The organism is Pseudoalteromonas phenolica (assembly GCF_005886345.1).
GTDB classification, from domain to species: Bacteria; Pseudomonadota; Gammaproteobacteria; order Enterobacterales; family Alteromonadaceae; genus Pseudoalteromonas; species Pseudoalteromonas phenolica_A.
The window spans coordinates 1-57,671 of record NZ_PNEC01000007.1 but is presented as its reverse complement, the minus strand read 5'-3'; the positions used below and the strand labels follow the sequence as shown (position 1 = coordinate 57,671).

The window sequence follows — 57,671 nt, the reverse complement described above, 5'->3', positions numbered from 1 at the left end:
GTTACTTCACAGAAGGTAAACCTGTGCTTGGTAGCGCAAAGTTCACCGCTGTATATAACGACATAATTTACCGTTTCGCATCAGTTGAAAATAGAGACTTATTAAACATAAACTTAGATGTTGATAAAGCTTGGACTGAGAACATACCAAAGCACATTCTTGAAGCTAATTCAGAATGGCACATGGTTGAAGAGGTCGACGCCAACAAACTATAAGTATCAACCACTTGAAGTTTGATTGTCAGGCTTATTTCAGAACAGCTTAGTTTGACTTTCTTGTCTATTTTATTAGTTTTAAGTTCAATTGTTGAACACAATAACTAAAAAACTTTTTGAAAATTAAAAATTGAGCTTGTTAAATATCAATGCTAGCATCAACTAAAACCTTATGAAAACATTCGCCTAATGCGTAAATTAACTCTTCTTGTAATGATGCTTTGCATTCTGAGTACTCAGGTATTCGGAAGTGCTGCGCATGGAGAGAAGCATCATACTCAAGGCGATGTTCACCAATTACTTCATGAAATAGGTCAGCCGCATAGTCATGATCATGACAACGAAAGCGAGTTTGAAATTTCATTTACTAAAGACGCAGTAAAACACATTAATCAAGACTTACATTGCTGTGCAACGGTTGCTTTAGATGCTTTCCCTTATTCCAAAGCCGAAATAAAACCAATGGGCTCAATTGTATCAATTAATAATAATTGGTCACCGCCCTTTATAAAACACACCACACCTCCCCCTCGGGCTTAATTCAAATTAACGTTTAGTAGTCAGTGACTGTTGTTGCTTGGCTAGAGTTTTTGTTTTTTTGGATTAACTATGTCTATTACATTTTATGCACTGCATCAAAAGCAGTTTAGTACACGTTTTATATTAGCTTTATTGCTTTTATCGCTTGTTTTTATCACCAAAGCGATAGCGTCTCCTGGTGCCCATGGCCCAAATGGTGAACATTTAGATACGCGAACTAAAGTCGCGGCTTCGACCAATCCGAAGTTTGAAAGTTTCACCGAAACCTTCGAATTGGCTGGCGAGTTACTTGAAAACCAACTGGTTATTTACCTCCACGATTTTAAAACCAACACCCCAATAGCTGATGCATCAATCGATTTAGAGCTTGGCGAAATGGCCTCAAGTGCTGAATTCTCAGCGCAGTTACAATCCTATATTGTGACCGATCAAACCCTGCTTGCTCAGCTAAAGCAAGCGGGATTACATGAAATCGTCATGACCATTTTGACCGAAGAAAATGGTGATTTATTAGTGGCAAATTTAGAAAACCACCAAGCTGTTGAATCAACTGACGCACATGAAAATGCCGAACATGATGATCATCACCATGACTTCCCTTGGCTGATTGTTTTGCTGTGTATTGGTGTATTTGTGATTGGTTTGCTTGTCGGTCGTTTGTCTAAGGAGCGTAAATAATGAAGCTTAAAAACGCGGTATTGTTATCACTTAGTTTATATTCGCTTAGTTTATTTGCCTCACCTGGCGCACATGGCCCTAACGGTGAACACTTAGATCAAAAGTCTAACAAAGTTGAAGGTGGGCTTGGTAAACAAGCGGACGGTTCGGTCATTATGCCGATGAAGCACCAAGCTTTACTCAATATCCGTACTCAGTTTGTTACTGAGTCAGAAGTAAAAAAACATGTTCGTTTAGATGCCATTGTAAAACCACACCCAGATGGTTATGCAAAAATTCAATCAAGTAGTGACGGTCGATTAGACGCCCCTGAAACTGGTATTTATCCAACGGGTGCAAAAGTGAACGCAGGCGATGTGCTTGGCTTAATTCGTTATCAAGACACCGCCTATGAACTTGCCAGTCAAACCAGTGAATTAATTGCGATCCGCAATCGCATTGAGCAAACCAATCGCGATGTTGCGCGTCTAAAGAAGCTGGGAGATTTAGCCTCAAAACAAGCGTTAGAGCAGCTAGAAACTGAGCTTTTAAGCTTAAAACAACAGGCTCAAGCGCTGCAAAAAGGTCTTGAGAAACCAGAGGTGTTAATTGCACCTATCTCGGGTGTGCTTATTAACCACAAGGTTTCGCGCGGACAATGGGTTAAAGCCGGTGAAGCCTTGTTTGAGATAATCGCACCTAACCAATTTTTAATTGAAGCAAGCACTAAAGATTTTGCGCTTACTAAGCAATTAACCTCAGCAAAAGTGATTGAGCAGCCAGCAATCTCACTTAACTATTTAGGCTTTTCACCCGAGCTTGTGAATGGTTTAGCGCATGTTAATTTTGAGCTGGCACAAGAGCATGTTGAAAGCAGCTTATTTATCAATCAGAACATCCGCTTACACGCGCCTATTAATAAAAAGCAACAAGGCATTGTGATCCCTTTAGATGCGGTTGTACTGAGCCAAAATAATTTACCACAAGTGTGGATAAAACTTTCGGCAGAGCGCTTTTTACCTCAGCTAATTAACTATCAACATCTTGAGCCAGGGCTTGTGTTAGTCACCGAAGGCTTAGGTGCAGATAACCGCGTTGTGGTGACAGGTGCATCATTGTTAAACCAAGTGAGATAGGCAGTATAAATGTTCAATTTATTAGTAAAAAGCAGCTTAAAAAACCGCTTGGTTGTGCTCTTGCTTGCCTTTGTCATGATAGCTTATGGTGTGTGGCAAGGGCAAAAACTGCCTGTGGATGTATTTCCAAACCTCAATAAACCGGTCGTCACTGTGTTAACTGAAGCAGGAGGCATGGCCCCAGAAGAGGTTGAGCAACTGGTGACCTTTCCTCTTGAAAATTTACTCAATGGAGTGACTGGTGTTACCCGTATTCGCTCAACTTCTGGCATTGGTTTATCCATTGTTTACATTGAGTTTGAATGGGGTACCGATATTTATCGAAATCGTCAGTTGGTCTCTGAGCGATTAGGTTTAGCATCAGAGCAACTACCGACGGGCATTACGTCTGTAATGGGACCTGTGTCGTCTATTATGGGGGAGGTGATGTTAATTGCGCTGCCAATTGATGCCGAAGATGATACTGATGCAATGGCCGCCCGCGAATATGCCGATTTTGTATTGCGCCCACGATTATTAGCTATTCCTGGTGTGTCACAGGTGATCCCTATTGGTGGTGAAGTACGTCAACTACGTGTTGCACCCGATACAATGCGCATGCGTCAGTTAAATGTGAATTTAGCGTCACTAAAAGCATCGCTAAATGACTTTGCTACTAATTTCGGTGGTGGCTTTGTTGATTTAAATAATCAAGAGTATTTAATTCGCCACCAAGGCCGCACGCTCGATGTTGAACACCTGAAAAACTTGGCGGTTGGCTGGCATGATGGTCGTCCAGTGCTACTTTCTCAAGTTGCCTCTGTGAGTTATGCCGCAGCTGAAAAACGCGGTGATGGCGGCTTTAATGGCAAACCTGCAGTAGTGATTAATGTGCAAAAGCAACCCAGTGCCGACACGGTGCAATTAACCACACAAATTGAATCAGCTCTAACAGAGCTCAATGCGGGTTTACCAAAAGGCATTGCCCAGCCACAAGTACTGTTCCGCCAAGCCGATTTTATTAAATCATCCATAGATAATGTGACCGAGGCGCTGCGAGATGGTGCCTTTATGGTCACTATCGTACTGTTTTTGTTTCTATTTTCAGCAAAAACAACGCTTATTTCATTGTTTGCTATTCCGCTTTCTTTAGCGGTGACGGTATTGATTTTTCAGTGGCTTAATCAAAGCATTAACGTTATGACCTTAGGTGGCCTTGCAATTGCCATCGGTGAATTAGTGGATGACTCGGTGGTAGACGTTGAAAATATTCTAAGGCGATTAAAACAAAACGCGAAATCGCAGTCTCCAAAATCTGTTTTTGATGTGGTGTGGCAAGCCAGTGTAGAAGTGCGCTCAGGCATTGTTTATGCGACCGCGATTGTTATCTTGGTTTTTTTACCACTGTTTGCACTACCAGGCATTGAAGGTCGATTATTTTCGCCATTAGGGCTTGCCTATATTGTTGCGATCCTAGGCTCACTCTTGGTATCGATGACGGTGACCCCTGTGCTGTGTTACTTCTTACTGCCGAATGCAAAAGTGATCCACCAAGGCGATAGCTGGTTGGTGGTAAAATTAAAGCATTTACAAAGCCTTTGGATTGATTGGGCGCTGCCTAAATCAAAACAGCTGATTGCGGTAACAGGTGTTGTAGCACTGCTTTCGGCGGCAAGTATCACACAATTTCCAAGAGCATTTTTGCCTGCTTTTAACGAAGGCTCACTCGTGCTTGGCATTATATTTGAGCCAGGCACGTCGCTGGAAGAGTCGAATAAAATGGGGCATTTGGCTGAGTCACTACTGCTATCTGTGCCAGAAGTCACGCAAGTGGGTAGGCGCACAGGCCGTGCAGAATTAGATGAACACGCTGAAGGCGTTCACTCGTCAGAGGTAGATGTAGACTTAGTTTCATCTGAACGAAGTCGCGATGAAGTGCTTGCTGAAATTCGTGACAAATTGTCTGTTTTACCTGGGCAAGTTGCTATCGGTCAGCCAATTTCCCATAGACTCGACCACTTATTATCGGGTGTGCGTGCGCAGCTTGCGATTAAGTTGTTTGGTGATGATTTAGAGGGCTTACGCATCAGTGCTGAAAGTCTGCGTAAAAAGCTTGAAAGCGTTCCAGGCCTTGTCGATATCAACATTGAAAAACAAGTGCTTATTCCGCAGTTGAGTGTGCGTTTAAAGTATGAAGACTTAGCTAAATATGGCTTAACACCGGGCTCAGCGCTTCGCCAGTTAAACATGCTTACTGAAGGCACCAGCGTAACCGATGTGATTGATGGGGTAAAACGCTTTGAGTTAGTACTTCGCTTAGAAGATGAAAATCGAACGCCTGCTGCCATTGCAAAGACCTTAATTGATTCACCAGCGGGGGCCATTCCGGTTTCCTATATTGCTGATATTCAATTGCTTGACGGCCCTAATCAGGTGCTTCGTGAAAATGGACGCCGCCGTTTAGTGTTATATGCCAACAGTGAGAATGTCGATGTAAAAACGCTGCTTGCAGATATTCGCGAAATCGTGGCTGCGCATGAGTTACCCGATGACAGTTTTATTAGTCTAGAAGGGCAATTTTTAGCGCAAGAACAAGCCATGCGTTTGCTCATTGTGCTGTCAGTTTTGTCATTTGCACTGATCTTCATGGTACTTTACCTGCGCTATCAATCCATGGTGTTTGCAACCATTATTATGTGTAGTTTACCTATGGCCTTAATTGGTGCCGTGATTGCGATGTGGTTAACTCATACTTCACTGTCGGTCGCCTCTGTGGTTGGGTTTATTACCTTAACGGGCATTACTGCACGAAATGGCATTTTAAAAATTAGCCACTATCTAAACTTAATTCGCTTTGAGGGCGAAGTATTCGATAAGGCATTGATTATTCGCGGTGCAAAAGAGCGTTTATCACCCGTACTGATGACTTCGATGGTAACAGCGTTCGCGTTAATACCTTTGTTGTGGGCGGCTGATCAGCCTGGTAAAGAGATATTGCACCCTGTTGCAATTGTTATCTTCTCAGGCCTTATGAGCTCGACCTTGTTAGATACCTTGTTAACCCCTTTGCTGTACTGGAAGTTTGGTAAAAAACCAACTGAAAAATGGCTGAGCAGCAACTCAACAGAGCTTATTTAATAACCTGTTTCCCTTGCGCATATTGTGAAGGGAGCAACCTTTTTAATATCAACATAAAGAGAAATAAAACATGAAAAACACATTTATTACATTAGTTTTCGTAGCGCTTGGCGCACTGTTCTTCGCACCAAATGCATCAGCACATGGTGATACAAAGCCCCTTCATGGTGGCGTAGTGAAAGTTGAGCACGAAATGGTCTTTGAACTTGTTCGTGAAGAGTCAGGTGCTAGCTTATACCTTCGTGACCATGGAAAGCCTTACCCAACTGCAAAAGTAAAAGGTGACATCATAGTACTTGCAAAAGGTAAGAAGTCAGATGCTGAACTAACCACGGCTGGCGGCAACAAAATGTCAGCTAATATTGTTATTCCTGAAGGTGCAAAAGTATTAGTTAAAGTAAAAGAAGATGGTCACCACAGTGTAACTGTACGCTTTACTTTCTAAACAGTAATTTGAATACCTTAGTTTAGACTAGGGTATTCATTTTTTTTGCTTTAAGGTTGCAGCAACATTTTTGTCCAAACATCATTTTTTTTGGTAAAACGAGTCCTAAGATGTAAGCGGCTTTATGCGAATGCTAAAAACTCAATTGAGACAGGTCGAATACTATACCCTCCCCAATTTTGAGGTTTTGTTACTTCCTAACCTTCAAATGTTTGTTGAGTTTTATCAAACTGCTCAACTAATGCTGACTCTGACGATAGCGGCTGGCTTTGTTCGCAGCTTAATGTGGTTAGTTGTGCTGAACGCGAACGTGTCTGCCAAAACTGTATTGCTGCTTGCTCTGATATCTATTCAGCTAGTCCGACAACTCTTACTTGTTGGCCTATGTGATCCCACCATACGCTCAGTGAAACTTTTGGGTTGCGACTAATTTCTTGCAGACGGCATGACCATACCTGGGTTTGATGACTGGCAAATTATTCACACACCGGGGCACACTGACGGAGACATTGCCGCTTTTCACATACCTGCAAAAAGAGTTTACATTGCTGACTTAATTGTAAAAGTCAAAGGCAAGTTTATTGCGCCTTATCCACTGTTCTATCCGCGTTGCTACCGAAGGTCATTACAAGCGATTGAGTCATTGCAACCTGAGTCCGTGATATTAGCCCATGAGGGAGAAATTAATTTTTCAGACATAGACTTTCAACACCTTATCGACTCCGCGCCTTCCAAACCAGTAACACACTGGCGCTCAATAAAATATAAAGCTAAAAAAGTATTCAATTCCATATCATAATACCATAATTTTTCATTCAAAAACGTTACTTTCTAACTAAACCACATCGTTTCAATATCTGTAACAGAAAAACTTAATGCAATGTTTTAAATAGCTATTTTATTAGTTCTCAAACAAAATAAATATGTTAGTCTGGCGTTATAAAAGCTCAGCGCTTGAGTTAATCACAGTAGTTATAATGGAATAAGTGCAAATTGAAAAATAAAGTGTCAATCATTTATGTAGAAGATGATGCAAGCAGTGCTGAAATTCTTACGCTTTATTTAGAACGTCAAGGATACAAAGTTAATCATTTTGATAATGCCGCTGATGCTAAACGTGCATTGGCTAATCTTAACTTTGACCTCGCGATTTTTGATATCATGCTGCCCAAAGGCGATGGGATGGAGTTATTACAACTCGCCGTTTCCAAACAACTTCCCAGCATTATGGTAACCGCTAAAATAACCGAGTCAGAAAGGTTACTGGGATTCGAGCTGGGCGCGGATGATTATGTATGCAAACCCTATAGTCCCAGAGAAGTTGTATCAAGAGTACAGGCTTTATTAAAGCGCACTCAAAAACCTAATATGGTTGTTGATACTTTAAAGTTTGGCAAACTTGAAATATCACCGCATAATAAACTGGTTACTCTGGCATCTAAGCCTTTAAAATTAACGGCTTTAGAGTATGCGCTGTTGATCTGTTTAGCCAAAAGACCACTGCAAATTGTATCGCGTGAACAACTCATTACTTTAGTTTGGCAAGGTGCCACCGACATTACTGATCGAACAGTAGACACCCATTTAGCTAACTTAAGAAAAAAATTGGCTGACAGTAAAAAGTCACCAATATTTATTGCCACTCACTATGGCCAAGGTTATCAATTTATAGCGAGTAAAACAGCGTGAAACTAAAAACGAAATTTACGCTTTTGGTAGCAAGCTGCACTTTTTTACTGCTTGGCAGCTATTACTTAATGTCAGTGCATTCAGCCAGTAATGCATTCACTGAGTTTAATCAACAAAGTGCCGTTATGATGAGTAGTGACTTACTTGATGAAGATGATGTTGATGAAACGCTAAATAAACTTGATTCTGCCTTACCCATACCAAAGTTATTAAAACAGCTATCAACTTTGTTTGATAAACAACTATTTATTATTGTAGACGAACATAACCAGACTACTTTACCTGAGTCTGCTAAAGACTATAAAGCTCAATATATTACAGTAAATAATGGGCATCAATTCACGATATCACAGTCAAAACAAAGGCTACTGATTCTTCAATTTACGCATACCCAATTAAAATTAGACCGCAAAGCTAAAAAGTATAAATTGTTTTGGTTACCCAAGCAGTTACTGGCTCGAAAACAGCATGAATCAATGATGATGCAAAATCTCTCTGACCAATTTATGCTAAATCTGTTCGGCTTATCTATTATCGCGGCAATTTTGTCATGGTTCGGTGCATGGTATTTTTTAAAACCTCTTTCTCAACTTAAAAACAACTTTGAAAATATTGAGAAGGGTCATCTAGATACTCGCATTGACGTGAATAACCAAGATGAAGTGTCAGATATTTTATCGAGTTTTAACCGCCTTGCAGCTTGGCTGCAGGGGTTACATCAACAATATAAGCAGATGAACTCGGACCTGTCCCATGAACTTCGAACTCCACTAAACGCGATGCAATCTCGCATTGAAGCTATGGAAGATGGCATTGTTCCGATATCAAAAGAACAATTAGCCTTATTATCCAAAGAGCTCACTTCAATAAACCAACTGATTGATGACTTAAGTTTATTGTCGCTTACCGAGTCAAATCAACTCAAACTGCAACCCGAAGAGGTTAATCTTTCTGAGTTAATGGGTAGATTGAAAACAAGATATACACTGCAAGCACAACGTGATGGTGTGACGCTGATTAGTGAAATTCAAGAGAACATATTCCACTATGTGGACGAGCTTAGGCTTCGTCAAATCCTCATTAATCTGATAGATAACGCGTTTAAATACGGTGCTGATGGAAAAAAAATTCAGATCACATTGACCCGAGCTAGTTCAGGCATAGAAATCGTCATTCAAGATTATGGAAAAGGGATCAGCCTAGAACAACAAAGATCTATCTTTGAACGCTTCTATCGTGTTCAAACTTCAAGAACAGATAACAATAGTCTTGGTCTAGGTCTGCCAATTTGTAAGCAGCTAACCTCACTCATGGGCATTGCATTAGAGTTAAAAAGCGACCTAAACCAAGGAACAAAATTTAAATTAACACTATCTTGCTCCTCTTGATAATTGCTTGACAATTACCTTGTAAATTCACTTCAACGCAACAGAAAGTAGGTGAATTATGAAAGCATTATTGACAATTTTAACAACCTTAGTAATCACAGGCTGTGCCAATCAAAAATTAGAAAAAGAGGCGATTATCAGTACCAATGTACCAATGCACCTCACTGATAAAGGCCATATTTACGTGTCGACACAACTAAATGATGTTGAACGTTATCCGATGATCCTTGATACCGCAGCAAATATCGGTGTTATTCCAAATAGTCTATTGACCAAATTATCACCATCACAGGAGCGCATAGACCAAATTGAAGTGCAAGGTGCTGTAGGCAAAATGACACTCACCCAAGCAAGATTAAAAAACACTCAACTAAACAATATCCAAATAAGTGACTTAACATATATTGTGCAAGATCTTGATGGATTAAAAACGCACTCTCAATTGGTACCTGGCATTTTGGGTCATGGATTTTTATCTAGTTACTGTAATATTTATGACTTCACAAATAAGCAGGTAACATTCATAAGCAGCCAATGCCCTCACTCGAGTAAAGATAAATTAAGGGCTGTAGATTTCAGAATAGAAGACAACTTTATTAAAATTCATACTTGGTTCAACGGCCAAAAAGTAGATGCCATACTCGATACTGGCGCACCCACTAATGTGGTTAACTCAAAGCTTCATGACTTATTGAATGTTGCAATTTTAGAAGAAGATAAATTAAAAGGGTTACATAATAAAGGCGTCACTAAACATAAGCTTGCCAAAGTAGACTTTCAAATTGGCAGACACGCTGTCGTCAATGAAGAAAGCTTTCTAGCTGATATGCCAGTTTTCTCGGCTTTGGGTTATCAAGAACAACCTGTTTTACTGATGGGCCTGACTAACTTTAAGCAAAATAAATTAGTCATAGACTATCATGCTAAGAAGATCTACTTTTAAGCCAATGCTCATATAAAGTGTTGCTTCAATTTATGAATAACGTAAAAGAGACCGCGTTAATATACAGGTCTCTTTGTTAACTGTATGTCTAGGCAATTAGACTATTTAACTCCTAGCTCACGTCAAAGTAGTCAGCCGATTGAATCATCATCCCACTTTAAACTTGCATAAATAAAAAGTAAGACAATATTCAACCCTCCCCAAAAAAGAAACGCAAATAAAAATCCTTCTTATTTACTGTTAATTATGTATAATTGCCTTAGATTTAATTGTTATAAGCTCGCTGCACTCCTTAATGAAACTTTCAAATTTGCTTGGCACTGTCAGACAATGGCACTGGATCACATCTGCATTATGCCTTGTCGGTATGTTGTTATTTTCAGTGACGGGGATCACCTTAAATCATGCAGCAGATATTAAAGCGACACCTGTGATAACCACGTTAGAAATCGAGCTCAGTGAGGGCATTAAACAGACACTGAACAATCGAGAAAGCGGCCCACTTCCCCAAGCTGTTAGGCAATTTTTGATAAACGAACACAATATTGCTACACCAAAAACAGATGCTGAGTGGGATGACTATGAGGTGTATTTAGGTATGCCAAAACCCGGGGGAGATGCTTGGCTAACCATTGAGCTTGAAAGCGGTTTGCTCATCTATGAAAACACGAACCGCGGCGTAATCTCATACTTAAACGATTTACACAAAGGCCGCAACACCAGCGACGCTTGGCGATGGTTTATCGACTTTTTTTCAATCCTTTGCATCGTGTTTTCTTTGAGCGGTTTATGGCTGCTTGTACGCTATGCAAATCAACGTCCAAGCACATGGCCTTTAGTTGTTGCTGGTGCGATTTTTCCAGTTCTAATTTTAATACTCAGTGCACATTAAGGAATAAATATGAAACAAGTTATAGCCTCAGCCTTATTGGCTGTTGTTACAGCGCCAACTTTAGCGAGTGATATAAACATCTCGGTCGAGCTTCCAAGACTTGATGTTGCTGAATACCATAAACCTTACGTTGCAGTCTGGATTGAAAACAGTAAAAACAAGGTAGTGAGCAACTTAGCTGTCTGGTACGACGTTGATATGCGCAATAAAGAAGGCGAAAAGTGGCTAAAAGATATGCGTCAATGGTGGCGCAGAACGGGGCGTAACCTTGACTTACCTGTTGATGGTATGAGCGGGGCGACTCAAGGCCCTGGTACGCACCAGTTGAACTTTTCTCTTGCAGAAGCCAAATTAACAGATCTACCTGCTGGAAAATATCGCCTACGCGTTGAAGCTGCTCGCGAAGTCGGTGGCAGAGAACTCATTAATATTCCGTTCAACTGGCCGCAAGCAGACATGCAGACATTTAACAAATCGGGTAAAACCGAGCTTGGCGCCATTTCATTCACGATTAACCCATAGGACCCTCCCCATGAAAGTAAACTTTCTTAAGTCGCTATTATTAGCAGGTTTAGCTGCTAGTTGCTTTAACGTTAACGCACACCGAGCTTGGATTGTGCCACAAGAAACACAGCTATCAGGTGAAAACCGCTGGGTAAGTTTTGATGCCGCCGTTTCAAACGATATTTTCGTTTCAAATTATAATGCAGGTCGATTTACTGGAGTGAAAGTAAATAAACCTGATGGTTCAGCAACCCAAGTTGAAAACATGCACAAAGGCAAATACCGTCATGTATTTGACCTAGCATTAAATCAGCAAGGCACATATAAAATTTTCATGGAAACAAGTGGCTTGTATGCGCAGTGGAAAGAAAATGGCGAACCAAAATGGTACCCAGGTCGTGGCGAAGCTTTCTCTATGGCTGAGTTTGAAAAACGCGTACCTAAAAAAGCCGATGATTTAAATATTAGCCAATACGCTCGTCGTATGGAAACTTTCGTTACCTTAGGCGCACCAACCAATAAAACCCTAGAGCCAACGAATAAAGGTTTAGAGCTCGTTGCCATTACACACCCAAATGAACTTTATGCTGGTGAAGAAGCACAGTTCAAATTCTTAATTGATGGTAAACCTGCTGTCGGCGCTGAAATTACTGCAATTCAAGAAGGGACTCGTTTCCGTGATGCACAAGAAGAAATTAAAGCCAAAAGTAATGATGAAGGCATAGTGACACTAAAATGGAATGGTGCAGGTCGCTACTTCTTAGAAGCAGAATACGAAGACAGCCAAGCCAAATCCCCTGCTACTGTGCGTAAGGGGACTTATATTGCTGTGTTAGAAGTATTACCAGACTAATATGTTACTCGCTTCACCCGCTGTTCAAGCCAGCCTTATTTTAGCTGGCTACTCTGCTTTTACATTTTGGTGTTATCGCAAGCCACTCTTAACTTATTGGCAAAAAGTTAAAAAGCCGAAGGCTAACACCATTATTGCTTATGCCAGTGAAAGCGGTTCTGCCGCGCAACTGAGTTATGAGCTTGAGGCTAAATTCAATGCTCAGAGTAATCATTGTATTTGCCTGAGTTTAAATGAGTTGGCTCGATACCCACTGACCAATATCGATACATTACTTTTGGTGGTCAGCACATATGGTGAAGGTGAAGCGCCTGATAATGGTCGATATTTTATCGACCATTTAACCTCTCAACAGCCTAATTTAGCGCATTTAAAACATGCAATACTTGCTTTGGGAGACAGCGACTACAAACAGTTTTGTCAATTTGGCATTGATGTTAACGATGCGCTAAGTCACGCTAACAGTCAGAAAATTTTTGAACCTGTTTTGGTCGATAAGCTCGCTCCAGAAGCCATCTCAAGCTGGTATGAAAAACTGTCAGATAAAAACATACTAAAAAGAAATAAACTTGAAGATAGGGTACGAGTTCAACCTGACCTCCACTCAAAAAAACACACTCACGCACTCACTTTAACTAGTCGGCAACAAGTTAATGTAGGTAGCCCCGGCGCACCTTTGTTTGAAATAAACCTAAAAGTGCCTTCTGAGTTAAAATGGCAAGCTGGTGATATTGCACAACTTCATATTGATAACAAAGTGCGAGAGTACAGTATTGCCAGTGTACCTGAAGAAAACCAACTCACTTTATTGGTCAGAGAACAAAAACACCCAGACGGTAAATTAGGATTAGGTTCAGGTCACTTATGTCATCACACCGCCATTAACTCTGCCAATAATATCTCGGTGCGTTCAAACCCTAAATTCCATCCCATTGATGACGCCAATAAGCTTATTTTAATCGGTAATGGCAGTGGCCTTGCAGGTCTTCGTGCGCATTTAAAACACCGTGAAATCAAGCAACAAAAGCTAAATTGGTTAATTTACGGAGAACGATGTGCCAGTAACGACTTGCCTTGGCATGAGCAACTTACTGCTTGGTCAAAAACAGAACATTTGGCCCAACTCGACTTTGCTTTTTCCAGACAAACTTTAGATTCTCGCATAGAAGTTGGACAAAGCCATACAGGTTATGTGCAAGATGCGTTATTTGCACAAAGTGAACAACTAAAAACATGGATAACAGAAGGTGCTGCTATCTTAATTTGCGGCAGCTTACAAGGTATGGCCAAAGGTGTAGAAGATACTTTAATACAAATATTAGGCTCATCAGCGTTCGAACAGCTTAGCGAAGAAGGTCGATATAGGCGTGATGTTTATTAAGTGCATGTTCTAATTATTTATTTATCGTCTAAGAGAGTTAAAAATAAAAAAAGGAAATATTCACATATTTCCTTTTGCTCAACCAACTTAGCCTTATATAAATAAGGGAAACATTTCAGCTAAGTGATTATTGGAACTTCCTTCTTAGGTAGCTTAAAGGTACTAAAGCAGCTAACCACAGCGGTAAGCTACCACCACCTGAGCTCTCACTCTTTGGTATTTCTGTTTTTGTTGTTTGCGACTGCCCTGATGATTGTGTTGAAGAAGTTGAAGAAGATTGCTGAGTTGTTCCTTGCTCAAAATTAGCGGTTACCTCAGCACTGGCTCCTTGTTTGAAGCCACACCCCAAATATGATTGAGCAGCATGATAGAAAAAACGATTTGTATTAAACTCGCCTGTTGCAAGGTCTTTTAAACCATCTTGGTCGAAGTCGGCTACAGCAGTTGCAGTAAAACCGTCAGTACCTTTGGCTATTTCTTTAAGAGGTTCCATATTATTTTCATTTATTGAAAAACCTACTCTTAAGCTAAAAGGTCGGTAATTAGCGGTAACCACATCTTGAAGCCCGTCATTATCAATGTCAGCAATTGCTACACCATATGGAGCACCACTTTCGTCAACTACTTTAGGCGAAAAATCATTTAATTCTGAATAAATGACCACCTCACCATGTGCTATTTCAGCTGAAGCAATGCTTAGCTTCCCTGAACTATCAACATAACTATCTAAAGTTATACTTGCCCGATTAGAAAGTAACTTTGTTTCTTTAAAATCAGTTCCATCTTGAGAGTAAATTGCCGTTTTAGCTTCACTTATGCTACTAACTAATTGAAATAAATCACCACTGGTATTCGCTGAAAAGCTTGAAATAACAATCTGAGGCGCTTTCGACTCAGCTATTTTATAAACTGAAAAAGCATAAGGGCGTATACCAGGAAGTTTCAAATTTTCTGAGAATGTTAAAGCACCATTACCATCATTTAAATAAACTTTAATACTTGATTTACCAAAGTCACTAACAAATAAATCATCATAACCATCACCATTCCAATCAAAACTATCAAGTGCTGCAGGATACACTAAATCTTGTATGACAGTTCTTGTTTCAAAATCACCATTTCCTAGATTAACTGACTCTATAACGGTTCCGGAAAATAAACTAATGCCCATTAAGTCAGGTGTGCCATCATTATTTATATCCAAAGTTTGTAATGTTTTCGCTCCACCATTTGCGCCACTTATACTGTTTGATAATGCATCAAAACTCATCCCTTGACCAAAATCACACTCTTGCCCAGACCAATTCATAAACTGTGCTGAGTCAGAGTCACTTGGAAATAGAATGACATCATTACTCGAGGTATCTATTTTACAATTTTCAGTACAAGATGAATCTGAGTAGTTAACTGTGCCACCATTTGTCACAGTTAAGTCCACCTCATTAGCAAGACAATTTAGAGATACGCAAAGACCGATTAAAGACAATTTAGTTTTCATTTTTTTCCATCTTAAAAAGTAAAGTTTCATACAGAATGAAAACAACAAAGCTTGATTGCAATGAGGAGTTTATAAAGTTAATATTGAGTTACTATATTTATAATATTCATTAACTTATGAATCATAATTTCAAGATTAAAGACTACCAAATTGAACCAGCCACTAGTTCAGTAAGATTATTTAATCGTGAATTTAGGCTCGAACCCAAAGTAATGAGTGTTTTATGCTTGCTTGCACAAGAACCAGGTAAAGTTTTTAGTAAAACTGAAATTTTAGAGCATGTTTGGCCGAATCAAATTGTTGATCCCGAACTTGTCACTAGAGCTATTTTTGAGCTAAGAAAATTATTTTGTGATGATCCCAAACAACCTCAATATATAAAAACGATCCCTCGTAAAGGTTATATTCTCTTACCTTCCATTGAGTTTGTTGAAAAAAATACTGTTAAAAAAATTCATAGAAAACCATTCCTTTTAATCTCTCTCATCATCTTATGTGTCGGCACTGTCTTGGCTGCAAGCTACTGGGCAGTTGCACCTGCAGGGATTAAAACAACGGAAAAACTAATTTATTCACGCAATGATTCTTTATATCAAGTGATTAAAGACCCACAAAACAAAACCCTTGCCTTTGTTGCTGGTGAGCGGAATAACCATCATATTTTCGTCAAAGATCTCAATACAAATAAAATTAATAAAATAACCGAGCAAGCCAGTAACTACAGAGGTCTTACTCTTTTAAATGGAAAGCTTATTTCAATTCGGTGTCAAAAAGCATGTGAGCTTATTGAGTACGTGAATGAAGGTTGGAAAGTTTTAAGAAACTTTGAGCAACGCATTAATAACTTCACAATTAGCCCTGATGGTAAATATTTAGCGTTGAACTTCTTTGAAAGAGGCGAAAGCCTTATCGCTATTTTAGACCTAGATACACCGAACAGTGAGTTTGAATATACTGGGTTAGGTACTGAGACTAAAAGTCCTACTTTTATCAGTAACTCAGAGCTAATTTATATTGGTAATGATAAAGATAATAAAATCAACCTTGTGCGTTATGAACTACAGAATAATCAAGCCTCTTTTATTGAGACTCCCCTCACTAGGCTTTATGAGTTAACGCATATAAATCAAAACCAACTTGCCATTATTGGTAAGCATAAAAACGAGAATGGAGTGTGGTTATATGATTTAGCTGATAATAGTGTCAATTTACTAAAAGCTCTTACACCAGAAGAAACCATTCAAGATATACACAGCAATAACAACAGCTTATTAATTAATGCGCAAACCAGCCGTGTCGATATCTGGGTTCAAGAGCAACCTCATCTAGATATTAATCACCCAAGCCTCAATCTAAATGGTGTTTTATCAACTGATTCCAACAATTTATATTTTGCGTCAAATAGAACTGGTAGCTATGAGCTTTGGAAATCACAAGCTTCTGGCAGTACACGTTTATCCTCTGTCAAAGCTGATTTAATTGATAAAATCATCACTTCTAAAAATAGCGACCACATTGCCTTTACACTCTTCTCTGAACATAAAAAGTATCTCGTTGTTTTTTCTTCATCTGAATCAAAAATCATATTAAAAACAGAGATGCCCCACACAGCTAATTTAATTGGCTGGTCCGAGTTGGATGACGAAATATTTCTGAGTAACAAAAATGCGCAGTCATATGATTTAATGAGTTTTTCATTTCAAGACAAGACCTTAAGAACCATCGCGCTTGATGCGAGTTATGTGGCAACAAGAAATGAACGGGGATTAATTTACTATGACTTTATAAGCCGCTCGCTCATATTAAAAAATCAAAATAAACAAGCTACCTTATTAGAATTTAGCGACCTAGGTATTAGGCGTTTACCAAGTTGTTTAAAACTCGATGGTGACCTGCTTTATTACTGCGAGCGACAGCAAAGTTCGCAAGTTGTTTACAGTATCAATATCAACAATAAGCAACGAGAAACTGTCTCGGATGTTCCAGTGAATGTGTTCGTCACTGATGTGAAAGGCTCAGCCGTGGCCTATGACCTAAAATCGTATGGTCACTCAAACCTTTATGAAATAGAAATTTTATAAGTGCTTATTATAATCACGGCTCTTTTCTGGCAACTAACTGAAAACCGTCAGTGCTATAAACAATAAAAAGTGCAATCTGAGCGTCAGCCACGTATATTCGTCGTTTAGATTTTTATTCTACACAGTAAAACAATGCGCAATTTAATATTTTCGACTCTCGCCTTATCGGCAACGCTTTCTACAAATGCTTTTGCACACAAAACCCCTATCAAACTTAACTTTCTCGACGAATACATTATCTCTGCAGAGCTAAGCGTTGATGGTGATAAAGTTGGTGGTTTATCGAGCATTGAGTTCGTAAACGGCAAGTACTTAATGATTGCTGATGATTATGAAAAACCGCGCTATTTTCAGGCTAAAATCAGTATCGAAGGTACTGAGATAAAAAACACGAAAATCAGCAATATTACGTTCGAAAAGTCATTACCACTCATGGGCAATAAGTCGAGCAAGCGTGTTGTCGACCCTGAAAGTTTAATTCCTGCCTCTAAGCAAAACAGCATCGTCTGGACCAGTGAAGGCAGTGTGAAATACAACAAACCGCCTGCTATTTTTATGCAATCACTCACAGGTGACATAGACCAAACTCAAACTACTTTTACGCTACCAAGCATGTTTAACATCGGTAAAAACACCGGCCCACGTCATAACGCGGTGTTTGAAGGCGTAACAATCGATATGTCGGGTAAAGGTATTTGGGTGTCGATGGAAGGCGCGCTAAAACAAGATGGTGAAGAAGCCACTTTAAAACACGGCAGCATGGTGCGTATTTCACACTTTGATTTTGCCAGCAAGCAAATGCAAAAACAGTTCGCCTATTACGTTGAACCACTGGTAAACCGTAAAGGCGCTAAACCCGATGCATTTCGCACCACAGGTTTAGTTGAGATCTTACAAATCAGCGAACATCAATTTTTAACCATGGAACGCTCTTATACGTCAGGGTTAAAAGACGGTGGCAATAACGTGAGTATTTACTTGATCGATACGCAAGATGCAACTGATACATCGAACCTTTCCTCTTTAAAAAACCAGTCGTTTCAAGCCGCGAAGAAAACCTTAGTGTTAGATTTAGCAACGATTACCGACAAGTTAGGGTCGAAGCAGATTGATAACTTGGAGGGTTTAACGTTTGGCCCGACTTTAGCGAATGGCAATCGCAGTTTGCTGATGGTGGCGGATAATAATTTTAATGTGCACGGCCCGCAATTGAATCAGGTGCTTCTTTTTGAGGTTACGGATTAACGTGCAAAATACACGTTGAGAAGCAAGGTCCTGATTTCAGATAATAAGTGCGACACTCATAGAAAGGTGTAGAAGAGGAAGCCAGCTGCCGAAAGTGGTATCCTCTTCTCGCCAAAGAAACAAGCAATACTACTATGAGTTATCAGCAGTTGACCGAGGGAAGAAGATACCAGATTTCTACCCTTTTGGAACTGGGAATTTCAATTTCTGAAATTGCCCAAAAAGTAAAATGCCATCGTGCAAAGGTGTATCGTGAGTTAAAAAGAAATCAAACCCATGGGGGTTATTGCCCTCAGAATGCTCACATTCATTCTGTTAATAGGCGTAAAACAGCTCGCAAATATCGTATTCCGGCTGAGCGCATTGAATTTGTACGCTTGCTGCTTCGTATCGACTGGAGCCCTGAGCAAATTTCCAGTGTGCTTACAAGTGTAGGAGCGTGCGTTAGTCATGAGTGGATTTATCGTTATGTAGCTCTGGATAAACGACAAGGTGGTAAGCTCTATCGTCACTTGAGACAAAGACATAAGCGGTATCGTAAAGGTCTGAAAGATAAAGCGCCAACGATAAAAAATGCGGTATCTATTGATGAACGCCCATTAATTGTTGATAGCCGAGAACGATTTGGTGATTGGGAAATCGACACTGTATTAGGTAAGCATGGTACAGGTGCTATCGTGACCATTTTAGAACGTAAAAGTCGGTTCTATTTGACGAAGAAAGTGTCGTCAAAATCAGCAGATGCAGTAACCAAGGCGACAATAGAAATGCTTATGCCATTTAAAGGCTGTGTACACACAATCACGGCAGACAACGGTAGAGAGTTCGCGGGCCATGAGCAGATTGGAGCAGCACTTGATACTGACATATATTTTGCCCATCCATATAGCTCTTGGGAACGAGGTGCAAATGAAAACGCGAATGGTCTTTTGAGGCAATATGTGAAGAAAGGGTCAGACTTAAGACAGGTAACGGATGAGTATATTCAGTTTGTTCAATCAAGGATTAATAACCGTCCAAGAAAGTGTTTAGGGTTCAAGCAGCCGGCAGTTATTTTTAAAGAATTAGCCCTGGCCGCTTGATGTTACAGTGTGTCACACTTCTAAGTTGAATTCGGGGTTACTTTTGCGCAAGGTGAAATGAGTAATTTAAACTGCCGTTTGAAATAACGAAGAACTTACACACCATATGAGTATATAAATTATTTTCGGGTAAGGGCTATGCACTTTATAATAGGAGAGAAATATAATAATTGAGCGCTCAACACTTTATCATACTGTTTACTTGAGCCGAAAACTGCGAATATATTATAACAGAAAAGGTTAAATGTTATGAAAAAATAAATTTAAGAATGAAACAACAAGATATTTATAACCTTGTTGTTTCGGTATCAATTAACAGCAATATAGCTGATTTTAAGGAAATTAACTTTTAGTGAGGGCTTACACAACTTTTACCATTGTTACCACGACCTTCCATAAAACCACCTGAGTATGTATCTTGAATACCACCCACAATATTTTTTGTATACTCTTCAGATATTTTGTTTTTATTAAGCTGCTTTATATTTTTCTTGTTTAATTTTAATTTCATTATAATTTCCTTTTGATGTTTATTAAAAATTGTTTTTATATTATTGTTCCCAAGAAACAGATTTAAGCTATCCAATAAAAACTCAAAAGTCAAGACTTTCTAACCACTTATTAAAATAAAGAAATTTAATATCACAGAGAAGACCTCTTACTTTATTTTAACAATAACTTACAGCTAACCTTGAAGCTTTATTGGAGCGGCAACTTTATAAATATGTAAAAGCCAAAGTAAGTAAAAGAATTAGTTTAATTTTTATTAAAAAAGCTCTATCTTAAATTACTATTCCTAGCCTTTCGCTGATTAGTTTCGCTATCAGTTATTTAAAGATTACACAAAAAAGACAAGTATTTTATTGTGCGAGATTTGTCACAAAAACAACTGATGCTTCCCTTTTATCACACCCTGAGCAGAATGAATTGATGAGTAATGTGTACTATAAATGTGAAGATTTAAAGGGCCAGGTCTTGCATTTTGCAACCTTGTTTCAAGTCAAATAGGCAACTCCCTTTCCCCTTCTATCTCGCCTGAAAATAAGTAATTGATGAGTAATGTCAGCGCATGGATGCGCTGCAAGGCTGATTTAGTCCATGGATGGAAAGGTTAAAAGCCTATCGAAAATTAGAATTGCTCAATTCACCTTGCGCAAAAGTAACCTTGCTTCGCAACGTATATTTTGCACGATAAGTCGCTGCTACAGGAAGGCAAATTCTACAATTTTTGGTGACAGATATTGCACCTTAAAACCAATTCACAAATCCAACAGGCAACTTCCCTTCCCTTTTATCACCCCCTGAAAATAATGAATTGATGAGCAATGTGCTCGCATGGATGCGAGCCAAGCCATGCTTGTACATGGATGTACCTTCATGGCGTTTACGTTCATATCAATTTATTGTTTGAAGGAACTAGTGTGATGAAGGGCGCCGAGGGGTTCCAAGGGGAGACCGGCGGCAGCCTCCCCTTGGTTGTCGTCGCCAACGCGACAAAAGGTTAAATTGAAAACAGGTTTTAAACCTGTCGCGCTAAAGCACGACCTACACACGAAAAACTCAACTTATGCAATGTGTTTTTTACACTTATCAAATCTCTCTTCTAAATCCCCGACCTCACAAAACCCCAACGCCAAAGCAAAGGCTTCATTGTTTTCATTCACATAAAACAACGCCGGAAAACCACTCACTCTAAGCTGTTGCACTAAGCCCAAATGTTGCTGTAACTGACTTTCAGTTTCAGCCGATAACAACACCTTTTCAAACTCAGCGCCATCCAAGCCTATACTTAGCGCACATTCAACAAGCGTTTGTTGCAAAGACGGGTTTTGCGCTTTTTGATAATAGGCTGATTGAATGGCTTTAACCATGAGCTCTGCACTGTTGGGGCTTGAGGCTTCTGCTGCTATCACTATGTAAAACTATAGAAGTTATTAAATCCAAAAGATTAGAAATACTTCTAAATTGTTGTACTCGAGATGTTTTTACGTTAACGTGAATTTTGGAACGTTCTAAACAAAGGTTTGAAGACTAGAACGAATTCTTCAACCTCGTTTGGAAAACTCCAAGTTCCAAAAACTGAAAAGGAAAATATCTTTTAACCTTATTGATTTTGAGATTTGGTTATTTGATATCAATTTGCTCTTTTAGGTAACTAGAGTCATGGAGCGCCAGCTCCATTTTAAGGTGATACATGAATATAAAAGTAATTTTTCCTGTAATAGCTTTATAATGTGTAAGCGTATATCTATTCACTTCAAATGAAAGTGACACACATTCAAAGCAGGAATTTAAGATTAAAACGAATAGTGAAATAAAAGAGGGTGTTATTTCTAACATAGAAACTGAAGAATTAACCTCATCTATAGTAAAGGAACACTTAAGCCTATCTGAAGGTAAAGAAATTCAGTTAAAACCGCAAGCAACGTCACCTTCTATGTCTAATAGTGAAAATAAGCTGGCTGACGAGGAAGCATTTTTACTCGCTTTAGCAGACAAAATTGAGAGTAAAGGATTAATTGGTGACAAGATACTTAATAATATTCAGTCTAAGTTTGATGCTGAAGAAATAGATGCTGATTGGGCATATACGTTTGAAGAAAATATCTACTCTGCGGTAATGCAACAAGAAAACACGGACGTCACTATTTCACAAGTTGAATGTAAAACCTCCCTTTGCAAAGTCCAAGTAGATGCCATAACACAAGATAAAACTCTACTGGGTATGAAGTTTACAAAAATAATGTCCGAGCAATCGTGGAGTCAAGAATCTGGTTATTATTTTAATTATCTTTCATCAGGTAAGAACCTTGAAGTCATTATTACTCGTGATGAAAAAACACTTAATGAATTTTTCAATTAAGCTGCAACATCCTATTTCATATTGTGCAAAAGTAACCTTGCTATGCAATGTTGTTTTTGCACTTATCAAATCTCTGAATTAAATCCCCTACCTCACAAAACCCCAACGCCAAAGCAAACGCTTCATCATTGTCATTCACGTAAAATAACGCCGGAAAACCACTCACTCTAAGCTGTTGCACCAAGCCCAAATGCTGCTGTAATTGACTTTCAGTTTCAGCCGATAACAACACTTTTTCAAACTCAGTACCATCCAAACCTATGCTTAGCGCACATTCAACAAGCGTTTGTTGCAAAGACGGGTTTTGTGCTTTTTGGTAATACGCAGATTGAATCGCTTTAACCATAAGCTCTGCACTGTTGGGGATTAAGGTTTCTGCTGCTATCACGGCGCGACAGGCTGGGTAGGTAGAGCGATATGGGGTATTTAGCTGCCAATAATCGTGATTAAAACTCACTTGCGTGCGTTGCTCTATTTGCTGCCAGTAGCCGGCAATTGCAGTACGAAGGCTTTCATCCATTGGTTGGTCATTGTCAGGCGCGAGCCCACCCATGATCCAGTCAACTTTAATCTCTGGGTGCTGCTTTAAAAATGCCGCAAGCTCAGGCGCAAAGCCATAACACCAAGCGCACATGGGGTCGACCACATAAATAAACCGCATTGTTTTTACTTTCCTTTTAGCTTTTTATCTAGATTTTTAACTTAGAAGACAGTGTTCGAGTCGATAAAGATTAAAACACTTTTGCAAAGCGCATCTTATTGTCGAGTGACGTATCACCCGGCTCAATATCAATGATGTGATAGTGGTTTTTCACTAACATGGCGAGCATGGCTCGAAAGCGGTTCATGGTTTTAACCTGCACCGCTTGATAATTTTGTGCTTGCAACCAAGCTTCTTGTTCATTAAGCATTCTTTGTGCGAGACCTTGCCCTCGATGCTCAGGCATCACTGCACCTAACCAGCTATAAAAAACCGTGTCACATAGCGCATAACCCAATTTATATCCCACAGGTTGCTCATTGTGATAAGCCACCAGCAGTAAATAGGTTTTATCTGCTAGCCTTTGCTTTATGATTTCTAAGGTTTTTGGCGCGCCAAACTCAGGGATATTGGTTTCTATAACCAGAATATCACTGAGTTGACCTTGTTTAATTTCGTACATATTTGCTCTTCTATTAAAGCTAAGTACTTTTGTTCTTATCTTTCGATTTATCGTCTGATTTTGACGACGTTTCTGGTCGTTCAATTTTGCCACTTTTTACAAGTGCTTGATATAATTCTTCTAATGGCTCTGGAATATCATCATGATATTCTGGTTTTTCTTTAAGTAACTTAATTAATGCGCTTTGGGCGCCTGCTTCATCTTTGTTTTCTAGCTTTGCTAAAATATCTTTAAACTTGCCGTTTGGCTTGGCATTCAGCTCGGTATTTGGCTCAGACAAATTAGTGCCATACATAACTGGTGAGACAGGCTGAACAACTCGCGCTTTTTGCTCTGGTGCTGCGCGTTCAATTCTCGCGCCTGTGACTTCTATTCGTTCCATTTGCACGTCTTCAGCTAGCATTTCTACACGCTCAATTTGTGGGGCACTTTCTTGTGCTTGCTTCGCTTTTGAAATCGCTGGCACTTCAACTGATTCAACTGAAACTAACATAGGATCTTGGTAATACTGCCAAGGCGCTAACACGGCAACGGCGACGATTGCGGCTGCGAGCCCTGAATATTGCCACCACCTGCTTGAGGTTTTCGTCGCTTTTTGCGATCGTAATTTACTCTCTAAAACTCTGTTATCGTATTCTTTTTTATCAAAAGTATTATTTTCACCATTAACGGTATCTGCAGCACGCGCTAAAATAACGTCATCTATATGTTTGGGCGGCATTGCATCGTTATTTTGCTGATAAAGCTTGATGATTTCGTCATCACTAAATTGCTTATTCATGCTTGTCGTGCGCCTCCTGTTTCTGATGCGTCTACTTTGCGATGCAAACAATCTCTTAGCTGTGACATAGCATAGCGTAATCGTGTTTTCACGGTTTCGGGTTTTGCCTCAACAATTTCGCATACTTGGCTTGCGCTAAATCCGGCTTCATGGCGCAACAAAAATGCGTCTCTTTGCTGTGGTACCAGTAATTCTACACAGTGCTTAATCGCCCGTTGCAAGAAGTCATTATGTATCTCGCTTTCGTGATTGTCTTGGCTTGAACTTAGCACAGCAGGTGACTCACTATCGTTACTATTAAGCGCCTCATCAACCAATACTAGATGCTCACCGCGCGCGGTGTGTTTTCTGTGTTCATCAATCAACAAATTATGGGCGATGCGGTAAAGCCAAGTGCTGAACTTAGCCGCAACCGTATAACTGGCCCGATTATCGATGACTCTGAGCCAAATTTCTTGAAATAGCTCTTGAGCTTTAGCCTGATGCTTTGCACCTAATTGACGACACACATAACGATACATTGGTCCTTTATGTCGGCCGTATAACTCGGCAAAGGCGGCTTGGCAGCCTTTGCCATAGCTGAGCATCAGCGCTTCGTCCGTGTCTGATTGTAATTGCGCGATTTGAGTCATAAATATTAAAGTTTCTATGTATTAAAGTGCACTGGCCAATTCGACCAAGTTAACAAATTCACCGCGATAGTTAAACGGATCATCCCCTCTATTTGCCCGCGCAATACTGGCAATATCTTGATAGTTCATGTCACCAAGGTACTGGCTTTGTTTAAGCTTTTGAGCAAATGCTGCCACTGAGGTTGCAAATTTAAAGTCGGAGCTTGCGCTATTAAAGTCTGGTAACACCTGCTGTTTATTGACCACTTGGCTGATCAGTTTACTCTCAGTGTCGCCCGGTAATTTATAACGAATTTTCACATGAAGTAATTCATCACTGGTACTGACCATTTTCTTTTGCTGGTAACGCAGCTCATCCACTTGCCCTTTATTACCTGCTAAAGTCACTTCGTACAATGCAGTCACCGTATGACCTACCCCAATTTCACCGGCATCGACTTTATCGTTATTAAAGTCTTCGTCTTTTAATAAACGGTTTTGATAACCGATCAGACGATATTCTTTAACCTCAGCGGGATTAAACTCGAGCTGAATTTTTACGTCGTTGGCGATACTCTGCAGTGTGCCACTCATTTGTCTTAACAAGACTTTTTGTGCTTCATGTAGGGTATCAATATAAGCGTGATTACCATCACCTATGTTGGCTAATTGCTCCATCATGGCATCGTTATAATTGCCTCGCCCAAAGCCCAGTGTGGTTAATGAAATGCCTTGTTTACGCTGCTCTGCGATTAAATCTTTTAACGCATCGATACTTGTGGTACCAACATTAAAGTCTCCATCAGTGGCCAAAATGACCCGGTTCACACCACCCTTAATAAAAGCTTTTTTCGCTTCTTGATAAGCCATTTTGATACCACTTTCACCATAGGTGCCGCCCCCTGCTTTGAGTTCTTTTAAGGCATTTATGATGGTTTGCTTTTCTTTACCCTTAGTAGGACTTAACACCACCTGCACATTACCTGCGTACGTAACTAAACTCACGGTATCGCGGGCTGATAACTGCTTTACCATCATGGTTAGGCTTTGTACCAATAAAGGCAGTTTATTTTTGTCGTGCATCGACCCCGACACGTCGACTAAAAACACCAGATTCGATGGTTTTCTTTCACTTGCCGGTAAGTCATAACCTTGCAGGCCGATACGCAAAATATGGCGTTCATCATTCCAAGGTGCTGGGGCCAACTCTGTAAAAGTCGCAAACGGCTGCGATTTGTCTTCTGGCACGTTGTAGTTGTAATCAAAGTAATTAATAAAGGCTTCTTCGCGCACTGCATCGGTCGGTGGCATTTGCCCCATACTTAAATAACTGCGAATATTGGCGTAGCTGCCCGTGTCTACATCCACCGAAAAGGTCGATAAAGGCGTTGTTGCGGCTTGAAATACCCCATTGCTCTCGCTCGGTAGGTAATTATCACGCTCCTCAGGATGAGCAAAAAACTCAGGGGCTGGCGGCGCAATTCTTTTGCGCATTTCAGGCGCTGCAATCAATGCTTGTGGTTGACTAAGCTGCATATATTCAACGGCTCTAGCATTTGTAAGGTCATCGGCTTGCGCCTCTGTGATCTGACTCCCCGTCACCGTAATATTTTCTACGGCTTCTTGAGCTGTTCTACGCTCTTGTTGAGATTGTTCTTGGTTTTTTTGCGCCGTTTGTTCACTCTTGCAGTCTTGGTTCGAGCAGCCAGTCATAAGCAAAGAGCTAAACAAAGCGCCAAGGGTTAATGCAATTAAGGTTTTGTTGGTTTTCATATTCTGTCTCTTTTTATAGAAGGTTTACTGCTATAAACGGACGACTATGAATTAGGGGGTGAAATATTTTTAAAGTTTTTTCACCCCAGTTATTTTTGTTTTGATTAAGCCTATAAAAACAGGGTTTTAACTTGCTCTACAAACCATCTATTGGCCTGGTTACTGGCTTTTAGTGGATGCCAATAAAGCTGTAAATGATAGTCGGGCACCGTGATAGGTGGTGGTAACCGTGTTAGCTTTTGCCCTTGCTGTACTTGTTTGGCAACTTGAGTCGGCAGGGTTAATAAATACTCGCTGCCTGCCACTAGGTGCGGTGCTACAAGTACACTGGTTTGCTGACACGCAACATGACGTGTATGACCTAAATTCGCTAATACTTGGTCGACAATACCTTGTGACTCTCCCCACGGTGCGATGCGTATATGCTGCTCTTGTAAAAATTGCTCTAGAGACAGCGCATTTTTTATTCTCGGGTGCGCTTTACACACTAAGGTAATGTAACTGTCGCTGAACCAAGCAAGCTGCTCAACACCGGCTTGCGGGTGTTCATCATGCTGAAAGCCTAATACGAAATCTAAGTTTCGCTGCTCCAACTGTTCTTTAATTGGTAAAGGGCTGGCTGGCAAGATCTCAATCTGAATATGCGGCGCTTGTTTGGCAAAGTGCCGAGTTAGTTTAGGCAAAAAACAAAACTCAGTGTAATCGGTCGCGGCGATACGGAATGTTTTCTCACTGTGACTTGCGTCGAAACCGCTTGCTTGACCTAGTCCGAGTTCTAGTAACGGCAAGGCTTGTTTTACATACTGGGCTAATTGCTCAGCTCTTTCAGTCGCCTGCATTTGATTATTCACTCGAATAAATAAAGGGTCGTCTAGGCGCTTTCTCAGCCTAGCTAAGCCGTGACTAAACGCAGATTGACTTAAATATAACGACTCAGCGGCCTTTGAGACCGACCGATATTGATAAAGCTTATCGAACAGCAGTAATAAATTGAGGTCAAACTGTTTGAGATCCATAAACCTGCACCGTATTCATTTAACTATGAACATTATGCACTGGTTTCATTATTCTGTTCGGTTAATATTTAAAAAGTAAATAACGAGCGAATAAGACCCAAGAGGAAGCGCTATGTCACAACTTACCATTCGACCCGCAGAAGTCACCGACATCGACACCATTTTATATTTTATTAAAGAGCTCGCCATTTATGAAAAAGCAGAGCATGAAGTGTTAGCCACACCAGAAACCATTAAGTCGAGCATGTTCGCAGAGCACAGTGGTGTGCATGGTTTAATTTGTGAATTAGATGGTGAAGCCATTGGTTTCTCGGTGTATTTTTATAACTATTCAACTTGGCTAGCAAAGCCAGGTCTTTATCTTGAAGATTTATACGTGTCACCTGAGCATAGAGGCAAAGGCGCTGGTATTGCCCTACTTAAACGTTTAGCACAAATCGCCGTTGAAAAAGGCTGTGGCCGATTTGAATGGAGCTGTTTAGATTGGAATACGCCATCACGCGAATTCTACGAATCATTGGGCGCAGAGCCACAACATGAGTGGATTGGTTATCGCATGAGTGGTGAAACACTGGTGAATTTTGCAGAGAAGTAACTAAACAATGCGCGGCATAAAGCCGCGCCTACAGGTTGGGTTCGAGTAGGTTGCTGCTTTGTAGGCGCGATTTTATATCGTGCGGGATTACGTCCCTGTAGCATTGTCCTTCGGGTATCCATACCCTCACTTACTCGTGCTGCGGCACTACGTTCCGGTCACTCGTCACCCTTGCGCAAAAGTAATCTCGCTTACAGAGTACTTCTTAACAGTATATAAAACGGCTTATTCCACGTTGCGCAGAAATAACCTTGCTACGCAACAAACACTAGCCAGAGTGGTTAAACTCGCTCATTTCACCTTGCGCAAAAGTAATCTCGCGGAGCGAGATATATTTTGCACTTAGAACCCAAACGGGATGTTGAACGCGAAGAACGCGATTAATAAGCCAGTCCAGAACACTAAGAAGGTCAGTGAGTACGGGATCATCATGGTGATCACATCACCGAAACTCAGGTTTTTATTGTACTTACGCATAAACGCTAAAATAACACCGGCATACGTCATCATCGGAGTGATGATGTTTGTCGATGAGTCTGCAACTCGATACGCAGCAGCGACAAGTTCTGGCGTCATGGCTGGGTTTACTGCATACAGCATAGGCACGAAAATTGGGCCTAATAGCATCCACTTTGACGTAAGACCACCAACGAATAGGTTAATCAGAGCAGTGGTTAATACAAAGCCGATTATCAACATAATTGGTGAATCTTGTAACCCCATCGCAGATAAACCACTTGCGCCTAGATAAGTGATGTATGTGCCTAAGCCTGAATAACCTAAAATACCTAAGAAGTTATAACAGAAGAAGGTAAGCACTAAGATATAACCCATGGTATTCATTTGCGCGACCATGGCTTTTACTACGTCCATCAGGCTTTTGAATTTACCTGTTGCGACACCAAAAGCAGCACCCACAGAGGTAAAAATAAAGGTGATCAACAAGATCACATTATTTAAATAAGGCGTCACGGTTTTGCCCGCGTCATTTTCGTATGGAGCTAGCGGCCCTAGCGCCAATAAAACCACTACGCCAATTGAAGCAAGTAGACCCCAAAATGCGGCACGAAGACCTTTTTTCTCGTCTTCAGTCACTGAAAAATCAGACAAGTCCATACCCTCAGGTAAGTCATAAGGCATATCTTTAAACTTAGGTTCGATGAACTTCTTGGTTACCCATGCACCTAATCCCACCAGCATAAAGGTCGAGACAAAAATAAAGTAGTAATGCATGGTTGCTGGCGTAAGTGCACTGCCATCTGCCGCTTGGAAAGGAATGCCTTGAGATTCAGCAAAAATTTGTGCATTCAAACCAATGATCACATCTACTGGCGTGGCTGGGATTAAGTTGGCACTGAACCCCGCTGATACACCGGCAAATGCAGCCGCCATACCTATCATTGGGTTTTTACCAAGGCCCGCATATAAGAGACCTGCCAAAGGAATAAGAATAAGGTAGCCCGCATCGGTTGCGATTGAGCTCATGATCCCTAAAAAGATAAGTGCAGGCGCTAGAAACTTTTCATTTAAACGTGTGCCAATTTTCTTAATAAGGGCATTGAATAAGCCTGAGCTTTCAGCTACCCCTACACCTAACATCACGATTAAGATAACCCCTAATACGCCGCCACCAAAACCGAGCCAGTTGTTCAGCAGGGCATTATCAAACACCCAACGCACATGTTCCGCCTCTGTCATATTTTTGATGGTATGCGTTATTGCGCTGCCATCAGCGCTTTGTGTTTCGAACGTTAAACCGCCTATTAATGCGGTTAAAGCAAATACGAATACCAAAAACCACATAAATATAATAATGGGATCGGGTATTTTTTTACCTGCCTTTTCAATAAATGCAACGATACCACCGCTACTTGGCTGAGCTACTTCACTTGTCGACACTTTTTACTTCCTATATTAAATATTTATTATTTTATTTCTGATCTAACAATCTACATAAAAGTTAGAATTGTAAAAATGAGGGTAGTTTAACAATTTATTCACAGACTAAAAATAAACCCGATAAAACCACATAAGAAAGAGATAATTTAACAATTATACTTTTAATTTATCTTTAACTTCTCTAGAAGAGGGCGGCTACGGTTTGAAACGTAGCCGACTGAAAACGAGTTTTAGGTATGAATATAAGTCGCTATTAACTAAATGATTCCCAAGGACCTGTAATAGCGAGGGTTTTAGTCGGGGAGTAAAGGTTTACAAATAACGTTTTGCCGTCATGGGAGAAACACGCTCCTGCAGGCTCTGTTTGAATGTGAAGCTTTGCAAACGGATAAACTGCACCTTTTGGTGTCACCCCTCTTAAAAAGTTTCGGGTTACATCGGTATATTGGTCTTCACACACTAATAAATGGCCTTGTGGAGTCACAGTTAAGTTGTCACCAAAGTTATACTGACTACCATCTGTGCTCTCAACAAATAACTGTAATAAGCCTGGGTGCTGAGATTCTTGCGCTGTGCCCTCAAAGGCAGATGGCTGATAACGCATAACTTGACCAAACTGTTTTTGACCTCCATTAGTACAACAGAAATACAATTCATTGGTGCCAAAATGAATGCCTTCACCACGCGCAAACAGCGCAGCGCCCGCTTCATAACCCTGTTCGCGTAAATCATCATTGGGACTTTCTGGGTTTGAAAGCGTGATCCATTCAACCTCTAACCAATCACCCAGTGCCATGCTGTTTTCAGCCCAGTTTCGAGTATCAAACTTTGGCTTTTGTTTAACGACAAGGGCTTGTAATGTTCCCCCTTCACTTAACTGGCCTTTTACTTTTGGCATAAAGCGATAAAGTAGGCTGTCGCCTCTGTCTTCTGTCAGATAAATAATGCCGGTTCTTGGGTCGACAGCAGCCGCTTCATGGTTGAAACGACCCATCGCGACTAATGGTTTGGGCTCTACCAAACCATTCGCCTCTGCAGGTACTTCAAAAATATAACCATGATCTTTCGAAATATTACCATCGGGGCGATCGACTGACTCTTCACAAGTTAACCAAGTGCCCCAAGGGGTTGTACCACCCGCACAATTTCTGATAGTGCCAATCAGGCTCATGTATTGTTTTTCTATCTCTTGCGTTTTTAGATTGTAAACCAATGTTGAGGTTCCACCCGGTAGTGCTGTACCAGACTTTAAATTATCGTAACTTTTATTAGATTGAAAAGACTGCCATGGCGCTGCTGACTTTTTCACGTGCTTTTGAGCCAGCTCATGATTTCGAATCAAAGCGACACGGTCTTCATCTAATTTGATACACCCCATACCATCTGCATTGTCTGGTACAGGCATACCATCATCCATCTTATCGCCGAGTTGTGAGATCACTTGATAACTAAACCCTGGCGGCAAGTCTAGGATGCTATTTTTGTCTGAAACTAAATCGCCATACCCTGATGACAGCGGCATGTCGGCCAAAGCCGCACTATCGCCTTCTTTACCGCGACAGCCCATCATGTTGACGGTTAACCCCGAAAAAGCCAATGCCGCAGCACTGAATGTAAATTGTCTACGTGAGACCATTTATTCCCCCCAAATTTAAATTCGTACAATTACTCTAAGTATTTTGTGATAATGTAACAAAAGCACACCATTTTCAAGATTGTTTGTATCACTTAAACTTCGACTCAGATGATCTTTGCGCTAGATTAGACAAGTTATTTACAAAGCATGTGAACAGAGTCGAACTATATTTTGATATCTTTAGGTTAGATTTTATAGATGAGGCATGAACATTGAGGTAAAATTGCGCGGTCTGTATTACTTTCACTGTTTTACACAATAAAGCTACTTTTTTATTTGCGCTTAATATGAGGTCATAATGTTTACTGATACGCTTTTAACGATTCTCGTTATCTACTCATTTGCTTTTTTCATTACTGGTATTTTGATGATTATTTTAGAACCTAAAGATGATGAAAATCGCTACCAACAAAAAGTAACTGAATACTCAATGCTTGCCATTGGCTCGGTAGCGACCTTGTCATTTTCTTTATTTAGCCTGACTGGCTTTTAAGCACATTCAAGCTTCATCTCAACCAAAGAAGGCTCGAAGCCTAACTTCTTATAAGCGTTAATCGCAGCTTGATTTTCCGCATATACATCTAGATAAAAGACGTCGATGCCTTGTGCTTTTCCCCAACCAATCAAGGCATCCATCACTAAACGGTTAAAGCCTCGACCACGATACTCTGGTAATACGAACATAAAGCCGAGGTAACCATGTTCTTGGTGTGACAGAGACTTTTTGCTGGGTCTAATTTGAATGTAACCCGTGGCAATAATCTCGCCTTTTTCTTCTAACACCAGTAATTGGCTATTTATGTCATTTATTAATGACGGCAAATCATAGTAAGTGGCCTTTTTTTCTTTTATGTGTTTGTTAAAAGGACGTTCAGCTTCTACTACGGCTTGTTCAAAGTGCAATAAATCGGTTAAATCATCCTGAGTTGCGATTCTTAAGTGCATGTATTTACTTCTTATTTTGTTTATTGTTATGTTACCTGAACTATGAGTTAATAAATTTATCTCCAGCGGCTACTTTCAATGCTAACGGCGCTGAATTCACTTGCAATAGACCAGCTATTGACGCATCAATTAGCCTTGCCCTCATGGTTGAAGGTACCTTGGCGATAGCTGGGCGCGTGAGCTTTGTTATCCCTAAAAGCCTCTAGCTGCAGACTTAAAAACATATCAAACTAGTATCAATATGTTAGTTAATCTCTTAATCAAAATTCAGGTTATTGGAATTGTTTTAAGAAAGCGTTGTATTGACTGTAGTCTCCAATATTGTCAGCAACCCAGTCCTGATTGTGGTAGGTATTTAAATACCGCTCGCCACTGTCACATAGCAAAGTAACAATCGCACCAGATTGTCCTTGCTGCTGCATTTCTAATACCTTATTTAATACACCAAACATATTGGTGCCTGATGATGGCCCTACACGCTTGCCTAATTTACTACTGAGCCAATGCATAGTCGCAATACTGGCGGCATCGGGCACTTTTTGCATCTCGTCTACCACCCCTGCAATAAAAGACGGTTCAACACGTGGCCTGCCAATACCTTCGATACGGCTACCTCGGTCAAGTGTCAAAGCTGTATTACGGGTTTTAAAATAGTCGTAAAAAACTGAATACTCTGGATCAACCACCAGCAAACCGGTATCGTATTTTTGAAATCTTAAATACCGCCCTAAAGTCGCTGAAGTGCCCCCAGTCCCGGGACTCATCACTATCCAACTAGGAATAGGATAAGGTTCATCTTGCATTTGTTTAAATATACTTTCAGCAATATTGTTATTACCACGCCAGTCTGTGGCACGCTCTGCATAGGTAAATTGATCCATATAGTGACCATTTAATTCATCAGCTAGGCGCTGAGATTCACTATAAATTTGATCAGTTTGTTCAACTAAGTGGCAGCGTCCACCATAAAACTCAATCTGTTTGATTTTTTCTTGCGCCGTTGACTTTGGCACGACTGCAATAAAATCAAGACCTAGTAATTTAGCAAAGTAGGCCTCTGAAACAGCCGTGCTTCCAGATGATGATTCTATAATTGTGGTGTTTTCAGTGATGTGGCCATTACATAAGGCATACAAAAAAAGTGAACGGGCAAGTCGGTGTTTCAAAGAGCCAGTTGGGTGAGTACTTTCATCTTTAAGATAAAGCAATATATCTGGGTGAGACTTTAAGTCTAAACGAATTAAATGAGTATCAGCAGAACGAGTGTAGTCTGCTTCAATGGTTTTTATTGCCCAATTAACCCAAGTTCTATGCATGAGAGTTCCCTTATTCAGTGCATTCATTGGGGACTAATATCACACAATAATAGTGCTTTAGCAAAGCACTATTATTGTAAAATTCAATATAAATACCTTTTATTGCTCTTCTAGTAACCTCCTAGTTGGTGTCTTTAACTGCCTTAACGACATCACAATACCAGTAAAAACAATGGCTGCAGCCATTAGTAAAGCTTGCGTTAACACCGCCATAAAGTTTGCTTGGTAAGGCATGGCTAATTCATATTTATAAAAGCTAGCAATAGAGAAATAGACACACAAAGTGGCAACCAATGCAGGCAACAGGGTAATAATTGCCCATTCATAAAATATCAGTAACTTTTGCTTGGTTTTATCAATACCAAATACAGTCAATAAACCATTGCGGGCTTTATCTTGCTTTTGGTGCACCGAAATTGCAGCTGCTAAAAGTAAGTTAGTAAGAAGTGCAATGAATACACTGTAGATCACCACTATCATGATTAAAAAGTTCATATAGAAACGTATATCAGCCAATATGGTATCTACCGACATCATGCGCATACTAGGATGTGCTTGCCAAACTTGGCCAAGGTTTGCCAGGGCTTCATCGCTCAGTTGTGCGTCTCCCATATAAAATGTTTCAACATCTTCCACCGCATCATTACTATGTCTTACAAACCAGAACGTCGTGTTACTGCCGCCCGAAACAAAGTCATGTTTAGAAGCAACAAGCAACTCCACAGACTGCTCACCCATGCGCATTTGCAATACATCACCCAATTTAAATTGCATGTCTTCAAACACTTCACTTTCGATAGAAACCGGCCACTGATTTGCTTTAAGAACTTGGTCACTTTGCCAACTGCCCAATACAACTTTATTATTGCTTGGCACTTTCGCTTGCCAGTGCAGGCGAATGGGTCGCTCTAAACGCGCTGATGACTCACTGGGTTGCAGCCCAGTCTCGTTAAGCTTGACTTGATTGATATGGGTTAGCTGTGCGTATTGAAATGGCGCAATATGGTTAATTTGACCTTGGTATTGGGTTAAAAACTGCGCTAACGCCTGTTGCTCAGTCTTCGTTACTTGGCTTATCACCACATTACCTTGGCCTTTAAAGGTAAGTTGCTCAAGTATATTGGTGACATCTTGCGTGATCCGCAGTGATAATAGCAGCAAGGTCAGACTCAAACCTAAGGCAATGATCTGCGCCCCTTTTACATATATACGTTGTTGCATAAGGTATAGTGCAAAACCAAATAGCTGAGCGCGCTTTGATAGCCCCCATTTGCCCAAGCCAAGTACACACCAAGTAAACAAAACTAAACCGAATAGGCAAGCCGACAGTGTGCCGACGACCATGACGGTTAAAGTCCAATTATCTGAGTACCATACAATCAGTGCAATAATAGCGACGAGGGGCATCATAATCGTGAGCCATTGCTTACGCTCTGGAGCTTGATAACTCATCAATAAGCGCTTAACTGGTGTGGTTAATACTGAATACCAAGCAGGCAAAGTGAGTGCAATATAAAGACTGAGTGCTATAGCTATCACCTCTAACAGCGCCGTCCACTGCCAATCAAGCGCAATCACAATTTGGTAGTTTTCTAACCATTGCACCGCAAAATAAGTGGTCGCTGTAGCCAATAAAACACTTGGCACTAAAGTAATAACGGTCGTAAATAAACCCCCAAAAATAACCAACCATTTACTGGCCTGTTTTGCTAAACCATTGGCCATACAAATAGCGCTAAAGGTTTGTAATGGCTTAATGACGTTTTGATTGCTTAGAGCCAAAATGATACTCGCCAAAATCACCAACAACACAGACACTAAGCCCATAAACTTTTCGACTCGCTGCCAGCTTTTAGCTAAAGGGTGATTACCTAATGTTTGATTGATGAGCGTCGCGCCATCAATGTCATCGCTGGCCGAAACTAGACTTTGTAATTGTGTTTCATCATGTGCCATTAAGTATCGATAAGATTTCGCTTCAAGTGTATCGGCTTCTATTAACTTTTTAAGTGAGGCTAAATGCACCATGGCACGCATATCACTGTTATGCCCCTCACTTAACCTGTCAGGCTCTGAGATCAAATAATGAGTGAATCTAAAGGTTTGCCCCGCGACTTTAATTTCATCATTGATCTTAAGTGACAAGGCAGCGGCTAAACGTGGTTCTAACCAAATCTCACCTTGGCTTGGCCCTTTTATATACTCTGTTGTAGTGAGCCCTTGAGCCTCAGTTACGCCTAGCGAACCAAGTACAGGATAATTATCGTCAACGGCTTTTAATCTCACTAATTGGGCCAAATGTTTATCTGCGACTTGATGCGTCAGCGTGACATTAAAGGTCTGGGTTTCGCTAAGCTCATGACTATGTTGAATAAACGCCGAACGCTGAGCTTGGTTTAAAGGTTGAAAGGTTTGTACCACCGAGTCAGCACCTAACAATTGCTGCAAGTTTTGCTTTAAATACCCTTGTACACCATTGCCAAGCAGTGTGGTGAAGCTCAGATAGAAGAATAAGATGAAGAGTGTGAGTAACTGAACTAGATTGACGCGTGAGCGGGTTTGCTGCCAATGAAATTGCCAAGACAGTGCCCATAATGACTTGATGGAATAGCCATTGGCTGACACTGGCGTGCGTTTATCTATGAGATTTGAAAGTGCATTTACGAGCATAACTGCAACCTCCCATGCTCTAGTTTATAAACTGTGTCGAGCTGTTCAGCTAAGGCTTGATTATGAGTAATTAGCACTAAAGTCGCATTGGTTTCGCGACAACATTTCAACATTAATTGACTGATATGCTCAGCGGTTTGCTCATCAAGATTACCCGTTGGTTCATCAGCAAAAATAAGCGCAGGCTCAGAGACAAAAGCCCGCGCGATGGCAACACGCTGCTGTTCACCACCACTTAGCTTACTGACCGAAAAGTCAGCACGTTCAGTAAGGCCGACTTTAGATAACCAATTGCGTGCTTTTTCAAATGCCTGTTTATCACCTTTTAATTTCAATGGCAGTGCCACATTATTCAATGCATCTAACTCGGGAATTAAATGGAATTGCTGAAACACAAAGCCACTATGCTGATTTATCTCGCCCGAATTAAGTGCTACCTGCTGTTTGATAAAAGCCAATTCACCACTTTGCAGCGGCTCAAGACCTGCCAGAATACTCAACAAAGTCGTTTTACCACTGCCTGACGCGCCCACGATGGCAACTTGTTCAGTTGCTTTAATTTGCAATGATGCGTTTTCAAGTAATGCTAAGTTTAAGTCCTTATTAACAGGAATATGGTGTGTCAGGTTCGTTAAATTGATTGCGATGCCCATAGTGAACTCCGTTTATTTTTATGTCTGGGCTTAGTATTTATGATTGGCTGTGAAAGGAATGTGAAGAAACATTTTCACATCTTTGCTTACAATTTTGATTAACAAGAATGCGCAGATTACTTTTCATATTCGTTGTTTTAAATTAAGTTACCTATTCAGAAACAAGGATTTGGATGTTTAAAGTATGTTTATAAAAATAAAATCAAATAAAAAATCTTGGCTATTAGGCACCGCTTTATTCGCTGTAATAGGGTTTTCAGGTTTTAAAGCCTATCAATATAACAAATACTACACGTCGGACTTTGAAGACCGCGTGATAGAGTCTCAGGTGCTCAATGAATCTCGAAAAATATTTATCCGCTTGCCCGAAAATTATTCTGCCGATAAACAATATCCCCTCATTATTCGCTCAGACGGCAACTTTAACCTAGCCCGTTGGGACGCTGTTCTCGACGAGTTTGCCGAGCAAAAAACTTATCCCGAAGCAATTTTGGTGTCTATTCCGAATCAGTTTTGGACCAATACCCGCAACCGAGATTTAGTGCCGCCTTATGCGCGTCGTGATGTAAATATCGAGCCCCGCCCTGCAAACGATAACGACCCTGAGATATTTGGCAAAGCAGACTTGTTCTTGTCATTCATAGAGACCGAAGTACTGCCTTATATGTATAAACACTATTCTCTCAGTGGCGAGCGCATTTTAAGTGGTTACTCTGCTGGTGGTAGTTTTGTGATTTATACCATGGTCACCAAACCTGACTTATTTAACGGTTACTTTGCTTTTAGCCCCGCTGCTTGGTATGACGATTCAGTGGTAGTTGAGCAATTTCGACAAGACATTAAGCAACTGGCTGGGAAGCCTAAACTCTTTTATTTAAGCCTAGGGGCTGAAGAACCCAGCATCATCACAGGATCTTTTAATGGCTTAATTGAAGTCTTAGAGCAAGGTGCGCCTGAAAACCTTACTTGGCAGTACAGCTTTAGCCAAGGTGCAGGCCATGGCGAGAACCCGGTGGTATCGGTGCCAAAAGCGCTTACAGCCTACCAAGCTTTCAGAGCTAAACATTTATAAGCCGTTGATTTACTATATAGGAGCAAGTATGTACGCCGTCATTTTTAAAGCCATCGCCAATAAACAAGACTCAGACTATTCGAAAATGGTCAAAGTAATGCGAGAACTTGCTTTTGAAAAATACAACTGCCAAGACTTTTTAGCAGTGCAAGAGGGTGAGCAAGAAGTCGCGATTTCTTATTGGCTTGACGAAGATGACATAAAACGCTGGCACCAAGACAGCCAACATTCCGTTGCACAACAGTTAGGTCGTGATAAATGGTATAAATCTTATATAGTCGAGGTTGTTGAAATTAAAAGACGTTATAGTTTTAGCTGATAGCCGCCCAAAATGCAGCTATCAGCATACTCACTACAATTTACACTATCATTAATTGGTTGCCGCTTTTATGGCGGCGTCGCCTAAGATCTGTGTTGAATCAAGTATAGCCATATGAGTAAGCGCTTCATCAATAATAAGGGGTAATTCTGTACACCCTAGAATAACCGAATCTAGGCCTTGCTGAGCATATTTACTGAGTAAACCTTGCATTGCCTGTTTTGCGTTTTCACTTACCACGCCAGAAACAAGTTCATCAACAATCATCGAATGCACCAGCACTTGCTCTTCATCAGTTGGTATAACAATTTCAGCCGCTAAATGTTCAAAGGCATTTGGATAAAAAGCACTGTTGAATGTGAATTGAGTGCCCAATAGTAATATTTTCTTGTATTGTTTTTGCTCTGCAACTTTAGCCACTTCATCTGCAATATTCAGCCATGGGATATTAATTTTTTCACATACTTGCTCATAAACTTCGTGGGGCGTGTTTGAAGGGCAAATCACCAGTTGTGCACCAGTAGCCTCTAATTTATTGATTGAACGCACCAATAAATCTTGCCACTTTTTCAGACGCTCAGGCCCAAAATTCACATGCTCAGAAAATGAAAAGCCATGAATCGATATTTCTGGATGGGTGTGCTTGCCAAACACTTGCTCTGATGCAGAACATATATATTTATATGTTATTGCTGCGCCTTCAGCGGTCACTGCTGCAATCCCTATGTGTTTCAAAATATTGTCCTTTTTATTATTAGATGTCTCATGCAGTCTACATGAAAAGGTTACTAACTCGCCATATTAGGTACGTACTTTTTAAATATCACTCAGCAAACAGGCTTTGTGGTATTTCCAGCCTTGATGTAAATACACGCCTTTATCGACTAAGTAATCAGCTTGCGCTTGAGTCTCAACGCCTTCTGCCACCACATCAATTTTAAACGTTTTTGCAAGCTCAATTAGGGCATCTAACATAGTCGCAAGTTGAGATTCGGTGCCAATGGCCGCCACATAACTTTGATCAATTTTTATGATATCTAATGGCAACGACTTTAAATACTGTAAGCCCGCATAACCTGTACCAAAATCGTCAATCGCCAGCAATATGCCCTGTGCTTTAAAGTCATTAATCGCTTGAATGACATGCTGGTTATCTAGTTCAACTAATTCATTTTCGGTGAGCTCTAAAACCAAAACAGGAATTAACTGGTTCAGTTTTAATATTAGCGTCTTAAAATGTGCATCTTTTAGATGCTCACCAGTAATATTGATATTTACCTTTTCTATATTGAGTTGTTTCGTCAGAATGTCAGCATCTTGAATTAAAGAGTGAATGATTTTGTAAGTCATCTCTTTAAGCAAATCACTGGCCTCAATATCTGCGAGAAAAAAGTTAGGTGTAAGCATTCCCTCAACAGGGTCGTTTAAGCGCACTAAGGTTTCAGCGCTGGCGAAACGCTTGCTCTTCGTGTCCCAAATTAATTGATAAAAGTTAGTTATTTGGCCTTGAGAAATCGCATCTTTTAAGTGACTTTTTCGACTCTGATAGTATTTTTGGTAACTTCTTGCCAGTAAAAATAATAAAACAAAGGTGATGGTATAAATCAGTAAGCTAGATAAAGACGGTATATAAACATGTCTATATAGTTTCTCTTCATCAATTGCCATAATCAAAGACAAGCTCGGCAAATCAGCCAATGGCTCAGCAACAAGAAGGTGTGCTTCACCATCATCAAAAGTGCTACCTTTTAACATTAATGGCATTGATATGGGAAACAATGGCTCTGTTATTGGTAAACTATATTGCCCAATTTTGGAGATAGGCACCCCTGAGTGTGAATCAGCGATCACGATATAATTGTATGGTCGATCGAGATCTTCTAATTGGTGGTGCAAAATTGATTGGGGTAACAAGGCATTAATTTCATAGCCATCGCTGCGCGTTTTAGCGATAACGAGTGCAGATTCTCCCACAAAACTGGTATGTATAGGGCCAAAAAACCTCAGCTCTGAGGTCTTGGGAGGTTTAGGCCCTGCAGTTCTGATTGGCTGCTCTAATTTTTTCCAACTAGTACAAACCAGTTCACCCTCTGGATTCATAATGCCCATTTCAGCTATGTTGGGGATCTTAAAATGGGCTTTTCTAAGCTCAAGAAGCGTTTGCTCAGTACATTGAGCATCTAAATTGTCGTGCGTAACGAAAAAATCTTTTAGCTGCTCTATTTGCTGATTTAGCTCTCTGTTCAGCCAGTTGAAATCAGATCTCACTTGCGCAACTGCTGTCAGCTTTTTACTCGAAATTTCACGTGGATATAGAATAGCAATTACAGCAAGCATCCCTGCCAGTGCAATACTTAATGCTTTAAATTTATGACTGAAAAATAGCACTTTACTCAACCCAATCAGCATTTTCGTAGTGGTGCTTACGTTTTATTGCTAATTCCAAACCAAAGATAATTCAGCTTTGCAGAGTAAAATAGTTTTATGTCAGTTATATTACATATAGGTACAAGATACCTAAGTGTCTATAAAATGAGTGTCATAAAGCATGAATGTGGATCAACCCCGTAATTGCCAAAAGGTCCACATGGCTCAAAGCCATTTTGACTATATAATTTGCGAGCAGGGGCAAAGAAATCCATAGTGCCAGTTTCTAAACTCAAACGCTTTACGCCGTTGAGTTTGGCATACTGAACAACATGCTCAAGCAATTGACGACCGACTCCTGTACCTCGGGCTTTATTGCTAGTTCGCATTGATTTTATTTCACAATGATAGGGTGATAAATATTTAATCGCGACACACCCAACGGCTTCATCACCGCGCCACGCGCTCCAGAATTTTATCGTCTCACTCTGCAAAGCATTAATATTAAGAGTATGAACGCACTCTTCTGGTGAGGCTGCATACATATCAATGATATGCTCTTTTAGAAGCTTGATAACTTGCCGTTCTTCCAGCCCCCCTATGCGTATTTGAGATGGTAAAAAATGCAGAGAAGCTGTGTTTTGGTAACATAATGCCGCTGTCATAATAAAGTCACTTATAAAATAATCCGCCTTCTTTTAAAGCAACTCTCAGACCATGTTTTTAGCTCTGATTTTATTGAGAAAAATTCACCGCTATTTTTATATTGCACCAACTTAGTATTATTAACTGACAATAACAGTGCATCTGCTCTCAAAACCTTCATATTTGCAGTTTTCGACTCATCTAATTCTTTTGCTTTCGCTTGCAGTTAGCCTTTAAGTTGTCACACATATTTATAAGGAATCTATTATGAAAAAGTCAGCGCTCTGCCTTGCAGCCGTATTTTCAATTTTTATGCTTGGCTGCCAAACAATAAAAACCTCGAATCTCAATGAAACACAATGGCATTACGCTACCGATCCGCATGGTAGCCAAGTTATATTTAACGGACCTTTGGTTAACGAGGAGCGTGTAGAAATTGCATTTAAGCGAGTACCTAGAGTCGATAAGTTAAATAACTCTTGGGTGGAGCTGATTTATGACCTACCAAACAAGCAACTGCCTGAGCAAGCTCGTATTACCCTCACCTATCAAAGTGATAAAGACTTGGTCATTAAGTTATCGCAAAAAGAGTATGGCGGTGAGGGTGATAAAACCTATGCGCATTACCAAACCATTCTGCCGGCAGCCAATACTTGGACAACCAAAACAGTTTCTTTAAATGATTTCCAGCGACCTAGTTGGACACCAGCTTCATCAAAAGATAAAGGTATTATTACCAATCATGTATCGGCTCTGTATTTTGTGCCTAGTTTAACTGATGCTGAAGGGGGCGAGGCATTTATTAAAATTCAATCGCTTCAAGTTCGCTAATAATTTAACTTGCTCTTTAAAACCCTGAGTGTACTTATCATTCAGGAGAAAACCCGCGACTTCCACATTGTATTCAAAATTTCATGCTACTTTGAATGAAAACGTGAACTAGGAAGAACACAGTGCAAGAACAAAGTCGTTATTTAAGCCAAGGAGCTTGGGTCCTCGTTTGCTCAATTGTTTTGGGTTATGCCGCTGATTATGCGTTTAACCTGACGCTAAGCCAGCATTTAGCAGCACACCAATATGGTGATTATAAAGTCGCATACACCCTCACAACTTTAGCATCTGTACTGGTACTATTGGGTGGAGATAGACTCGCCCCGCGTATTCTGTCTAAATATATTGCCGACAAAGATAACTCCGCGGTGTCATGTTATCTGGCAAGCTATATTAAACGTGCCTTAATACTGTCAATTTTAATCATTTTCTTAGTATGGCTATTAAGCTACTTGCATGTCATTCACTTTGATGCAGAAGACCATCATGCTCTTGCCATCATGATTGTGGCTGTGCCCATCATTGCGCTAGGAGCTTTGTTAAGCCGTACCTTGCAAAGTGCGAGGCTACTGGCTTTTTCAAACTTACCTTGGCGCGTTGTATTACCAGTCCTTAAAACCGGTGCTGTACTGATTTTGGCCCAGCTTTACATAGACATGAGTGTTGAGCTTATTATTGTGACCGGGATCATCATTGTCACAGTAATTGTTGTCTGGCAAATTTGGCTACTGTTTCAAAAAAACATCGTAACTTTGACGCCCGTTGAGAGTGATGCTTCACAGCATGCTTTTTTTAAACAATCTATTCCTATGATGCTAGCCATGTTAGTCACTTTGATGCTCAATCAAGCAGATATTTTAATGTTGGAATGGCTTGCTTATGAACACAGTGTTGGCCACTTTGCAGCAGCAAATACCTTAGTGCATATAATTCCGGTTGCGCAAGTCACTATCGCAAGTTTGTTCTCACCCTTACTTGGTAAATATTTAGAGAGTAATTACCTTCAAGCACTCACTTTATTCAAACAGGCTAGACTAATAACCTTGATCATTACCGCTTTAGTGGGGCTTGGGCTTTGGCTATTTTCAAGTACCTTACTGTCACTATTTGGTAAAGGCTATTTAGATGCACAAACGACAATGATGATTTTAATTCCTGCATATGCGCTCAATGCATTTGCTGCACTAACCGCTACTTGGTTGCAATATTCAGGACACGGCAAACAAATTGTACATTTTGGATTATTGGCTTTGTGCATCAATGTAATTGCCAATTTACTACTCATCCCTAAGTTTGGCCTAACGGGTGCAGCCTTAGCCACGGCACTCTCTCTCACGTCGTGGAGTGCTGCTGTGTTAATACACTATCGCTCAACAAAGCAGAAAATTAAAAATGCTGCACATGCATAGTTTTGAGTAAGCAAGTTCACTGCAAAATATAAACGCGCCACAATAGCGCGTTTATATTGAATCAAAAGTTTGTTGTGTTTACTTTGAGCTCTGTTGAATAACATCATCAAGCACTGACCATCGGGTTTCTTTTTGCTGTGTTCCAAGCCCTAAGATCCAATAGTTATATGCATCTTCAATACTGCCATTGGTTTGTTGGATAGCCAACCAAGCATCAACATAACTCAGTAAATCAAGGTTTCGTTTAGCCACTGCAAATCCTATCGGATACTTAGGCATGCCACCTTCCGGTACTACAACACCAAATTCAGGGTAAAACATACTCCAGGCAAAGCCTGCTTCAGCGCTAATCACTAAACCATCAAATTGTTCAGGCGACTTAAAGTAGTCTTGTAAATTTGATAGTTGCTTAAAGTGAATACGCGCATTGCGCTCATGAACGCGCTTTAATAATGGCGCGTACTCCATATGGGCAAAATTTAACGTATCGACACCGCGGATCAACTCCACTGTTTTGAATCTAGAAAGCTCATAGTCTTTCGCCAAAATAGCCAGTTGTAACTCTAAAACCTTTTGGCTAAACCTCACTTTAGTTAAATCTGCCACGTTTATTTCTAACCCCGACATGGCGATATCAAAGTAGCCTTTGTTCAAATATTCATTGAGCTGGTGCTTTTGAAAAGGAATAAACTCCACTTCAACATTTAAATCATGCGCCAACTTATGCGCTAAGCTAATATCGAAACCTACTAGCTCATCTTTTTGATTAAAATAACTAAAAGGCACGTTATCCACCACGTAACCCACCCTCAGTAGATTGCGTTTTTTGATCACATCGATATTCGTTAAAGACAATTCACCACTTTGATAGGCTTGTGGTACATGACTCAAGACATGACCTGGGACTTGATCTGACACCACCATGTTATCAATCACGTCATTCGCCGCTTTACTACCTGATGCTAAATGACTATTTAAGGTAAAACTTGCGACCATAAAAGCAGGCAATAATGCGCAGGGTAAAATCACATAATATGCCGATCTTAAGCGTTTAAAATGCAACTGCTTACGGCAATAAAATATGCTCAATAGTACAAAGGCAAAGATATACACCACCGTTGTCGGGGAGACGACTTTAGCACTGAGTACCGACATTGAAAGATAGAGTTGGTAACTGTCAGCGGGGATCCGCAAGCTGTCTAATAAAAACGGGATCGCAATGTGTACGTTTGCAAAATAGCTCAACATAGCCGAGAGCGTCACATTGGGAATATCGCTAAAACTAACGGGATTGCCCGTTAACCAAGCCGCGAACATAACAAATATCAGGGTCGTTAATTTACCTAAACTCGGGAAAGTATATGCAATTGGTACCAAAACCTCGGCAATATGATCTGACTGTTCATCATTGCGGCCAATTTTACGCATGTGTGCTTTAATCCCTTCGGTGATCACTGGCAGCACAATAAATACATTCCCTGTACTAAAAGCTGTTATCCAGGCATTGCGCATCACATAAATTAAGTCTCTGTATTTTATTGGCGTTGCAGCCGCCACTAACATTGGCAATAACACCAGCATTAAATATAAGCCTAAGCACAGTACCAACACCCAATACACTTGCAAGTTATGTAATTGCTCAACGCTTAATGTTCCTGCTGTACTGGCAGTCATTGCAAAAATACCGATAGGGAAAATAGCGATGATTTTTTTAGAGATCACGGTTAGCCCTTGACCTACAACTTCAAGAAAGTCTAAGACTTGGCTTTTTCGTTTGTTAGCAATCAGTGACATACCTAAAGCAATACAGAAAATCACAATAGCCGGTACATTACCTTCAGCTAAGGAGGCAAAAGGGTTATCTGGAATATACTGTGCGACAAAGTCAATCGATGTCGCCGGAGAGATCAGAGCAGGAGAGAAAAACGTACCTGCATCGTGCTTTGGTAAAGTTAAGGTAAAGCACCATATAGCGGCTAGACCAACAATCCATAAAGTCACCATCACAGTCGCCGCTTTTACTAAAATGCTTTTTACTTGTTCAGGATTAAATTTGCCAAGGCCTACTATCAGGCTCACAACAATGTAAGGAAATATGGTTATTTGCATCAACTTCACGAAGCCGGTACCAATGGGTTGCAAAAATGCCACCCGCTCACCAAATATCAAACCGGTTGCGACCCCCAGCAATAATGCCCATAACATCCAATTTCGATTGCCTAAAAATGCCAATATGGATTTCACGCTATCACTCACACCTTATTTTTATCTATTAATCATAGTCGTTGTTGAAAAAGTGCGGGGATTATAAAACCTTAACCTGACCTGTATCTGAATATCCCGATAAAAAGCCGACATAAACTCTGTCCTTACCCAACAACTCTGTGTGCACTCAGTTATTTGATGCTTTCGGTCACTCATTACAAGCCAAGTTGAATCCTCAAAAAGCTAATACTTTTGTATATACACCAACATAATATTAAAAAATTTCATCTGCAATGCTTTTTATTTCAATAAACGCAACAACCTTGCTGATTAACGAAATAACAGAACCGATTCATTTAAAATCATACACTTAAAAACAAACCCAATTTAGACTCAGGAAACCTTGCAGCCGTCTATATTTCTAAATCGAAGGAAGTTTAAAAACTTAATATTAAAACATTATTAACATTAAATTTACCTATTGAGTTTTCTAAGCTAGTTTTATCGCCGGTACTTAGTACCAATAAAAATACAAAGTTGAAGGAAACTATAAAATGAAATTAAAAATGTTACTGCCAATTCTTGGCGTTGCTTCTGCCTCTGCATTGGCTCAAGCACCATTAACCGAAGCGCAAATGATGAAATACACTTCAAAAGCGCAAAAAACCACAATTGGTAAAGCCTCTAAACTGAATTTGCCGCTTAGCAGTCAGTTTGCAACGGCGAGCATGAACGGTCAGTCTGTGATCACACAAACTGTTTCGCATCCCAATGCAAGCTATATCAAACTCCACTTCAAAAATATCAAACTGCAAAATGGTGGTAAGTTGGTGGTTCGCTCAGAAGATGGCAGCGAGCGCTATGAATACACAGAATTTAATATGAATGCAGCGACGACTGCGCAAGGTGATGATGGCGTGTCTTCTTTCTACGCTATGTCTGTCTCTGCGGACAAAGTCGTTGTTGAATATACGCCTGGAAACAATGTGGGTAATACGCTTTTGGCACAGAGTGAAATGAATACATTAAATGCTGAGATAGACAGCTACTATCATGGCACTGAAAATGAACTCGTTCAGCCAGCTGAGACTGACACGGGCATATACTCAACCTGTGGTGCAATGGAGCGAAAAGATGTGCAATGCTGGGCGAATTCAAACCCAACTGAGTTTGAGCGCTCTCGCCCTGTAGCTCGACTGCTTATGAACGGCGCAGGCTTATGTACAGGTTGGCGTGTAGGTAGTGACAACCGCATGTTCACCAACAACCACTGTGTAGAGTCAAGTGCAGAGCTTGCCAACACAGAAGTTTGGTTCAATTATCAGCATACTTCATGTAATGGTTCAACATTAGATACCGTTGTAAAAGTAACAGGTAAAGATCTACTTAAAACTGACTACACGCTAGACTACACGCTATTTACTATCAATGATTTCGCGAAAGCGGCACCATTTGGCTACTTTGGTCTTGATGTGCGTGATGCTACACAGGGCGAGCGAATTTACATCCCTCAACATGGTTCAGGTAACCCTAAAGAGTTATCAATTGAGTCAGATCGTGATGCGACAGGCTTATGTTCAGTCAATGATGCAAACGCAACGGGTCGTGGAACGGGCACAGATTTAGGTTACTACTGTGACACCATTGGTGGTTCGTCAGGTTCTCCTGTTTTAGCAGCTCAAACAAATAAAGTAATTGCCCTTCACCATTTAGGTGGCTGTACCAACAAAGGCGCTAAAATCAGCCTGATCTGGCCGCAAGTATCGAGTCACTTCAATGGCCAAATCCCGAATGGCGATAATGGTACTGGCCCTGTTGATCCGGTCGATCCACCAAGCAATGAACTTCAAGATGGTGTTGCAGTATCAATCTCTGGCGCGACTAATTCAGAGCAATTCTTTACTTTTGATGTACCAGCAAACAAAGCAGAAGTATCGTTCAACATGACTGGTGGCTCTGGTGATGCTGATTTATACATCCAACAAGGTACTAAACCTTCGAAGTCGTCTTATAGCTGTCGTCCATACAAAAATGGTAACGAAGAAACGTGTACTGTAAATAACCCAACTGCGGGTACTTGGCATGTGATGGTTCATGGCTATCAGGCTTTCTCTGGCGTATCTTTAAAAGCTCAGACTGCTGATGGCACAAGTTGTGGTGATAGCTGTTTGCAAAATGGCGTGCCTAAAACCAACCTGTCTGGCGCTTCTAACTCTCAAGTAGTTTACACCATTGATGTTCCTGCGGGCGTAACGCTTAATGTAAATACCTCAGGTGGCACAGGTGATGCAGACCTGTATGTTAGAAAAGGTCAAGCACCGACAACTTCGACCTATGACTGTCGCCCTTACCGTTACGGAAATACCGAAAGTTGTAGCTTAAATTCGGGTACCGGAGGCACCTACTACATTATGTTACGTGGTTACAACACTTATAGCGGTTTAACGCTGACTGCCAGCCACTAATTTCTGAAGAAGTTCATTTTCTTACTAAAAAGCCTCAGTCATGACTGAGGCTTTATTATTTATGACTGGAGCATAACTAGCTATGTATTGTTCTACATAGCCACTATCAGTACATACTTCAGTCCCCAAAATCTCCAGCGTGACCAGGGAACACCACTGGGCTTTCAAACCCATCTTTGCTAACACTGGCAACACCAAAGAAGTAGTTATCAATCACCACATTTCTAAGCGTATAGCTGTCGACTTTGCCGACAAACTTACTGTATTGCCACTGCGGTGCGTCTGTCAGTCGCCAATAGATTTTATAACCCGCCAGCTGTGGGTTTTCTTTTTTGTCTGCAAGTTGCCACGACAGTGTAGTGTCTGGTGAAACTGCCCCCTTGATACTCACTTGTGCTGGTGGCGTCGGTGCCCATGCCATACCAGCAAGTGAAACGGCGTTAAGCGCTGTCAACTTGGCTGCATAGTCAAAGTTTACGCCATCAATGGTGTCACCATAAACAATGCCGTTTTCGGTGCGTAAATCTTGATGTTGTCGGTTATAGTTTTCGTTGGTTTCCATGATGCGCACCCCTGGAAAGCCCAAATCATTAAATGGCCGATGATGTCCGCCACGGCGGAATCTATCTAAACGATACACCACCATGGTATCTAGGTTTGGAATATAACGGTCGGCCATCCAATCTATGTATCGAGCCAAATTGCGACTTGGCGAGTCAACTTCACCACCACGAAAACGTCGGTTGCGAATGTCGTCTTCACTTTCTGTTTGTCGTGTGCCCTCGGCAAATATACGTGCGGTGGTGTTATTAATTACCCCATTCACACCTTCGATATTGCCGATCATGTCATTATTCAGCACCGCTTTTAATCGCCAGCCATCAGCTTTTGCTCGTTTAGCCAAAATCTTACCACCAAACAAGCCTTGCTCTTCGCCTGCCAGTGCAGCATACACTATACTGCCATTAAATCTATATTTACTCAGTACGCGAGCCGCTTCTAACGTGCCTGCCAAACCCGATGCATTATCATTTGCACCGGGTGCATCATCAGTAAAATTCATCACATCTGTTATGCGAGAATCAATGTCACCCGACATCATCACGTATCGATTGGGATCGGTGTGTCCGCGCTGTACAGCGATAACACTCACCACCTCAGTTGGGTTAGGTATGCGCTTTTCACCACTGATAATCTCTGACTGGTAATACACTTCTAAACAGCCACCACAGGCTTTGGAAATGGCCTCAAATTCAGCCTTAATCCAGCGCCTTGCTGCACCAATACCTCGAGTGTCTGACTCGGTCTCTGATAAGGTATGTCGCGTGCCAAAACTGACTAGTTTTTTGATATCTTTTTCAATATTGGCAGCCGATACAGCTTGATTAATATCATGGAGTTTTTGTTGATCTATATATTCTATTTGATTTGTTGCACTCACCTTAGCGGTGAGCAAACCCAATATTGATGACAAAATAATGAATGTGGGAGTTTTCATACCTATCTACCCTTTGTTCTTATTATAACCTTTAACTTAAGTCTTACAGGCAAGACGCACAAGTTAAGCCATCGTGTGATACGGTGACTTCACCTCACAAGTTTTTATTACGCTCGCTTTTTCTGAAAAGCTTTTAAAACCACAACAAAAAACAATACTAAATACCCATTTAGATTAAGAATAAGAGACAAAAGTTGCGATTCAATACTTAAAAATGCGAACATAATATTCAAATAAAAAGTTTAACTTATGCACTCTCATAGCAAGGACTCTAAACATAATGGCTAAATCTGTCGTTAAACCAAGCTCGTATTTTTTGACTGCGTTTTGTTTCTTGGCATTATTAGTAAGTAATATCATTGAAGATAACCTATATAGTTCGTTGATATTGTCTGCACTGTTTTTTTTGTTTCTTTGTTTAGGTATAAACAAACGTTTTAAAATTCTCACGTTAAAAGATAAAAGGTATTAGGCTCGTTCAAAGAGCGTATATATCTCTAATCACTTTCATGCTTTTGATGTCATCACCTTTTCAGGTCAACAATGAAATACTCAAATCTACTAATCTATTTATTTATCTTTTTACTCAGCGCATGTAGTGACGCCCCCAAACTTTCCGCTTTGCAACAACACGATGTTATTTTGGCTTTTGGTGATAGTCTGACTCAAGGGGTTGGAGCTAGCAAAGAACATAGCTATCCAAGTGTACTGAGTTCAATATCGGGCATTGAAGTGATCAACGCTGGGATCTCAGGAGAAACCACCCAAGAAGGATTGCAACGTCTTTCAAAAGTCATTGAGCAACATAACCCAACTATTATGATTTTATTAGAAGGCGGGAATGACGTTTTGCAAAACAAAAATCCAAAAGATATCCAATTCAATCTAGATGAAATGATCACAATCGCTAAAAGTTATGGTGTTCAAGTTGTGCTCATTGGTGTACCCGAAAAAAACCTATTTTCGACATCAGCACCTTTCTATAAAGAACTTGCTGATAAACATCAGCTGGTGTTCGCGCCGTCAATTGTCAGCAAGTTAATGAAAACACCTGAAATGAAATCAGATTATGTTCACTTTAATCAAGCTGGTTATACAGCAATGGCTGTATCGATACATCAGTTGTTAAAAGATAATGGTGCACTTTAATCGCAGTCATATTTTAGAGATGGACAGGGAATAACTCTCAACGTAGTATTAATTTTGTTCACGTTAATCATGGTTATAAAAAGTGATACATCGTGAAAGGAATAACACTGAAAATAAAGGATTATAAAATGAAAAAAATGATCACATCTATTCTAATGACTGCTGCTATATTCACTTTCAGCACTGAAACTGACGCAAGAGGCAGTGGTCCAAATGACTTTCGTTACTACCATTACCAATGTTTAGATAGTAATAACAAACAATTATGGTTTGAAATTTCTTCAACTTATAACTTTTCGTTAGCTGCTCGATGTTCATTTGATGGTGGAACTTTAAGAGTCACTAAAGTTTTTTGGTAAATTCAAAAGTAACCTGAGAAACTTTGGCTATTTGTGTAGCCATTTTAGTTTCAAATAAAAAGGAAGCTCGCGCTTCCTTTAATGGTTGGATTTGGTGTTATATCTAGCTTTTTTGTGCTGCGATCCAAGTGTCTACATCGCGTTCAACAATCGCAAGCGGGCGTGCGCCTTTTAACAAAATTAAGTCATGAAATGCTTTAATATCAAAGTTATCGCCCAGCTCAGTTTTAGCCTTATCACGCAGCTCAACTAACTTGATCATACCCAGCTTATAACCCAGAGCTTGACCTGGCCACGCAATATAACGGTCTATTGCAGACACTACGTCACTCATCGCAGAACCTGTAGCTTCAGCAAAATATTCAATCGCTTGTTGTCGTGTCCATTGCTTATGGTGTAAACCAGTATCAACCACTAAACGCGCTGCACGGTAGGCTTCTGCTTGTAGTCGACCTAAGTCACCAAATGGATCGTTTTCATACATCCCCATTTCATAAGCCACGAGCTCAGAGTACAACGCCCAGCCTTCGATAAAGCCATTGAATGATGCATTTTGACGCATTAACCCTATGTCGGTTTGTAGCATATTTAATGCAATTTGGAAGTGATGGCCCGGTACCGCTTCATGGTAAGTCAGTGTTTTTAGACCAAAGCTTGGAACAGCATTCATGTCTTTTAAATTAATCGCAAAAATACCCGGACGACTGCCATCCAGTGATGGCGCATTGTAGTAACCACCTGGTGCACCCGCTTCTACAGCTTTAGGAATACGTTTTACTTCAACCGCTTGAGGTGGCAATGAAGAGAATAGGCTGAGTGCTTTATCTTCAATGGTTTTGATTTCACCGCGTAAAAATGCCAGTAACTCTTCCCGTCCTTCATCGCTATCAGCAAATAAAAAGCGTGCTTCTTCGCTAAGCTTTTGCATGCGCTCACCAACCGAGCCCTGTGTATAGCCGTTGGCTTTTAAGATTGCATCCATTTGCTCTGAAATACGTTTAACTTCTGCCACACCCACATTATGAATTTCTTCAGCCGTCATGGTTGAGTCAGCCAAATACGTGATTTCATGTTGGTAAAACGCTTCACCATTAGGTTGTGCCCAGATACCAACTTTCGTTGGTGCTTGAGCTTCAAGGGCTTGCATATCTTGGCTTACTTTAGCAAAGGCTGGATAAACCTCTGACTCAACAATTTTCGCCGCTTTTTTTACCAAAACCGTTTTGGTTTTTTCATCCAACGTAGCAACTGACGCCAACTTTTCAGCAAAGCTTGTAACCAATGGGTGGGCTGCTGCTTTCAGTGCTGTAAAGTTATTTAAATAGCCCAATGTATTTGGAAAAAGTGGCTTAGGTAAAATAATGCCTTTACTGGCATCATCGGCGACTTTACTGCGAACTTGCTCTGTTAAGGTTGCAAATGCCGATAAACGCTTTAAATAATCCGTTGCATCTTTTTCTGTGGCAACACTATGCTGATCTTTTAACACATTCGGAATATCAATTAATGGCCCTGATATTTGGTTAACCACATAAGGTAAATGACCACCCCATGTATCGATGTAGCCACCACTAAACTGTCTATCACCGGCGTAATAACGGGCAATCACTTCATTGACCGCCACATGAAGACGGTCTTTTTCTGACAAGTTTTTACTTTGCAGTACTTTTAATTGCTCGGCCGCTTCATGCATATCAATTTGTAAAGCTTGCATGCCTGCCAATGAATAGTTTGGCAAACGGTTGGCATACTCGCCGTATTCGCTACTTTGCAGTTTCAATGACGTCGCTAAAGCAGGTTGGTGAGTTATAAAAGTGCGAGTGTAAGTATTAATCGTGTTGTCTATTTCTGCACGGTTAAGCTGTGTATTTTGCGCTGTGTCTGATGTTGTTTGTTGCTTTAATTGCTGTGCATTCTCAGTTGAGCAGCCTGCTAATACTGCACATACGGCCAGTGCAGTTAGGGTGTGTTTAATCATGTTGGGCTCCAAGGTAGTCACAGGCCAAGCGCTGTCACTTTTTATTATTTTGCAAAACGCAATTACATTTTGCACATTGTATGCAATCATTAAAAATATACCAGCCTTTAAGATGAATTATTAACGAAATAATTCACTTTTTTGCCTTAGGTGCAAAATTAATAAAACCCGTTAAAATACGTGTTCTTGCTCTAATATGTCGTGCACAATGAATAGACGTAAAAAAATCTACGAAAAGCTAAAAAAGAAAGATAAAAAAGCGAACGAAAAATTGCATAAAAGCAATAAGCCAAAGTATATTTCTAAAGCCGAACGTGCCAAGTTAGAGGCCGAACAACAAGTACAACAAGATGGCTCAACAGAAGTTTGCGATTAACGACCACTTGTCATTAATCGGTGTGAATTAAGCACACATACATACAGCTTTTAAGGATGAATAGCACTATGAAATGGATAAGATCTTTTCCTTTATTTTTATTACTTACTTACCTGTTATTATCCGGGTGTAACACCACACTGGGTTTAAAAAAACAGCAAGATAACTTGCGCATTCCAAGTTGGTTTATTAATCCGGTAAATAAAGAGATAATAGGCTTTATCGGTGCTGCCGCAAAATATGACAGCCAAGGGAAGATTAATATCGCAGGCAGCAGAAAAGCGGCTTTAGCTCTGTTATTAACACACCATCAATTGGCTTTTTCAGGTTTTGACCACGCGCAACTACAAAGCAGTGCTAAGCTCGTTTTATCGCAAACCCATACAGTCCGCTTTTTACCTGAGTTTAATCACCAAGGGGTTATTTATAGCTATGCCACCTTGGAGCAAAACCCTTTTTCTCTCAGTCAGCAACAAACCTTAGCGCACCTCTCACGTTGCCAGTTTACGCAATGTAGCCCGAGTTGGTTGTGCGATGAAAAAAGTAATACCATCACTGGCGTGAGTTTTTTCACCAGTTCACCCTCTCAGCAACTATCTAAAGCACAGCAAAATGCTAACTTAATTGCCAATTTGTTATATCAAAGCCAAGTTAATGCCACTGAATATTTGAGCCAGTCTGGTCATGAAAAGCTAGCAATTCAGAGTGCAAGCTTTTCTCAATCAAGTCAGGTATCCGCTAAAACTACTCGCACGAATCAGTTACTGTTAAAGAATGTGTGTGAATATAACAGTACCTTGATTGGTAATTTTGTGCTGCCAGAGCCTGCCATCAAACTGGCAAGAGATTGGCAATCTCAGTCAATGTATCAAGATCGTAGTTTGATCCAAGGTCGTTTTGGTTATGGCGGGCAAATGTCCCCAGACCTGTTACTTAGCTCAGCCATTGAGCTGGCGATTAAAGATGCTTTGATTGAATTAGCCAAAATAAAAGGCATCGAAATAGAACAAGCCAGCTCCCTGACTTTCAATAACGGCTACTACTTTATTTCTCACAGCAAAATGACCGTTGATGAACAAGTCTCTGGTCAGTTGCTTGATATAAAGTTGTCTTATCAACAAGACCGTCCAATCGTTAATGTTTGGTTGCTCGAAACCAAGCATCCACTTTAACGCCCGCCGTTCATGTAACCAAAATAAGTTACACTTGAGAAAGTAACCAAATTAAGTTACTTTTATTCGTGTTAATTATTTTGGTTACTTACTATGCAAACTCCGTACGAGATATACCAAGGTGTGATCACAGCCGATATTGTCAATTCACAAGGCTTATCTGAAGCAGACTATCAAGATTTAATGAAAGTCCTAGCTGAACACCTGACTCAATTAAGTGAAGAGATCGGGGCTGTTTTTCATATTTTTCGAGGCGATAGCTTTCAAATCGTTTTTAAGCAACAAAATACACTGTTTTTACATGCTATAAAGCTACGTTTGTTTTTCTTACGACAAGGGCTAGACGTGAAGCTCAGTCTTGCCTGTGGCGATATTAAAGTCACAGCAAACGACTTAGCAACCGCAACGGGCGAAGCGTTAATCAGCGCGGGTCGTGGGTTGGACACGATTAAAAATGAACGTTTGTTATATAACGGTATAGCCAACGAGTGTTTTTTACTAAATATTAAATTTATAGACCTACTACTGAGCAAACTAAGCATTAAGCAAGCACACGCTTTACTACTTTATCTGCAACAAAATAGGCCCGAACATGCTCAACTTGCCACACAATTACAAACAAGTAGAGCCAATGTAACCAAGTTACTCAACTTGGCCCATTACACCTTAATTGATGCGTTCATTGTATTGAGCGAAACACAACTTTTCAGCAAGGAGATGTAATATGACTGAATGGCAAACTCTTTTATTATGGCTGGTCATTGGTCATGTTATCGCCGACTTTTATCTGCAACCCATGAGCTGGGTGCACGACAGAAATAATCGACACTTTAAATCGACCAAAGTCGTTTGGCACAGTTTAGTTCATGGCGTACTCGGTTTTATCGCACTAGCAGCGTGGCAACACAACTATGACTTTGAGATCAGTAGTGCAGCCTTTGGTTATGCGACGCTTATTACTATCAGCCACTACATAATAGATATTGCAAAGTCTTATTCGAGTAAAGGTGTAGTGCCATTCTTAGTCGATCAAGCAGCCCACCTCTTGGTAATTTTATGTATCACCTTAAACCTCAGTAACCCTTTCTCGCTCAGCGAACAGTTACTGCTTTTTATCACTACACCTACCAACTTAATCATAGGCTTAGGCTACTTACTGGTACTCACACCAGCTTCAATTATGATCCGCATGTTGTTAGAGCGTTGGGCATATATGGGTAATGAGCAAGAGAGTTTACCTCAAGCGGGCAACCTCATCGGCCAACTAGAACGGGTACTATTATTAACCTGTATCTTAATCGACAGCTGGGCTGCTGTTGGCTTTATTTTAGCAGCCAAATCTGTATTTCGTTTTGGCGATTTAACCGCAAGCAAAGACCGAAAGCTCACTGAATATGTGATGCTGGGCACGCTTGTGAGTATTTTAGTGACACTCAGCGTTGCAGGTTTAATCAAGAGTCTAATATCGTAACCCTCTTATGAAAATGCAGAGTAAGACTTAATAACAAGCTTGAAAGCTATGCCTATATTAAAAAACTTATTGCGTTGGCAGAGAGGTCGACAAAATACTGGGTACGATAAAATGTTGCTTTGCGGCGCAATATGGCCGATAAAGTTTGATCTTTATTTACTCAAGTTTCCACAAGGAAGTGAGATACCTCCGCACAAAGATAAAATAGTTGCAGGCCAACATTATCGTTTAAATATAATTCTTAAACATGCCCAAAATGGCGGTGAGTTTATATGTAAGGACCCCATATTTGAAAGCCGCCGCATTAAGCTTTTTCGACCAGATATATCCGAACACCAAGTATCAACAGTATTGAAAGGCAACCGCTATTTACTTAGCTTAGGCTGGGTTAAGAATAAATAACTAAATGATAAATACCCCAAACAAGTCGTTCTTTCGATCTGCTCTGATGACTCCCTAAGTGATCAACAAAAACTAAAACCCTTAGAAATTAATGTGATTAAAAATAATTGTATACAATATATATTATTCATGTTAAAAATCTGTCCCTCTTATTAAATCGAACAATTTTGCAACAACAACAAAAAAAGAGGTCAAAATGTCTAAGAAGAAGTTGCTGTCTTTATGCATCGCACTCGCACTTACCGGCTGTAACGCAAGTGATGAAAAAGAGCCAGAAACCCAAATCGTCGAAGAGCAAAGTGATTCAAGCGCTGATGAATCAAGCGCTGATGAATCAAGCGCTGATGATTCAGGCTCTGACGATTC

Annotated in this window: 53 protein-coding genes (1 of these 53 running past the window's edge); 32 read left to right on the top strand and 21 right to left on the bottom strand. The window is 40.4% G+C overall.

Translation table 11 applies throughout. The features are described 5' to 3' along the window. From CWB72_RS03705 to CWB72_RS03635, 14 genes are all read left to right on the top strand, one after another. On the top strand, positions 1-215 hold the 3' portion of the coding sequence (locus CWB72_RS03705; protein ID WP_138629349.1) for a YHS domain protein. The gene continues 130 nt to the left of window position 1, outside the view; the window shows 215 of its 345 coding nt (coding positions 131-345); its start codon lies beyond the left edge, outside the window; it ends in the stop codon at positions 213-215. Positions 216-404: 189 nt separating this feature from the next. Then, on the top strand, positions 405-755 hold the full coding sequence (locus CWB72_RS03700; RefSeq protein WP_138629347.1) for a hypothetical protein: 351 nt from the start codon (positions 405-407) through the stop codon (positions 753-755). A 69-nt stretch (positions 756-824) separates the two neighbouring features. Continuing rightward, on the top strand, positions 825-1,433 hold the full coding sequence (locus tag CWB72_RS03695) for a hypothetical protein (RefSeq protein WP_138629345.1): 609 nt from the start codon (positions 825-827) through the stop codon (positions 1,431-1,433). Continuing rightward, the gene (locus CWB72_RS03690; RefSeq protein WP_138629343.1) at positions 1,433-2,548 is read left to right on the top strand and encodes an efflux RND transporter periplasmic adaptor subunit; all 1,116 of its coding nucleotides are present in this window, start codon (positions 1,433-1,435) and stop codon (positions 2,546-2,548) included. The genes CWB72_RS03695 and CWB72_RS03690 overlap by 1 nt, the downstream gene beginning before the upstream one ends. 9 nt (positions 2,549-2,557) lie before the next feature. Further along, positions 2,558-5,665, top strand: a complete 3,108-nt coding sequence (locus CWB72_RS03685) for an efflux RND transporter permease subunit (protein WP_138629341.1) — start codon at positions 2,558-2,560, stop codon at positions 5,663-5,665. A 70-nt stretch (positions 5,666-5,735) separates the two neighbouring features. Next, positions 5,736-6,110, top strand: coding sequence for a hypothetical protein (locus tag CWB72_RS03680; protein ID WP_138629339.1), 375 nt, complete (start codon positions 5,736-5,738; stop codon positions 6,108-6,110). A 445-nt stretch (positions 6,111-6,555) separates the two neighbouring features. Then, positions 6,556-6,909 (top strand): hypothetical protein, encoded by a 354-nt coding sequence (locus tag CWB72_RS03670; RefSeq protein ID WP_138629337.1) that lies wholly within the window; start codon positions 6,556-6,558, stop codon positions 6,907-6,909. 194 nt (positions 6,910-7,103) lie between these two features. Continuing rightward, on the top strand, positions 7,104-7,799 hold the full coding sequence (locus tag CWB72_RS03665; protein ID WP_138629336.1) for a response regulator transcription factor: 696 nt from the start codon (positions 7,104-7,106) through the stop codon (positions 7,797-7,799). Positions 7,800-7,867: 68 nt separating this feature from the next. Further along, complete coding sequence (locus tag CWB72_RS03660) at positions 7,868-9,187, top strand: sensor histidine kinase (protein WP_252371491.1); 1,320 nt, start codon at positions 7,868-7,870, stop codon at positions 9,185-9,187. 58 nt (positions 9,188-9,245) lie between these two features. Continuing rightward, positions 9,246-10,130 (top strand): aspartyl protease family protein, encoded by an 885-nt coding sequence (locus CWB72_RS03655; protein ID WP_138629332.1) that lies wholly within the window; start codon positions 9,246-9,248, stop codon positions 10,128-10,130. A gap of 295 nt (positions 10,131-10,425) precedes the next feature. Continuing rightward, on the top strand, positions 10,426-11,022 hold the full coding sequence (locus CWB72_RS03650) for a PepSY-associated TM helix domain-containing protein (RefSeq protein ID WP_138629330.1): 597 nt from the start codon (positions 10,426-10,428) through the stop codon (positions 11,020-11,022). 9 nt (positions 11,023-11,031) lie between these two features. Next, on the top strand, positions 11,032-11,544 hold the full coding sequence (locus CWB72_RS03645; RefSeq protein WP_138629328.1) for a DUF2271 domain-containing protein: 513 nt from the start codon (positions 11,032-11,034) through the stop codon (positions 11,542-11,544). A 10-nt stretch (positions 11,545-11,554) separates the two neighbouring features. After that, positions 11,555-12,379, top strand: a complete 825-nt coding sequence (locus CWB72_RS03640; RefSeq protein ID WP_138629326.1) for a DUF4198 domain-containing protein — start codon at positions 11,555-11,557, stop codon at positions 12,377-12,379. Between the two features lies 1 nt (position 12,380). Continuing rightward, the gene (locus tag CWB72_RS03635; protein WP_138629324.1) at positions 12,381-13,760 is read left to right on the top strand and encodes a flavodoxin domain-containing protein; all 1,380 of its coding nucleotides are present in this window, start codon (positions 12,381-12,383) and stop codon (positions 13,758-13,760) included. Between the two features lie 127 nt (positions 13,761-13,887). On the opposite strand, the gene CWB72_RS03630 is transcribed toward CWB72_RS03635, so the two are convergent. Continuing rightward, a complete protein-coding gene (locus tag CWB72_RS03630) occupies positions 13,888-15,258 on the bottom strand; it encodes an FG-GAP-like repeat-containing protein (RefSeq protein WP_171037214.1) in 1,371 nt (456 codons plus the stop codon). 116 nt (positions 15,259-15,374) lie between these two features. Between CWB72_RS03630 and CWB72_RS03625 the strand changes: the two genes are divergently transcribed. From CWB72_RS03625 to CWB72_RS03615, 3 genes are all read left to right on the top strand, one after another. Continuing rightward, a complete protein-coding gene (locus CWB72_RS03625; RefSeq protein WP_138629320.1) occupies positions 15,375-17,339 on the top strand; it encodes a winged helix-turn-helix domain-containing protein in 1,965 nt (654 codons plus the stop codon). A gap of 132 nt (positions 17,340-17,471) precedes the next feature. Beyond that, positions 17,472-18,584: an esterase-like activity of phytase family protein gene (locus CWB72_RS03620; protein WP_138629318.1), complete on the top strand. Its 1,113-nt coding sequence runs from the start codon at positions 17,472-17,474 to the stop codon at positions 18,582-18,584. 134 nt (positions 18,585-18,718) lie between these two features. Continuing rightward, entirely contained in the window at positions 18,719-19,666 is a 948-nt protein-coding gene (locus CWB72_RS03615; RefSeq protein WP_138629316.1) for an IS30 family transposase, read from the top strand. A gap of 349 nt (positions 19,667-20,015) precedes the next feature. Here the strand turns inward: CWB72_RS03615 and CWB72_RS20505 are convergent, their stop codons facing one another. Beyond that, positions 20,016-20,177 carry a hypothetical protein gene (locus CWB72_RS20505; protein ID WP_171037213.1) on the bottom strand — a complete coding sequence of 54 codons (162 nt, stop codon included), beginning with the start codon at positions 20,175-20,177 and terminating at the stop codon, positions 20,016-20,018. Positions 20,178-21,231: 1,054 nt separating this feature from the next. Further along, positions 21,232-21,579: a DsbA family protein gene (locus CWB72_RS03610; RefSeq protein WP_252371490.1), complete on the bottom strand. Its 348-nt coding sequence runs from the start codon at positions 21,577-21,579 to the stop codon at positions 21,232-21,234. Positions 21,580-22,103: 524 nt separating this feature from the next. Between CWB72_RS03610 and CWB72_RS03605 the strand changes: the two genes are divergently transcribed. Further along, a complete protein-coding gene (locus tag CWB72_RS03605; RefSeq protein ID WP_138629314.1) occupies positions 22,104-22,529 on the top strand; it encodes a hypothetical protein in 426 nt (141 codons plus the stop codon). A gap of 40 nt (positions 22,530-22,569) precedes the next feature. Here CWB72_RS03605 and CWB72_RS03600 read toward each other — a convergent pair whose 3' ends face one another. The 6 genes from CWB72_RS03600 to CWB72_RS03575 form a co-directional block, all read right to left on the bottom strand. Beyond that, the gene (locus tag CWB72_RS03600) at positions 22,570-23,190 is read right to left on the bottom strand and encodes a DsbA family protein (protein ID WP_138629312.1); all 621 of its coding nucleotides are present in this window, start codon (positions 23,188-23,190) and stop codon (positions 22,570-22,572) included. A gap of 70 nt (positions 23,191-23,260) precedes the next feature. Continuing rightward, a complete protein-coding gene (locus CWB72_RS03595) occupies positions 23,261-23,692 on the bottom strand; it encodes a GNAT family N-acetyltransferase (protein ID WP_138629310.1) in 432 nt (143 codons plus the stop codon). A 19-nt stretch (positions 23,693-23,711) separates the two neighbouring features. After that, the gene (locus CWB72_RS03590; RefSeq protein ID WP_138629308.1) at positions 23,712-24,473 is read right to left on the bottom strand and encodes a hypothetical protein; all 762 of its coding nucleotides are present in this window, start codon (positions 24,471-24,473) and stop codon (positions 23,712-23,714) included. After that, the gene (locus CWB72_RS03585) at positions 24,470-25,105 is read right to left on the bottom strand and encodes a sigma-70 family RNA polymerase sigma factor (RefSeq protein WP_138629306.1); all 636 of its coding nucleotides are present in this window, start codon (positions 25,103-25,105) and stop codon (positions 24,470-24,472) included. The genes CWB72_RS03590 and CWB72_RS03585 overlap by 4 nt, the downstream gene beginning before the upstream one ends. 21 nt (positions 25,106-25,126) lie before the next feature. Next, positions 25,127-26,857 (bottom strand): vWA domain-containing protein, encoded by a 1,731-nt coding sequence (locus CWB72_RS03580; RefSeq protein ID WP_212747873.1) that lies wholly within the window; start codon positions 26,855-26,857, stop codon positions 25,127-25,129. A gap of 110 nt (positions 26,858-26,967) precedes the next feature. Further along, positions 26,968-27,873 (bottom strand): LysR family transcriptional regulator, encoded by a 906-nt coding sequence (locus CWB72_RS03575; protein WP_138629304.1) that lies wholly within the window; start codon positions 27,871-27,873, stop codon positions 26,968-26,970. 112 nt (positions 27,874-27,985) lie between these two features. Here CWB72_RS03575 and CWB72_RS03570 point away from each other — a divergent pair, with 112 nt between their 5' ends. Beyond that, entirely contained in the window at positions 27,986-28,468 is a 483-nt protein-coding gene (locus CWB72_RS03570) for a GNAT family N-acetyltransferase (RefSeq protein WP_138566718.1), read from the top strand. Positions 28,469-28,810: 342 nt separating this feature from the next. On the opposite strand, the gene CWB72_RS03565 is transcribed toward CWB72_RS03570, so the two are convergent. Together CWB72_RS03565 and CWB72_RS03560 are read right to left on the bottom strand one after the other, a co-directional pair. Next, the gene (locus tag CWB72_RS03565; protein WP_138629302.1) at positions 28,811-30,367 is read right to left on the bottom strand and encodes an AbgT family transporter; all 1,557 of its coding nucleotides are present in this window, start codon (positions 30,365-30,367) and stop codon (positions 28,811-28,813) included. A gap of 253 nt (positions 30,368-30,620) precedes the next feature. Then, positions 30,621-32,003 (bottom strand): alkaline phosphatase PhoX, encoded by a 1,383-nt coding sequence (locus CWB72_RS03560; RefSeq protein ID WP_138629300.1) that lies wholly within the window; start codon positions 32,001-32,003, stop codon positions 30,621-30,623. 298 nt (positions 32,004-32,301) lie between these two features. Between CWB72_RS03560 and CWB72_RS03555 the strand changes: the two genes are divergently transcribed. Further along, a complete protein-coding gene (locus CWB72_RS03555) occupies positions 32,302-32,496 on the top strand; it encodes a hypothetical protein (RefSeq protein ID WP_130256064.1) in 195 nt (64 codons plus the stop codon). Here CWB72_RS03555 and CWB72_RS03550 read toward each other — a convergent pair. The 4 genes from CWB72_RS03550 to CWB72_RS03535 all read right to left on the bottom strand — a co-directional run bounded on the left by CWB72_RS03550 (position 32,493) and on the right by CWB72_RS03535 (position 37,587). Then, entirely contained in the window at positions 32,493-32,948 is a 456-nt protein-coding gene (locus tag CWB72_RS03550; protein ID WP_130256063.1) for a GNAT family N-acetyltransferase, read from the bottom strand. The genes CWB72_RS03555 and CWB72_RS03550 overlap by 4 nt on opposite strands. 272 nt (positions 32,949-33,220) lie before the next feature. Beyond that, positions 33,221-34,264, bottom strand: a complete 1,044-nt coding sequence (locus CWB72_RS03545; RefSeq protein WP_138566715.1) for a PLP-dependent cysteine synthase family protein — start codon at positions 34,262-34,264, stop codon at positions 33,221-33,223. A 99-nt stretch (positions 34,265-34,363) separates the two neighbouring features. Beyond that, the gene (locus CWB72_RS03540) at positions 34,364-36,934 is read right to left on the bottom strand and encodes an ABC transporter permease (protein ID WP_138629298.1); all 2,571 of its coding nucleotides are present in this window, start codon (positions 36,932-36,934) and stop codon (positions 34,364-34,366) included. Next, positions 36,925-37,587: an ABC transporter ATP-binding protein gene (locus CWB72_RS03535; RefSeq protein WP_138629296.1), complete on the bottom strand. Its 663-nt coding sequence runs from the start codon at positions 37,585-37,587 to the stop codon at positions 36,925-36,927. Before CWB72_RS03535 ends, CWB72_RS03540 begins: the two co-directional genes overlap by 10 nt. A 184-nt stretch (positions 37,588-37,771) precedes the next feature. Here CWB72_RS03535 and CWB72_RS03530 point away from each other — a divergent pair, with 184 nt between their 5' ends. Beyond that, on the top strand, positions 37,772-38,659 hold the full coding sequence (locus tag CWB72_RS03530; RefSeq protein WP_138629294.1) for an alpha/beta hydrolase: 888 nt from the start codon (positions 37,772-37,774) through the stop codon (positions 38,657-38,659). Positions 38,660-38,687: 28 nt separating this feature from the next. Then, the gene (locus CWB72_RS03525; RefSeq protein WP_138629291.1) at positions 38,688-38,978 is read left to right on the top strand and encodes an antibiotic biosynthesis monooxygenase family protein; all 291 of its coding nucleotides are present in this window, start codon (positions 38,688-38,690) and stop codon (positions 38,976-38,978) included. A 51-nt stretch (positions 38,979-39,029) separates the two neighbouring features. Here CWB72_RS03525 and CWB72_RS03520 read toward each other — a convergent pair whose 3' ends face one another. The 3 genes from CWB72_RS03520 to CWB72_RS03510 all read right to left on the bottom strand — a co-directional run bounded on the left by CWB72_RS03520 (position 39,030) and on the right by CWB72_RS03510 (position 42,010). After that, the gene (locus CWB72_RS03520) at positions 39,030-39,713 is read right to left on the bottom strand and encodes an aspartate/glutamate racemase family protein (protein ID WP_171037212.1); all 684 of its coding nucleotides are present in this window, start codon (positions 39,711-39,713) and stop codon (positions 39,030-39,032) included. Between the two features lie 81 nt (positions 39,714-39,794). Further along, the gene (locus tag CWB72_RS03515) at positions 39,795-41,366 is read right to left on the bottom strand and encodes an EAL domain-containing protein (protein WP_212747872.1); all 1,572 of its coding nucleotides are present in this window, start codon (positions 41,364-41,366) and stop codon (positions 39,795-39,797) included. 137 nt (positions 41,367-41,503) lie between these two features. Further along, positions 41,504-42,010 carry a GNAT family N-acetyltransferase gene (locus CWB72_RS03510; RefSeq protein WP_138629285.1) on the bottom strand — a complete coding sequence of 169 codons (507 nt, stop codon included), beginning with the start codon at positions 42,008-42,010 and terminating at the stop codon, positions 41,504-41,506. Between the two features lie 247 nt (positions 42,011-42,257). Between CWB72_RS03510 and CWB72_RS03505 the strand changes: the two genes are divergently transcribed. Both CWB72_RS03505 and CWB72_RS03500 read left to right on the top strand, forming a co-directional pair. Further along, positions 42,258-42,821: a carbohydrate binding domain-containing protein gene (locus CWB72_RS03505; RefSeq protein ID WP_138629283.1), complete on the top strand. Its 564-nt coding sequence runs from the start codon at positions 42,258-42,260 to the stop codon at positions 42,819-42,821. Between the two features lie 122 nt (positions 42,822-42,943). Next, complete coding sequence (locus tag CWB72_RS03500; protein WP_138566707.1) at positions 42,944-44,230, top strand: oligosaccharide flippase family protein; 1,287 nt, start codon at positions 42,944-42,946, stop codon at positions 44,228-44,230. A gap of 78 nt (positions 44,231-44,308) precedes the next feature. On the opposite strand, the gene CWB72_RS03495 is transcribed toward CWB72_RS03500, so the two are convergent. After that, positions 44,309-46,435 carry a cation:dicarboxylate symporter family transporter gene (locus CWB72_RS03495; protein WP_171037218.1) on the bottom strand — a complete coding sequence of 709 codons (2,127 nt, stop codon included), beginning with the start codon at positions 46,433-46,435 and terminating at the stop codon, positions 44,309-44,311. Positions 46,436-46,989: 554 nt separating this feature from the next. Here CWB72_RS03495 and CWB72_RS03490 point away from each other — a divergent pair. Next, positions 46,990-48,900, top strand: coding sequence for a serine protease (locus CWB72_RS03490; protein ID WP_138566705.1), 1,911 nt, complete (start codon positions 46,990-46,992; stop codon positions 48,898-48,900). A 118-nt stretch (positions 48,901-49,018) separates the two neighbouring features. Here CWB72_RS03490 and CWB72_RS03485 read toward each other — a convergent pair whose 3' ends face one another. Further along, a complete protein-coding gene (locus CWB72_RS03485) occupies positions 49,019-50,398 on the bottom strand; it encodes a M28 family metallopeptidase (protein WP_138629281.1) in 1,380 nt (459 codons plus the stop codon). Between the two features lie 543 nt (positions 50,399-50,941). On the opposite strand from CWB72_RS03485, the gene CWB72_RS03480 reads away from it, so the two are divergent. Both CWB72_RS03480 and CWB72_RS03475 read left to right on the top strand, forming a co-directional pair. Further along, entirely contained in the window at positions 50,942-51,547 is a 606-nt protein-coding gene (locus CWB72_RS03480; protein ID WP_138629279.1) for a GDSL-type esterase/lipase family protein, read from the top strand. 128 nt (positions 51,548-51,675) lie between these two features. Beyond that, positions 51,676-51,906, top strand: a complete 231-nt coding sequence (locus CWB72_RS03475; RefSeq protein WP_138629277.1) for a hypothetical protein — start codon at positions 51,676-51,678, stop codon at positions 51,904-51,906. A 103-nt stretch (positions 51,907-52,009) separates the two neighbouring features. On the opposite strand, the gene CWB72_RS03470 is transcribed toward CWB72_RS03475, so the two are convergent. After that, positions 52,010-53,884, bottom strand: a complete 1,875-nt coding sequence (locus CWB72_RS03470) for a DUF885 domain-containing protein (protein ID WP_138629275.1) — start codon at positions 53,882-53,884, stop codon at positions 52,010-52,012. 208 nt (positions 53,885-54,092) lie between these two features. On the opposite strand from CWB72_RS03470, the gene CWB72_RS03465 reads away from it, so the two are divergent. The 5 genes from CWB72_RS03465 to CWB72_RS03445 all read left to right on the top strand — a co-directional run bounded on the left by CWB72_RS03465 (position 54,093) and on the right by CWB72_RS03445 (position 57,305). Further along, positions 54,093-54,260: a DUF2986 domain-containing protein gene (locus CWB72_RS03465; protein WP_130256047.1), complete on the top strand. Its 168-nt coding sequence runs from the start codon at positions 54,093-54,095 to the stop codon at positions 54,258-54,260. 68 nt (positions 54,261-54,328) lie between these two features. Then, positions 54,329-55,432, top strand: a complete 1,104-nt coding sequence (locus tag CWB72_RS03460; RefSeq protein WP_138629273.1) for a hypothetical protein — start codon at positions 54,329-54,331, stop codon at positions 55,430-55,432. Between the two features lie 93 nt (positions 55,433-55,525). Next, positions 55,526-56,155, top strand: coding sequence for a hypothetical protein (locus CWB72_RS03455; RefSeq protein ID WP_138629271.1), 630 nt, complete (start codon positions 55,526-55,528; stop codon positions 56,153-56,155). Between the two features lies 1 nt (position 56,156). After that, on the top strand, positions 56,157-56,903 hold the full coding sequence (locus tag CWB72_RS03450; RefSeq protein ID WP_138629269.1) for a DUF3307 domain-containing protein: 747 nt from the start codon (positions 56,157-56,159) through the stop codon (positions 56,901-56,903). Between the two features lie 48 nt (positions 56,904-56,951). Next, on the top strand, positions 56,952-57,305 hold the full coding sequence (locus tag CWB72_RS03445) for a 2OG-Fe(II) oxygenase (RefSeq protein ID WP_130256043.1): 354 nt from the start codon (positions 56,952-56,954) through the stop codon (positions 57,303-57,305). Positions 57,306-57,671 lie beyond the last annotated feature (366 nt).

Excerpts from the sequence above, each read along its gene's own strand:
- CWB72_RS03470 (WP_138629275.1), bottom strand. The coding sequence starts at position 53,884 with ATGATTAAACACACCCTAACTGCACTGGCCGTATGTGCAGTATTAGCA.
- CWB72_RS03680 (WP_138629339.1), top strand. The coding sequence starts at position 5,736 with ATGAAAAACACATTTATTACATTAGTTTTCGTAGCGCTTGGCGCACTG.
- CWB72_RS03620 (WP_138629318.1), top strand. The coding sequence starts at position 17,472 with ATGCGCAATTTAATATTTTCGACTCTCGCCTTATCGGCAACGCTTTCT.
- CWB72_RS03635 (WP_138629324.1), top strand. The coding sequence starts at position 12,381 with ATGTTACTCGCTTCACCCGCTGTTCAAGCCAGCCTTATTTTAGCTGGC.
- CWB72_RS03460 (WP_138629273.1), top strand. The coding sequence starts at position 54,329 with ATGAAATGGATAAGATCTTTTCCTTTATTTTTATTACTTACTTACCTG.
- CWB72_RS03670 (WP_138629337.1), top strand. The coding sequence starts at position 6,556 with ATGACCATACCTGGGTTTGATGACTGGCAAATTATTCACACACCGGGG.
- CWB72_RS03600 (WP_138629312.1), bottom strand. The coding sequence starts at position 23,190 with ATGCGGTTTATTTATGTGGTCGACCCCATGTGCGCTTGGTGTTATGGC.
- CWB72_RS03555 (WP_130256064.1), top strand. The coding sequence starts at position 32,302 with ATGTTTACTGATACGCTTTTAACGATTCTCGTTATCTACTCATTTGCT.
- CWB72_RS03595 (WP_138629310.1), bottom strand. The coding sequence starts at position 23,692 with ATGTACGAAATTAAACAAGGTCAACTCAGTGATATTCTGGTTATAGAA.
- CWB72_RS03535 (WP_138629296.1), bottom strand. The coding sequence starts at position 37,587 with ATGGGCATCGCAATCAATTTAACGAACCTGACACACCATATTCCTGTT.
- CWB72_RS03485 (WP_138629281.1), bottom strand. The coding sequence starts at position 50,398 with ATGAAAACTCCCACATTCATTATTTTGTCATCAATATTGGGTTTGCTC.
- CWB72_RS03590 (WP_138629308.1), bottom strand. The coding sequence starts at position 24,473 with ATGAATAAGCAATTTAGTGATGACGAAATCATCAAGCTTTATCAGCAA.
- CWB72_RS03685 (WP_138629341.1), top strand. The coding sequence starts at position 2,558 with ATGTTCAATTTATTAGTAAAAAGCAGCTTAAAAAACCGCTTGGTTGTG.
- CWB72_RS03510 (WP_138629285.1), bottom strand. The coding sequence starts at position 42,010 with ATGACAGCGGCATTATGTTACCAAAACACAGCTTCTCTGCATTTTTTA.
- CWB72_RS03550 (WP_130256063.1), bottom strand. The coding sequence starts at position 32,948 with ATGCACTTAAGAATCGCAACTCAGGATGATTTAACCGATTTATTGCAC.
- CWB72_RS03455 (WP_138629271.1), top strand. The coding sequence starts at position 55,526 with ATGCAAACTCCGTACGAGATATACCAAGGTGTGATCACAGCCGATATT.
- CWB72_RS03655 (WP_138629332.1), top strand. The coding sequence starts at position 9,246 with ATGAAAGCATTATTGACAATTTTAACAACCTTAGTAATCACAGGCTGT.
- CWB72_RS03605 (WP_138629314.1), top strand. The coding sequence starts at position 22,104 with ATGTCTAATAGTGAAAATAAGCTGGCTGACGAGGAAGCATTTTTACTC.
- CWB72_RS03450 (WP_138629269.1), top strand. The coding sequence starts at position 56,157 with ATGACTGAATGGCAAACTCTTTTATTATGGCTGGTCATTGGTCATGTT.
- CWB72_RS03640 (WP_138629326.1), top strand. The coding sequence starts at position 11,555 with ATGAAAGTAAACTTTCTTAAGTCGCTATTATTAGCAGGTTTAGCTGCT.
- CWB72_RS03660 (WP_252371491.1), top strand. The coding sequence starts at position 7,868 with ATGTCAGTGCATTCAGCCAGTAATGCATTCACTGAGTTTAATCAACAA.
- CWB72_RS03615 (WP_138629316.1), top strand. The coding sequence starts at position 18,719 with ATGAGTTATCAGCAGTTGACCGAGGGAAGAAGATACCAGATTTCTACC.
- CWB72_RS03505 (WP_138629283.1), top strand. The coding sequence starts at position 42,258 with ATGAAAAAGTCAGCGCTCTGCCTTGCAGCCGTATTTTCAATTTTTATG.
- CWB72_RS03465 (WP_130256047.1), top strand. The coding sequence starts at position 54,093 with ATGAATAGACGTAAAAAAATCTACGAAAAGCTAAAAAAGAAAGATAAA.
- CWB72_RS03570 (WP_138566718.1), top strand. The coding sequence starts at position 27,986 with ATGTCACAACTTACCATTCGACCCGCAGAAGTCACCGACATCGACACC.
- CWB72_RS03525 (WP_138629291.1), top strand. The coding sequence starts at position 38,688 with ATGTACGCCGTCATTTTTAAAGCCATCGCCAATAAACAAGACTCAGAC.
- CWB72_RS03625 (WP_138629320.1), top strand. The coding sequence starts at position 15,375 with ATGAATCATAATTTCAAGATTAAAGACTACCAAATTGAACCAGCCACT.
- CWB72_RS03490 (WP_138566705.1), top strand. The coding sequence starts at position 46,990 with ATGAAATTAAAAATGTTACTGCCAATTCTTGGCGTTGCTTCTGCCTCT.
- CWB72_RS03585 (WP_138629306.1), bottom strand. The coding sequence starts at position 25,105 with ATGACTCAAATCGCGCAATTACAATCAGACACGGACGAAGCGCTGATG.
- CWB72_RS03575 (WP_138629304.1), bottom strand. The coding sequence starts at position 27,873 with ATGGATCTCAAACAGTTTGACCTCAATTTATTACTGCTGTTCGATAAG.
- CWB72_RS03645 (WP_138629328.1), top strand. The coding sequence starts at position 11,032 with ATGAAACAAGTTATAGCCTCAGCCTTATTGGCTGTTGTTACAGCGCCA.
- CWB72_RS03475 (WP_138629277.1), top strand. The coding sequence starts at position 51,676 with ATGAAAAAAATGATCACATCTATTCTAATGACTGCTGCTATATTCACT.
- CWB72_RS03530 (WP_138629294.1), top strand. The coding sequence starts at position 37,772 with ATGTTTATAAAAATAAAATCAAATAAAAAATCTTGGCTATTAGGCACC.
- CWB72_RS03445 (WP_130256043.1), top strand. The coding sequence starts at position 56,952 with ATGCCTATATTAAAAAACTTATTGCGTTGGCAGAGAGGTCGACAAAAT.
- CWB72_RS03580 (WP_212747873.1), bottom strand. The coding sequence starts at position 26,857 with ATGAAAACCAACAAAACCTTAATTGCATTAACCCTTGGCGCTTTGTTT.
- CWB72_RS03560 (WP_138629300.1), bottom strand. The coding sequence starts at position 32,003 with ATGGTCTCACGTAGACAATTTACATTCAGTGCTGCGGCATTGGCTTTT.
- CWB72_RS03480 (WP_138629279.1), top strand. The coding sequence starts at position 50,942 with ATGAAATACTCAAATCTACTAATCTATTTATTTATCTTTTTACTCAGC.
- CWB72_RS03495 (WP_171037218.1), bottom strand. The coding sequence starts at position 46,435 with ATGTTATGGGCATTATTGCTGGGGGTCGCAACCGGTTTGATATTTGGT.
- CWB72_RS03695 (WP_138629345.1), top strand. The coding sequence starts at position 825 with ATGTCTATTACATTTTATGCACTGCATCAAAAGCAGTTTAGTACACGT.
- CWB72_RS03630 (WP_171037214.1), bottom strand. The coding sequence starts at position 15,258 with ATGAAAACTAAATTGTCTTTAATCGGTCTTTGCGTATCTCTAAATTGT.
- CWB72_RS03690 (WP_138629343.1), top strand. The coding sequence starts at position 1,433 with ATGAAGCTTAAAAACGCGGTATTGTTATCACTTAGTTTATATTCGCTT.
- CWB72_RS20505 (WP_171037213.1), bottom strand. The coding sequence starts at position 20,177 with ATGAAATTAAAATTAAACAAGAAAAATATAAAGCAGCTTAATAAAAAC.
- CWB72_RS03540 (WP_138629298.1), bottom strand. The coding sequence starts at position 36,934 with ATGCTCGTAAATGCACTTTCAAATCTCATAGATAAACGCACGCCAGTG.
- CWB72_RS03700 (WP_138629347.1), top strand. The coding sequence starts at position 405 with ATGCGTAAATTAACTCTTCTTGTAATGATGCTTTGCATTCTGAGTACT.
- CWB72_RS03545 (WP_138566715.1), bottom strand. The coding sequence starts at position 34,264 with ATGCATAGAACTTGGGTTAATTGGGCAATAAAAACCATTGAAGCAGAC.
- CWB72_RS03650 (WP_138629330.1), top strand. The coding sequence starts at position 10,426 with ATGAAACTTTCAAATTTGCTTGGCACTGTCAGACAATGGCACTGGATC.